This is a genomic window from Cypionkella sp. (assembly GCF_030652235.1).
GTDB lineage: Bacteria > Pseudomonadota > Alphaproteobacteria > Rhodobacterales > Rhodobacteraceae > Cypionkella.
This window is the reverse complement of record NZ_JAUSBA010000015.1, coordinates 1-55,928: the sequence shown is the minus strand read 5'-3', so window position 1 is coordinate 55,928 and position 55,928 is coordinate 1. Positions and strand designations below refer to the sequence as shown.

The window sequence follows — 55,928 nt, the reverse complement described above, 5'->3', positions numbered from 1 at the left end:
GTTGTTGGTGGACGAGGTTTATGCGGGGCTGGAATGGGACGGCCCCCGCGCGCCAGCGGTTGCAGGGCTATATGCGCGCGGCATCACCACCGGATCGGTCAGCAAGGCGCTTGGCTTGCAGGGGTTGCGCACCGGCTGGATGATTTGCCCCGATGCCGAACATATGCGGGATGCACTGATCCTGCGCGAAAACTCTAGTGAAATCATGAACATCATGGGCGAGGTGATCGCCGAGGTGGCGCTCAGGCCTGCCCGCTATGCAACAGCACTTCAGCGTGCCCGCGCAGAGGGAGCGGCCAATTTGGCGCAGATGAACGCATGGGTCACGGAACAACACCATCTGTCTTGGGTGCCGCCAAAAGCCGGTCTGATCGGGCTTGCGCGCCTGCCCGAAGGCGTTGACAGCGACGCGTTTGCGCGCTTTCTGCTTGCGCCGCCCTATCGCACCTTTCTGCTGCCCGGCAGCGCCTATGACCTGCCCAACCACATCCGGCTGGGCGTGGGTGGCGGTGCCGCCGTGCGACTTCAAGATGGGCTGGGTCGGCTGTCGCAAGCACTGCACGACTGGCAAGGTCATCGCTGTCCAACGTCCGAGTGCGCTGTCTGAACCCAAGGGAAAATTACGCTCTACGCAATCGTCATGCCGGTGGCTACGACATCCACCACAAGCAAGCGACGCCATCGTCACGCTGTCATCAAACTGTATCTGCGACTCCGCTCTCTGGCCGAATCGTGGGCTGCAACCACAGAAGGAACCCGTCCAAAACGCCTTGCGACTTAAACTGCGCGCGGGCAGACCTGCTTTGATGTCCGTAAACGTTGCAAGGGCTCAAATTGTTGCCCGCCAGTGGATTTAAGACCGACATCCAAGCCCGCGACCCAAGCCAACAAGTCTGCCCAAAGGGTATGATCCGCTTCCGGCCCCCCACCAGACTTGCAGAGATGCAGCGCAAAGGCCGCTGCGGCACCTGATCTTAAAAGTCAAAGCAGCAAGCAAAGCCAAAGATGCGCAAGACCTCGCTCCTCGGCCCTGCGGGCAAAGTGTTCGCGATCAACTGTCCACAACAAGGTTGAAACCGATGCAAATGCGCGTTGACCTCAGGTTGGCGTTGAGTCATCTTAACCTCAAATACCGGTCATTGGCCGGATGGCATTCACGCCTCGCGGTTTGAACCTTTTCGGGGGTTCGGCGCGGGGCGTTTTTATTTGGGGCTGGTCTGGTGAAACGCCGTATTGCGCTTGGTTTGCTTCATTCGGGCTCGGGCAGCTATGCGTTGTTGTCGCAGGCCAGCCTGATCGGGGCGCGGGCTGCGATTGCGGCGGTCAATGCCGATGCCGCGATGCCGGTGCATTTTACACCCGTGCAGCGCGATCCGGGCGGCAATGCCGATGCCTATGGCCCGTTGTGCGAGGAAATCCTGCGCGACAGCCCGGCGCGCCATGTGGTGGGCTGTGTCACATCGCTTAGCCGCAAAGAGGTGATCCCCAGCCTGGAAAAGCTGGGTGGAACTTTGTGGTATCCGCTGCCCTATGAGGGGTTTGAGGCATCAGATCGCGTCGTCTACACCCATGCCTGCCCCAATCAGCACCTGTTGCCGCTGCTCGATTGGGCGCTGCCTGCACATGGCCGCAGGGTCTATCTGACGGGCTCGAATTACATCTGGGGTTGGGAGATCAACCGGCTGGCCCGCATGACCATTGTGCAGGCGGGTGGCGCGGTGTTGGGCGAGCGTTATCTGCCGATCGGCGCGCAGGATGTCGAGCGGATGATTGATGAAATTCGCGCCACCTGCCCGGATTTTGTGCTGAATTCACTGGTCGGCGCGTCGTCCTATGCGTTCTTGCGCGCCTATCACGCACTTGGCTTGACCGATCCACGCTTTACACCCGAGCGTTGTCCGATGCTGTCGTGCAACCTTACGGAATGTGAATTGGCGCCTTTGGGCGAGGCTGCGGAAGGCTTGATCGCGGCGGGTCCGTATTTTCGCGGAAGTTCGGGCTGGCCGGGGGCTGCTGAATTCGGATCGTCGCATGAGGCTGCAAGCTATGCCGCCGTCACCGAATTGGCACGACTGCTGGCATATCACGGGGCTGGATCAGAAGACTGGCCATTGGCGCACCTGTTGGCGGGCGCGGGCGGCCCGATTGATCCCGGCACCCATCATACCCGCCTGCCTGTGATCATCGCACAGGTGCGCGACGGCGCGTTCAAAGTGATCCAGCATCGCGGTGACGTGCTTGGCGATCCGTTCTTGTCGCGCAACCTGACCACAGCGGCGCTGCCCTTGCGGGTGGTGTCATGAAGCGGCAAGTGCGAATTCAGCAACTGGGCGGCGCACAGGCTGTGATCTTGCACCGCCCGCATCTGAACGTGCTGGCGCTGACCCGGCAATTGCGCGCGATTGGGTTGGTGGTGGACGAGGCTTGGCCAGAACTCGGAGCCCAGGCTTTGGCCGCCGATTTCATCTTTTTTGACGCCGATATGGGCTATGATGGCCAGTTTCCTTGGCCTGCGGGCGATGCCCCTATGCCGATGATTGCAATGATCGGGTCCGAAGCTCCGGGGCGGATTGAATGGTCGTTGCAGATCGGCGCGCATGCGCAGCTTTTGAAGCCGATCACCGGCAGCGGGGTCTACTCCGCCGTGCTGATCGCGCGCGATGCGTTTGACCGTCAGCGGGCACTGGCGGCCGAAATTGCCGATCTGCGGCGCAGGCTGGACGAGCGGCAAACCGTGGTGCGCGCCGTTATGCTATTGATGCAGCGCAGCAAATCCGAGGCCGAGGCTTATGGACAACTGCGCCAAATGGCGATGGCGTGGCAGATCAGTTTTGAAGATGCGGCCCTGCGGGTGGTGGCGCGTTATGCAGCGGAGGGCGGCGATGACCAGCGCAACCGAGGTTAATTTCGCACCAAAAGGCGCGATGCGCCGGCTGATGGATCGCAAGCTTGCGGTGTTCGGCATGGTGCTGATCGCCATCGTGGTCACAGGCGCGGTGGCAGCACCCTGGATCGCCCCGTTTGCGCCCGATCAGCAGAATTTTGACGGGCTGACGATTGAAGGCGCGCCGATGGCGCCGGGTGGGGCATATATGATGGGCACCGATTTGCTGGGCCGCGATCTGTTCAGCCGTATCCTTTATGGCGCGCGCACCTCGCTGGTGATCGGCGTGGTGGCAAATGGCATGGCGCTGTTGATTGGCACTTTGGTCGGCATCACGGCGGGGTATTTTCGCGGCTGGGTGGGATCGGTTCTGATGCGGTTTACCGATCTGATGATGGCCTTCCCGGCGCTGCTGCTGGCAATTTGTCTGGCGGCGATCTTTCAGCCCTCGCTGTGGATTGTGGCGCTGGTCATCGCGCTGGTGAACTGGGTGCAGACAGCGCGGGTGATCTATACCGAGACGACCTCGCTTGCCACGCGCGACTTTATTGCGGCCGAGCGCACTTTGGGCGCGGGCACTGGGCGGATTTTGTTCAAACATATCCTGCCGCATCTGATCCCCACCATCATCGTCTGGGGCACTTTGGGGATTTCGACCACGGTGCTGCTGGAGGCGACGCTGTCGTTCCTGGGCGTGGGCGTGCAGCCGCCGACCGCGTCCTGGGGCAACATCATCTTTGAAAACCAGACCTACTTTCAATCCGCCCCTTGGCTGGTGTTCATTCCGGGGGCGGCGATCATCCTGCTGGCGCTGGCGTTCAATCTGGTCGGCGATGCGTTGCGCGATGTGCTGGACCCAACCCAAAGGGGGCGCGGCTGATGCCGACCTATATCCTGCGCCGGCTGCTGCAATCGGCCCTGATCCTGCTGGGTGTCAGCTTTATCACGTTTTTCCTGCTGTTCGTGCTGCCCGCCGATCCGGTGCGCCAGATCGCTGGGCGCTCGGCTTCTGCGGCGGTGGTGGAAAGCATCCGGCAACAACTTGGCCTTGATCAGCCGTTCTTGGTGCAGTTTGGCCGCTATCTGAGCGGCTTGGTGCAGGGCGATCTGGGCCGCAGCTATCTGCAGAAATCCGAAGTGTCCGAACTGATCGCATCGCGTCTGCCTGCGACGTTGTTGCTGATGGTTGCTGCGATTTTCTGCGAGTTGGTGATTGGGCTTGCGATGGGCATCATCGCCGCCCTGCGCCGCGACAGTTTCACCGATCAGGCGCTGATGATGACCTCGTTCGTCACCGTTTCGGCCCCGCAATTCGTGGTCAGCCTGCTGATGCTCTATGTCTTTGCGGTCAAGTTGGGATGGTTCCCGATTGGCGGCTACGGCACCTTCCGGCATCTGGTGCTGCCTGCGGTGACGTTGGGGATCTTAGGCTCGGGTTGGTATTCCCGGATGATGCGATCGTCGATGATCGACGTGATGCGCACCGATTACATCCGCACCGCGCGATCAAAGGGGCTGACCCGCGCCCGCGTCGTGCTGGGCCATGCTTTGCCGAATGCGATCCTGCCGATTATTGCGATGATCGGCATTGATATCGGCGTGTTCATGGGCGGGATCGTGGTGGTGGAATCGGTGTTTGGCTGGCCCGGTATTGGCCAGTTGGCATGGCAAGCGATCCAGCGCATCGACATTCCGATCATCATGGGTGTGACGCTGGTTTCTGCCGTGGCCATCGTTCTGGGCAACCTTCTGGCAGACCTGATTGCCCCGTTCATTGATCCCCGCATTAAACTGAAATGATTTTTCAACTTCAAACCCGCAAATACACCAACACGACCAACAGGAGAAAAAAATGAAAAAACTTCTCGCCTCCACTGCCCTGATGCTGGCCCTGTGTGGCCCGACGCTGGCGCAAGACTATGTTCCCGATCCGGCTGCTAAGCAGGGCGGCTCGATTGTGATGACCTACAAAGACGACGTGGCCACGTTGGACCCAGCGATTGGCTATGATTGGCAAAACTGGTCGATGATCCGGTCTTTGTTCGATGGGCTGATGGATTATGTCCCCGGCACCACCGATCTGCGCCCCGGACTGGCGGAAAAGTATGAGATTTCCGAAGACGGTTTGACCTACACCTTCCACCTGCGCGTCGGCGTCAAGTTCCACAATGGCCGCGAGATGACCGCCGACGATGTGAAATACTCGCTGGACCGGGTGACGTTGCCCGCGACGCAATCGCCGGGTTCGGGGTTCTTTGGCTCGATCAAGGGCTATGATGCGATGATCGGCGGCACCGCCACCAGCCTTGAGGGCGTCACCGTGGTTGATCCGCTGACGGTGAAGATCGAGCTTTCGCGCCCCGACGCCACCTTCCTGCATGTCATGGCGATCAACTTCGCCTCGGTGGTGCCGAAAGAGGCGGTCGAGGCCGCGAATGGCGACTTTGGCAAAATGCCGGTCGGCACGGGTGCGTTCAAAATGAAGGAATGGACCCTGGGCCAAAGCCTCGTGTTCGAGCGCAACACCGACTATTGGCGCGCGGGCGAGCCGTATCTGGACCAGATCACCTATGAATTCGGCCAAGAACCCATCGTGGCACTTCTGCGCTTGCAGAATGGCGAGATCGACATTCCCGGCGATGGCATTGCTCCTGCGAAATTTGCCGAAGTGATGGGCGATCCGGCGCAGAAGGCCCGCGTTGTGACGGGCGATGTGTTGCACACCGGCTATATCACGATGAACGTCACGGCAGCGCCATTTGATAAGGTCGAAGTGCGGCGTGCGGTGAACATGGCGATCAACAAGACCCGCATCGTGCAGGTGGTAAACAACCGCGCCGTGCCCGCCACGCAACCGCTGCCGCCCGCGATGCCGGGTTATACCAAGGACTATGCGGGTTATCCGTTTGACGTTGAAGGCGCGAAAAAGCTGCTGGCCGATGCAGGCTTCCCCGACGGGTTTGAGACCGACCTTTACGCGATGAACACCGATCCAAACCCGCGGATTGCGCAAGCCATCCAGCAGGATCTGGCGGCCATCGGCATCAAGGCGAACATTCAATCGCTGGCGCAGGCCAATGTGATTGAGGCGGGTGGCGCGGGCACAGCACCGATGATCTGGTCGGGCGGCATGGCGTGGGTTGCCGACTTCCCCGATCCGTCGAACTTCTACGGCCCGATCTTGGGCTGTACGGGGGCCGAGGCAGGGGGCTGGAACTGGTCGAAGTATTGCAACCCAGACCTCGACAAGGCCGCCGTTGCCGCCGACAGCATGTCAGACCCTGCCAAAACCGCAGATCGTCTGAAGGCATGGTCGGATATCTACATGAAGGTGATGGAGGATGCGCCGTGGGCTCCAGTCTATAACGACCAGCGTTTCACCATGAAATCCGATCGTATGGGCGGCGCAGACGCGCTGTTTGTTGATCCGATTGCCACCGTCAACTTCGACTATGTGTATGTGAAATAACATGTGCAAAGCCTGCAATTACACGATCCACGGTGCGCAACACCATTTCGGCTGGGACAATTCAAATCCCCCAGCCGCACGGGTGGAACCGGGCGCCACGATCTTGTTTCACTGTCAGGATTCCTCTGCGGGCCAACTTGGCCCGCAGTCGAAACTGGCGGATGTGACAGCGCTTGATTTCGGCAAGATCAACCCGGTGTCAGGCCCGATCTATGTCGAAGGGGCGATGCCCGGCGATGCGATCAAGGTGACGATCGACAGTTTTGCGCCGCGCAGCCTCGACGGGCGCGGCTTTGGCTGGACGGCGAACATCCCCGGCTTTGGGCTTTTGGCGGATCAATTTCTCGACCCCGCCCTGCATGTCTGGAGCTATGATCCAAACCAGATGGGCCCTGCCCTGTTCGGGCGCGAAGCCCGCGTGCCGCTGAAACCCTTCGCGGGCACCATCGGCAATGCTTTGGCCGCACCCGGCCTGCACTCGGTGGTCCCACCCCGCCGCGTTGGCGGCAATCTGGATATCCGCGATCTGAATGCGGGTGTTGTGCTATATCTGCCGGTTGAAGTCGCGGGTGCCTTGTTCAGCGTCGGTGACACGCACGCGGCGCAGGGTGATGGCGAAGTGTGCGGCACAGCAATTGAATCTCCGATGGATGTGGTGCTGACGCTGGATTTGGTCAAAGGCGCCAACCTGAAAAACCCGCGCTTCACCACCCCCGGCCCGGTGACGCGCCACCTTGACGCCAAGGGCTATGAAGTCACCACAGGCATCGGCCCCGATCTGATGGCCGCCTCGCGCGATGCGGTGGCGGGCATGATCGACCTGCTGTGCGCGCAGCGCGGCATGGCGGCGGTGGATGCCTATATGCTGGTATCGACCTGCGGCGATCTGCGGATTTCCGAGATTGTCGATATGCCGAACTGGGTGGTCAGCTTTTACTTCCCGCGCTGTGTGTTTGAATGAGCGCAGCGCAAACTGACACCGGGGCCACGCTGGCCCCGGAAGTGCTTTCCGTTCAAGATCTTACGGTATCTGTTCGCACCCCAGCCGGCGACCGCCCGCTGGTGGAAAACCTGTCGTTCACCTTGCGCCGGGGTGAAACCTTGGCGATTGCAGGCGAAAGTGGATCGGGCAAGTCGATCACCTCGCTGGCGATTATGGGCCTGCTGCCACCGCCCGCGGTGCGCATCACGGCGGGCAGCGTCCGCTTGGGCGATACCGATCTGACCAAGCTGCCCGAAGCGCAGATGCGATCCCTGCGCGGTGCCCGGATTGCGATGATTTTCCAAGAACCGATGACCTCGCTGAACCCAGTGCTGACGGTCGGCGCGCAACTGACCGAGGCGATCCGCGCCCATACCGATGCCTCCCGTGCCGAGGCCCGCAAGCAAGCACTTGCAGCCCTACATGCGGTGCGTCTGTCGCAACCCGAACAGCGTCTTAAGCAATATCCACATGAATTATCCGGCGGCATGCGCCAGCGCGTGATGATCGCGATGGCCCTCGCCCTGCGCCCCGAAGTGCTGATCGCGGACGAGCCGACCACAGCACTGGATGTCACCGTGCAAAGTGAGGTTTTGGACCTTTTGCGCGATCTGCAACGCGAATTTGGCACCGCGATCATCCTGATCACCCATGATATGGGCGTGGTCGCCGAAATGGCTGACCGGGTGATCGTTATGAAAGCGGGAAAAGCGGTGGAGGAAGCCAGCACCCGGCAAATCTTCGCAAGCCCGCAGATGCCCTACACGCAAGACCTGCTCGCCGCCGTGCCGCGGATGGGCAAGGGAAAACCGCGCCCTGAAACTCCGACAGAGACCGTCGCGCGCCTCAGCGATGTCGTGGTGCGCTTTCCACTGAAGGGCGGTATTTTGGGCCGCACCATCGCCCAGGTTCATGCGGTGGAGCATGTCAGCTTTGACATCCGACGCGGGGAAACCTTTGCCCTTGTCGGCGAATCCGGTTGCGGAAAATCGACGATTGCCAAGGCGATTGTCGGCATAGCCCCGCACCAAGGCCGCATCGAAATCGCAGGCCAAAGTTTTGCTGACCTGGATGCCGCGGGCCAAAAAGCCCTGCGTCGCCGGGTGCAGATCGTGTTCCAAGACCCGATGGCAGCGCTTGATCCACGGATGACCGTCGGCACACTGATCGCCGAACCGTTGTTGATCCACGGCATTGGCAGCCTGGCCGAACAACGCGCCCGCGCGTCTGAACTGATGCAGCGGGTGGGTCTGACGACAGATCAACTCGACCGTTACCCGCACGAATTCTCCGGTGGCCAGCGTCAGCGCATCTGCATCGCCCGCGCCTTGGCCTTGCAACCCGATCTGATCATCGCCGACGAATCCGTCTCGGCCTTGGATGTGTCGGTGCAGGCCCGGGTGCTGGATCTGCTGCAAGCCCTGCAACGCGAATTTGGCATCGCGTTCCTGTTCATCAGCCATGACATGGCGGTGGTCGAGAATATCTCAGACCGCGTGGCTGTGATGTATCTGGGTCAAATCGTGGAAACCGGCACCCGTGCGCAGGTGTTTGGCAACCCGCAGCACCCCTACACCCGCCGCCTGATCGACGCCGTGCCCGTGCCCGACCCCAGCCACATCCGCACCGCTCTGCCACGTTTGGCGGGTGAGGTGCCCAGTCCCGTGCACGTCTTGGGGCAAGGCCCGGCGCGCTTGGTCATGCGCGACATCGGCGACGGCCATCTCGTTGCGCAACAGGCATGACACTTGGGCGAACCGATGCGCTACGGCGGCATGATGCGCCCACGGGGTAGCTAATGCCTGACACGCTCCCCTCGATTGCACCCGACACCAAGTCAAAGCGTCAGCGCAGCGCGCGCGTCCTCGTTGCGACTGCAATCAAATTCGGTTACGCAGTGTGTACAAATAGGGATAACTGAATTGAGCGAAAGTTTGAGAATTTTCCTCTTTGTCGTGGCTGTTCAACTTACCTGTTTATACGTTGATCTTTTTGACGCTTTGCCGCACCTAGATGCGGGTAAGAGGTATGTATTTCATTTTCTATCTTTATACCTAACACCAATTGCATATGCAGTTGGGTCAGTTTTGTATATGGTTGAACTTATCAAAGGTAGAAAATGACCGCAGAGTAGCGTTTCCGGGGCCTCTGACGCGGTCCTTATCGGTCAAGATCAAGCGAGTCTATTGGATGTGATGTGTAGCGCCCTGCCCCGCTAGACATACCCCCAAACCGCTAGACAAATAAGGCCCACCCGCTAGACATTGGGGTGGGCCTTATTCATGTAAGTGCTTGATTTTGCACGATAAGTGTAATGGTGGGAGATAAGGGATTTGAACCCCTGACATCGTCGATGTGAACGACGCGCTCTACCACTGAGCTAATCTCCCGTAGATTGGGTATCTAGCTGGCTTCGTTGGCCTCTGCAAGGGCCTCTCCGGCATTTTTACCGGGCTTCTTTTCGCCACCGCGCCGCAGTTTCAGCGTCATGATCTGGCCAGTGGCATCCGACTTCTGGTTGGCAATCCGCACCCGACCCAAGGGCGGCAGGATCAGGGTTTCGCCCGCTTCCAAAGCTTTGCCAAGTTCAGCCAGTGTCGCCTCGACAACGGCGCGCACGTCTTTCTTGTTCTGATCCGAGGCCGTAGCCACCCGGTCAATCAGGTCTTTCAGTTTCATCAACGCCACAACTTTTGCGCCGGATTCGTTGATTTCGCTAACCTCGTTCATGCTTTCCTCTTTAATTTGGGGCTTGGCCGCAGCTGCGGCGATCTTTGGTTTTGCGGCGGATATTTTGGCGGCCGCAGGCTTTACAACTGCCGCTTTGGCGGTGGTTTTTGGCGCAGCTTTGCTGGTTTTTGCAGCTGCGGGTTTCGTCGGCATCTATGCTCTCCCACTGGTTCTTATTTAGAAACGATCATAGAAGATAATTTCTTAACGCAAAACAAATACCTGCCAGATCTTCGCAAAACCAAGGCCTGCGGGGCAAAAATGCACAAAGGCGCAGGGATTGCCTCGCGCCTTTGCTTTCAAACTTGATGGGGCGCAGGGTTTGCCCCGCGCCTTTTCTTTCAAACTTGATGGGGGCGCAGGATTTGCCCCGCGCCTCTGCCTTTGGTCTTGATTGGCGGCGCAGGGTTTGCCCCCGCGCCTTTGCTTACCTTTTCAAGCCGTCTAGTGGGCCAAAGACGCCGGAGCATTGCCCGCCGACAAAGCCCGCGCAGCAGCTGCGGCTTCTTCGGCGGCTTCGTCCCATTCCACTGGTTCTGGTTGCCGCACCAAAGCCTGTTTCAGCACTTCGCGCACATTGCTGACCGGGATGATCTGCAAGCCTTGCTTCACGTTATCCGGAATCTCGATCAGGTCTTTTTCATTCTCAGCCGGAATGAACACCGTCTTGATCCCGCCGCGCAACGCCGCCAGCAGTTTTTCCTTCAAGCCACCAATCGGCAAAGCATTGCCGCGCAAAGTCACCTCTCCGGTCATCGCAATATCCTTGCGCACCGGGATGCCAGTGATCACCGAGACGATCGAGGTAACCATCGCCAGACCGGCCGACGGCCCGTCTTTCGGCGTAGCCCCCTCTGGCACGTGGACGTGAATGTCCATCGTCTCAAACTTCGGCGGCTTCACCCCCAGTTCAGGGCTGATCGAGCGTACAAAGCTGGCTGCTGCTTCGATGGATTCCTTCATCACATCGCCCAGCTTGCCCGTGGTCTTCATCCGGCCCTTACCCGGCAGCCGCAACGCTTCGATCTGCAACAGATCGCCGCCCACAGATGTCCAGGCCAGACCCGTCACCACGCCAACCTGATCGGTTTGCTCGGCCAGACCATAGTGGTAGCGCTTCACGCCAAGGTAGCCTTCCAGCTTATCCTCGGTCACTTCCACCACTTTCGCGGTTTTCTTGACAATCTCAGTCACGGCTTTGCGCGCCAGCTTGGCGATTTCGCGCTCCAGATTCCGCACACCGGCCTCGCGGGTGTAAGTGCGGATGATCTCGGTCAAAGCGCCATCGCTGATGCTGAACTCGCCCTTCTTCAAGGCGTGCCCAGCGATCTGCTTGGCGACCAAATGGCCCTTGGCGATCTCGCGCTTTTCGTCCTCGGTATAACCCGACAGCGGAATGATCTCCATCCGGTCCAGCAGCGGCCCCGGCATGTTGTAGCTGTTCGCCGTGGTGATGAACATCACATTGGAAAGGTCGTATTCGACCTCCATATAATGATCGACGAAGGTCGAGTTTTGTTCTGGATCGAGAACCTCCAACATCGCAGACGCCGGATCTCCACGGAAATCCTGCCCCATCTTGTCGATCTCATCCAAGAGAATCAATGGGTTGGTGGTTTTCGCCTTCTTCAGCGCCTGAATGATCTTACCGGGCATCGAGCCGATATAGGTCCGACGGTGACCGCGGATCTCAGACTCGTCACGCACGCCGCCCAGAGAAATCCGAATGAACTCACGCCCCGTCGCCTTCGCCACCGACCGCCCCAGCGAGGTTTTCCCCACACCCGGAGGGCCAACAAGGCACAGGATCGGGCCCTTCAGCTTGGTCGAGCGCGCCTGCACCGCCAGGTATTCAACGATGCGTTCCTTGACCTTCTCAAGGCCATAGTGATCAGCGTCCAGCACCTTCTGCGCCGCCGCCAAATCTTTCTTCACGCGGGAAGACACTCCCCACGGCACAGCCAGCAACCAATCAAGATAGTTGCGCACAACGGTCGCTTCCGCAGACATCGGCGACATATTTTTCAGCTTTTTAAGCTCGGCCTCGGCTTTGTCCCGCGCCTCTTTCGAGAATTTGGTGGCCTTGATCCGCGCCTCAAGTTCAGCCATTTCATTCTGGCCGTCCTCACCATCGCCGAGTTCCTTCTGAATGGCCTTCATCTGCTCATTCAAATAATACTCGCGCTGCGTGCGCTCCATCTGAGACTTCACCCGGGTCTTGATCTTCTTCTCAACCTGCAAGACCGACATTTCGCCCTGCATCTGGCCGTAGACCTTCTCCAGCCGCTCGGCCACGTCCAGCGTCTCCAGCAGATCCTGCTTCAGACCGACATCAACGCCCAAGTGTCCGGCCACCAAATCCGCCAACCGTGCAGGTTCGCGGGTTTCCGATACGGCCGACAAAGCCTCTTCGGGGATGTTTTTCTTGATCTTGGCGTAACGCTCGAATTCTTCTGCAACCATGCGCACCATCGCTTCGGCGGCTTCCTTATCGCCGGGAAGTTCAGACAAGCGTTCGGCGCGGGCTTCAAAGAAGCTGGCATTTTCCACAAATTCGGTGATCTTGACCCGCGCCTTACCCTCAACCAGCACCTTCACGGTGCCATCGGGCAGCTTGAGCAGTTGCAGCACATTGGCGAGCACGCCAATCTGATAAATTCCATCGGTCGCAGGATCATCGACAGAAGGGTCGATCTGAGAAGACAGCAGGATCTGCTTGTCATCTGCCATCACCTCTTCCAGTGCGCGCACCGATTTTTCGCGCCCGACAAACAGCGGCACGATCATGTGGGGGAAGACCACGATGTCACGCAGCGGCAGAACCGGGTAGCTCGTGGCGAGAGTATCAGTCATATCGCGTTCCTTATCTAGCAGGAAAGCCATGGCCCCGGTGATCGGCAGCGCGGAGACTTCCCCCTTCGGACTATGTATTTGGTGGTGACCAAGTCTGCTGTCAACCACCGCATCTGGTGTAATCATGCGCCCGTGATCTGGTGGGGGCAAGGGCAGATTGTTTTACATTTGCTCCGCCGCGTTAACCCGGGCTAACGGCATTTAGCTTCAGATCGGCTCAATGTCACCCTGCGCCCGCTGGGCATGAAACTCGGCAACGAAGGCCGACAGCCTTTGCCCGGCAATCGCATCGCGCAAGCCCTGCATCAGCACCTGATAATAATGCAGATTGTGCCAGGTCAGCAGCATCGAGGCGATGATCTCACCCGATTTGAACACATGATGTAGATAAGCGCGGGAGTAATTCGCGCAGCACGGGCAGCCGCAGCCCTCATCCAACGGCCTCGGATCATCCATATGCCGCGCGTTCTTGATATTGACCTGTCCGCGAGGCGTCCACGCCTGCCCAGTCCGCCCGGACCGCGATGGCAACACGCAATCCATCATATCAATGCCGCGCTCGACCGCGCCCACAATATCATCGGGCTTGCCCACCCCCATCAGATAGCGCGGCTTATCCGCAGGCAGCATCCCCGGCGCGTAATCCAACACGCCAAACATCGCCTCCTGCCCCTCGCCCACCGCCAAACCGCCCACCGCATAGCCATCAAAGCCAATCGCCGTCAGCGCGCGGGCCGATTCCTCGCGCAAATCCTGCGTCACCCCGCCCTGCATGATGCCAAACAACGCATGTCCAGGCCGGTCGCCAAACGCATCGCGGCTGCGCTGCGCCCACCGCATTGACAGCGCCATCGATTTTGCCACCTCGGCATCCGTCGCAGGCAGCGCCGGACATTCATCGAAACACATCACTATGTCAGAGCCCAAAAGCTTTTGAATCTCCATGCTGCGCTCAGGGCTCAGCATGTGCTTTGATCCATCAATATGGCTTGAAAACCGCACGCCTTCTTCCGTCAGCTTGCGCAGGGCGGCCAGAGACATCACCTGAAAGCCGCCCGAATCCGTCAGAATGGGCCGCTCCCAGTTCATAAATTTATGCAGCCCGCCCAAATGCGCGATCCGCTCCGCCGTGGGCCGCAGCATCAGATGATAGGTGTTGCCCAGCAGAATATCGGCCCCGGTGGCGCGCACCGAGTCCGGCAGCATCGCCTTCACCGTCGCCGCCGTCCCCACTGGCATGAAGGCGGGCGTGCGAATGTCCCCGCGCGGGGTGCGGATCACGCCGGTGCGCGCCGCGCCATCGGTCGCCTGTAAATCAAAGCCGAATTTTGTCATGCTGGACCCCTGTAAGCGTTGCCCTTCTGCGGGAATACGGGCAGAAAGTGAAGGGGGATGCGCGCCCAAGTCGAAGCCTGCCCGTGGAAAGTACATATGTCCGACACGCCCCCCCGCCCGTCTCAAACGCGCCTCACCGCCGAAACCCGCCGCAAGCACATCGCGGAAGCCGCCCTCCGCGCCTTGCAAACCCACGGCCACGCGGGGTTAACCGCCCGCAAGGTCGCAGCCGAGGCCGGCCTGTCACTCGGCCATCTGACCTATCACTACAAAGACATGGCTGCGGTGATCTGCGCCGCTTTCCGCCTCGCCGCCGATCAGGTGCAAGAGGCGGGCCGCCGCGCGCTGATCCAACCGGGCGGCACCCCGTCCGAACGCCTTGACCGCTTTTTGCGCGCAGGCTTCACCACCGATCTGATGACCCCCGCCCACCTGCGCCTGAAGATCGACCTGTGGTCCGCCGCCCTGACACAGCCGGAAATCGCCTCGATCGAGCGCGCCCTCTACGACAGCCACCGCGATGCGCTGGAACGCCTGCTCGACCGCATGGCTGCAGGCTACGCCTTTGAGCGTATCCCCGCCGTCGCCGATCTGATCATGGCAACGCTCGACGGCCTCTGGCTCGATTGGCTGCGCCGGGGCGATGAATTGGCGGTGAAAAACGGGTTAGACGGCTGCGTGCTGTTCGCGCGGCTAAGGCTTGGCGGCAACTGACCGCCGCCAAACCCAATTTCAAAGAAAGCCGAAATTCGGGCGCGCGCCACATAAAACTCGCTAAAAATTACCTAAAATTTGCTTTCATCTTGGCCTAAATACTCCCGCCGGAGGCATCCAACAGCCCCGCCAAAAATCCCGTCTCAAAGCCAAACCGTTAAAAATCCCTTAACATGACCATGTCAACCTATTGATATAAAGTGATAAAAAAAGGTCTCGAGTTGGGACCTCACGCCACCTTGCTCGGAAACCGGCTTTCAAACCACTTGAACAGCAAAACAATCAACGCCGTGATCGCCATATAAGTCACCGCCAGCAACAACAGCGGCTCATAAACCACCAAAGTATCGCGCCGCACCCGTCCCGCCACATCATAAATATCCATGATGGTGATGGTCGAAATCAACGGAGTCGCCTTCAACTGCAACACAGTCTCGCCACCAATCGTCGGCAACACCCGCTGGATCGCCTGCGGCAACCAGATCCGCCGAAAGATCGTAAACCGCGGCATCCCCATCGCCCGCGCCGCCTCTAACTGACCATGCGGCACCGATTTGAACGCACCGCGCAACACCTCGCCCTCATACCCCGCCACCGACAGCGACAGTGCCAGCACCGCATAGGGCCAAGCCTGCCGCAGAATCGGCCAGAACGCAGAGTCCCGGATCCACGGAATCGACGGAAACAACGACCCGATCCCGTAATACAGCAGCCAGATTTGCATCAGCAGCGGCGTGCCCCGGATCACCGAGCAGAACACCCGCGCAGGCCAAGCCAGATAACGCGGCCCCGCCGCCTGCACAAAGCCAATCGGGATCGCCAACGCAAAGCCGATCACCATCGTCACCACCAGCATCCAGATCGTCTGCCACAACCCGCGCACGATCATCGACTGATATTTCGGGTTCGCCAGCCAGTCCCAACGCAAAGAATACACGCACCATGTGACCAGTGCCGCAGCAACCCCAATCATAATCACCCGGCGCAGGTTGAGAAAATCGCGCATCAGCCCCTCGCGTCGCGTTGGCCACGGCGCGCGATTTTCTCAAGCCGTCCAAACAGCAGGATTGAGACCAGCGAGATCGCCATGTAAAGCGCCATTGCCGCGCCATAAAACGTGAAAAACGCCTTGGTGGTGGCCGAGGCTTGAAACGTCGCCTTGGTCAGTTCGGTAAAGCCGATCACCGCCAGCAAAGCGGTGTCCTTGGTCGCGTTCAACCACAAGTTCCCCAAACCCGGTATCGCGTTTGAGGTCATCAGTGGCAAGGTAATCCGCCGCGCCAGCATCACCGGCGACATCCCCATCGCGCGGGCAGCCTCAATCTGCCCCTGTGGCACCGCAAGGATCGAGCCGCGCAAAACCTCAATCTGATAGGCCCCCTGCACCACCGCCAGCACCACAACGCCGGTGATGAATTGCGGCAGATTGATCCGCTCATAGCCCAGACCCAGCATCACCTCGTTCAAAAGCGCGGGCACAGCGTAATACAGGATTAAAATCAGCACCAATTCGGGCACCGCGCGCACAATGGTGGTGTAGACGGCCAGCAGATCCTTAGCGACCGGACCGCCGTAAAGTTTGCCAAACGCGCCCGAGACGCCAATACAAAACCCAATCGCATAAGCGCCAAGCGCGATCATCAGGGAATTGCCAAAACCCCAAAGCAGGGTTGCCCCCCAGCCGCAATCGCCAAAGCCAAGCAGAGTCAGGCTGGAAAGCTGTGCGGGCGGGGGGCAGACCATCAGTTTGCAGGACCGTAGATGTCGATGCTGAAGTATTTTTTGGTGATGGCATCATATTCGCCATCCGCGCGCACATCCGCAATCGCCTTGTTCAACGTCTCTTTCAGCGGATCGCCCTTGCGCAAGCCAAAGCCGACGCCACGCCCAAGAATGACCGGATCATCGGCGACATTGCCGACGTTTTCACAGCAAGCACCCGGTTCGGTTTTCAGGAAATCGGCGACCACGATCGAATCGGCGACAACCGCATCAATCCGGCCAGCCGCCAAATCCTGATAGGATTCGTCCGAAGTTTGATAGCTTTTCAACTCGGCATCCGGGAAGTGCGCCTGAACGTATGCTTCTTGGATGGTCGAGACCTGCACGCCGATGATTTTGCCGTTCAGCCCCTCAGCCGTTGGCAGGACGCCCGAGCCTTTGGCCGCCATCACAGCCGTCGGGGTGTTGTAATATTTGTCGGTGAAATCAATGCTCTTTTCGCGTTCTTCATTGATCGACATCGACGACATGATCACATCGATCTGCCCTGCGGTCAGCGCGGGGATGATGCCGTCCCAAGCGGTGGGCGTGATCACGCAATCAAGCGCTGCTTTTTTGCAAACGGCCCCCAGAAATTCGATCTCCCAACCGACCCAGTTGCCGCTGGCATCGGGCGAGGTGAACGGCGGGTAGGGCTCGGCTGCGACGCCGATTTTCAACGGTGCGGCAAGCGCAGTGGTGCCAAACAGCAATGATGCTGCGACCGCGATGGCTATTTTCTTCATAGTTAATCCTCACAAGTTGGTTTAAGTATCCGGGTTAACCCACGGTTTTTAGGAACTGTTTTAGTCTTTCCGATTTCGGCGCACCAAACACTTCGGCGGGTGGGCCTTGCTCTTCGATCACCCCATTGTGCAGATAGATCACATGGCTTGCGACCTCGCGGGCGAATTTCATCTCATGCGTGACAAGCACCATGGTGCGGCCCTCGTTGGCCAAACCTCGGATCACTTGCAGCACCTCGCCGACCAGTTCGGGGTCAAGCGCAGAGGTTGGCTCGTCAAACAGCATCGCGCGCGGTTCCATACACAAAGCCCGCGCGATCGCGGCGCGTTGTTGCTGACCGCCCGACAAATAGGCCGGATAGGCCCCCTCTTTTTCCGCCAAGCCGACCCGTGCCAGCAGCTTGCGCGCCCGCGCCTCGGCCTCGGCGCGCGGCAATTTCAGCACATGCACCGGCACTTCGATCAGGTTTTCCAGCACGGTTTTATGGGTCCAAAGGTTGAAATTCTGAAACACCATGCCAAGGCTTTGCCGCAACCGCTCTAACTGGCGTCGATCCGAAGGCGTGCCATCGCCATGCATTGCAACGGCTTCGCCGCCGATCTCGATACTGCCGCCAGACGGAGTTTCCAGAAAGTTGATACAGCGCAGCATCGTTGATTTGCCCGAACCCGAGCCACCAATAATCGCCACCACGTCACCTTCGCAGGCTGTCAGCGATACGCCTTTCAACACCTCATGGGTGCCAAATGATTTGTGCAGACCAGCCACACGAATTGCGATGGGCTTTTCAGCCGTCGTTCCCTGAATCGGCATGTGTTTCCTGCCGTTATGATTTGAGCTATCAAATGCGCCGCCCCGGAATTGTGCAAGCGAATAATTTAGCGGCTACTTGTGGGCATCGCTGAAATTCATTCCATCGCGCGGAAAAACCGGGCGAACGCGCATTTATTCAGCGTCGCCTGCCTCTAGCGCCGCGCTGCGAGGGCATCGGCCAGCAGTCCGCGCACCAGATCAGGCGGCACATCTTCGGCCACAAACGCCGCGCCGATACCGCGCGCCAAGATAAACCGCAGCTTGCCGTCGATCACCTTTTTGTCCTGCCCCATCAGCGCCAGCAGCGCCTCGGGCCCCGGCAGATCGCCCTGGATGTCGGCAAGATCGGTCTTCATCCCCATCGCTTTCAGATGCGCGCGCACCCGACTGGGGGCTTCCTGCGCACAAAGCCCAAGCCTTTGGCTCAGCTCAAACGCCAGCGCACAGCCGATAGCGACACCCTCGCCATGCAACAGCCGATCTGAAAATCCGGTCGCCTTTTCAAGCGCATGGCAAAAAGTGTGCCCCAGGTTCAACAGCGCTCGCTCGCCTTCTTCCATCTCATCGCGGCTGACGATGCCCGCCTTCATCTCAACCGAGCGTGTCACCGCATATTGCCGCAAACCGACATCGCCCTGCGCCATCGCCGGAGCGTTGGTTTCCAGCCAATCATAGAACCGCACATCGCCGAGCAGGCCGTATTTCACCACTTCGCCATAGCCCGCCAGAAAATCACGCGGGGCTAAAGTGCCCAGCACATCAATATCTGCCAGCACCAAACTCGGCTGATGAAACGCGCCGACAAGGTTCTTGCCCTGTGGCGTGTTGATCCCGGTTTTACCGCCGACAGAACTGTCCACCTGCGCCAGAAGCGTGGTTGGAATCTGCACAAACCGCACCCCCCGCCGCAGCACGGCCGCAGCAAATCCAACCAGGTCACCCACCACGCCGCCGCCAAACGCCACCACCACATCACGGCGCTCAATCTTCTGCTCCAGCAGCCATTCCACAACACGCGCGAATTGCTCCCAGCCCTTAGAGCCCTCGCCCGGTGGGATGGTCAGCGCGGTCATGGTGATGCCTTCGGTCTCAAACGCCTTCGCCAGATCCATCAGATGGCAGGCCGCAACGGTGTCATCGGTGATCACGGCGACTTTTCGGCGATGCAGCAAAGGCGCGATCTGGCGGCCCGCCTGTGCGATCAGGCCTTGGCCGATACGCACATCGTAACTGCGCGATCCAAGATCGACATTGACCACATTCAGGCTCATCCTAGATCCTTTCCAGCACGTCCGCGCGGGTGCTCAACGCTTCGACCACCCGCTGCGCCATATCCTCAACCGACAACTCCGCAGAGGAATCGACCACCAGATCGGCCATCTGGTAGAAGGGAAGCCGGGCGTCGTAAAGCCCGCGCAAAGTTTCGCGCGGATTTGAGGTGCGCAGCAAGGGCCGCGTCGTTTTGTGGCGCACACGCTGCCAGAGCAGCTCCAGATCGGCGCGCAACCAGACCGAAACGCCCGCCTCAAGGATCAGCGCGCGGTTGTCTTGCGACAGATACGCCCCGCCGCCGGTCGACAGGATGCAGGGCGCGCCGCGCAGAAGGCGGGCGATCACTTCAGTTTCGCGCGCACGGAAAAACGCCTCGCCGTCACGCGCAAAAATTTCAGCGATAGAGCGATCTGCCGCGCGCACAATCTCTTCGTCCGAATCAACGAAGGGCACGCCCAGCAGACGCGCCAATGCGGTGCCGACAGCAGTTTTGCCTGCCCCCATCATCCCGACCATCACCACGGTTTTTTTCAGCGGCACTGTTTTATCCCTGTCTGGCTTGATTTACAGCGCGCAAATGGCGCATCGCCGCCCAAGTCAAATCTTTGTTCCCTAAATGGCGTGAACTCGGCGCAGATGCCATATATAATATGCACTGTGCTGCGATGCAGCGTAGAACAACAACAATCGCGCGGGGTAAACCTGCGGCAGCAGTAAAGGCAAAGCGGGCATGGGGCGTCTGATCAAGGTTTTGGTGTTTTTGGCGGTGCTTGGCTTCATTGGGCTTACGGGTTACGCTTATCTCGCGGATCTTTCTCCGACCGCATCCGAGGTAAAGCTGCCGGTGACCCTGAATGTCGATTAACCACCTCGGCCTCTGCGTGGCTTTGGCACTTGCGCTGCCAACAGCCGCTGGTGCCGAGAAAAAGCCGTTGTCCGCCATCGACTGGCTGTCGCAATCGGTCAAAACGCCAATGCCGAAAGGCAGCGTCGCCCCCCGCACCCCGACACAGTCGGTCAGTGCCGCGGTGAAAAATGGCACGCAGGCCAATCTGCCCCCGGTGGCGAATGAGCCGAAAGTCACCACCGATGCGTTGCCCGACCAAGTGGCGACCACCGTGCTGGGCGGCACCTCGCTGGATGCAGTCGGACTGTTGCCGCCGCGGGTGACTGGATTTCCACATGATCTGTGGGGCATCGGTCACAGTGCCGAGATTGCCACCGATATCGCCGAGGCAGGCCAAGGTGATGTGCCCGCGCTGCAATCCTTGTTGATGACGCTGCTGCTGGCTGAGGCGGACGCGCCCGCAGATTCGTCAGGTTCGGGTGATTTGCTGATCGCACGGATCGACAAGCTGTTGACGATGGGAGCTTTGGATCAGGCGCAGGCGCTGATTGCGGCTGCGGGGGCAACCAGTTCGCCCGAATTGTTCCGCCGCAGTTTTGACGTGGCCTTGCTGACCGGTGAAGAAGACAAAGCCTGCGAGGTGTTGAAATCCGCCCCCGGACTTGCGCCGACCCTGACCACCCGGGTGTTCTGTCTCGCGCGCGCGGGCGACTGGAACGCGGCGGCCCTAACCCTGCGCACCGCACAGGCTTTGGGCAATATCAGCACCGCGGATGATGCCCTGCTGTCGCGCTTTCTCGACCCTGATCAGTTTGATGGCGAGCCGATGCCGCCCGCGCCAAAGCCGATCACCCCCCTCGTCTGGCGCATCTATGACGCGTTGGGTGAACCCTTGCCCACCGCCACCCTGCCCCCGGCCTTTGCCCATGCAGATCTGTCTGACCATGCCGGATGGAAATCTCAGATCGAGGCTGCCGAGCGGCTGTCGCGTGCGGGGGCTATCACGCCGAACGTCCTGCTCGGTCTCTATACCGACCGCGCGCCTGCGGCCTCGGGCGGGGTTTGGGACCGCGCCGATGCGTTTCAGCGCTTTGATGCCGCGCTGACCAAGCGCGATGCGGCAGCAGTCGAGCAACGCCTGCCGCTGGCCTATGCCCGGATGCGCGATGTCGAGGTGGAAGTGCCATTCGCCACCCTGTTCGCGGGGCCGCTTGCGACCCTGCATTTGACAGGCGATGCGGCGCGGATCAGCTATGAGTTGGGTCTGCTTTCGCCGGAATATGAGCGCCTTGCCAAATCCCCCAATAGGGCAACCGACGCGCGCAGTGTGTTTATGGCGGGCCTGGCTGCCGGATCTGTCAAGGGCCTGATCGCCCCTGACAGCATGGCCCTCGCGATTGCCCCCGCCTTCACCGATCCGCAACTGCCCGCAGATATTGCAGAGTTGATCGCGCAAAAGCGGGTGGGAGAGGCGATGTTGCAAGCGATGATCCGCATCGAATCCGGTCTGCGTGGCGAATTGGTGAAGGTCACCGAGGGCCTATCGGTGCTGCGCAAACTTGGGCTTGAAGTCATCGCCCGACGCACAGCCTTGCAGTTGATGCTTTTGGAACGGCGCGGATAAATGCCTTCTCCTGCCAGCATTGCCCCCACCCATCCCGACAGTTGGATTTCCAGCTTTCTCGCCGCACAGGCCGCCGATCTTGGGGCTGCAAAAAACACCCAACTGGCCTATGGCCGCGACTTGAAGGATTTCGCCGATTGGCTGTCGCGCCATGCCAGCAGCTTTGCCGCGGCAGGCCGCGATCAGGTCGAGGCTTATCTGGTATTTTGTGATGCTCAGGGTCTGTCGAAAGCCACCCGCGCGCGCAGGCTGTCGGCGATCCGCCAGCTTTACCGCTTTGCACACGAGGAAGGTTGGCGCGACGACAACCCCGCCCTGCGCATCAAAGGCCCCGGGGCCAGCCAGCGCTTGCCCGGCACGCTGTCGTTGCCCGAGGTGGAGCGTCTGCTGGATGCCGCCCGCCGCAAGGGCCGATCCGTGCCCGAACGCTTGCGCAACTGTGCTTTGGTCGAACTGCTTTATGCAACGGGCATGCGGGTGTCCGAACTTGTCGGCCTGCCGGTGGCCGCCGTGCGCGGCAATCCGAAGATGATCCTGGTCAAAGGCAAGGGCGACAAAGAACGCATGGTGCCGCTGTCGCCCCCCGCCCGCGCGGCGGTGCAGGAATGGCTCGCCGAACGCGATGCGCAGGAAGATGCTGGGCGTAAGCTGGGCAAGCCTGCCTCAAAGCAGCTGTTTCCCGGCCCCGGCGTCGATGGCCATCTGACCCGCCAGCATTTCTATTTGCTGATCAAGGACATCGCGGTGCAGGGTGGCGTTGATCCCAGCACAGTCACCCCCCACACCCTGCGCCATGCCTTTGCAACGCATCTTCTGGCGGGCGGTGCCGATCTGATGGTGATCCAAGCCCTGCTGGGGCACGCCGATGTCGCCACCACCGAGATTTACACCCATGTTCTGGATGAGGACCTGCGCCGTCTGGTGCTGACGCATCACCCCCTCGCCACAGGCAAACCGGGCACATGATGCACAACCTTTGGATTTACGCGCTGATCCTTGCCACGCTTGCCGCAGCAGCCCTTCTGGCCGCCGTGATTGCCGCCGTGCAAAACCTGCCACATGGCCGCGCCGCGGTGCATTCCGCAGCCGCAGCCAAGCTGATCGCGCGCGGTAAGATGGGGCTGATGACGCTGCGGCTTGCCCATAGCCTGACCGCGCTTGCCGCACTTTCCGGCCTGCTGTGGCAAGCCCGCGACTGGACAGGCTTCGATTTCGCGTGGCTGACCTTTGCTGCAGGGATCGCGCTGTCATTGTTGGGCCGCATCATCCCCTCGGCCCTCGGCACCGCTACGCCTGAATTCACCCTTGCCCGTCTCAGCCGGTTCGGCCTGATCGCCGCATGGATATTCGCGCCCCTCGCGGCCCTGATGCAGATCCTGAAGCAAGCCGCCCTGCGCGGCTTTGGCCTGACCTTCGATCTGGCCGAGCAGCATGATGCCCTGCGCGACGACATCGCGGGTGCCATTGCTTTGGGTCATTCTGGCGGGGCTATGCAAAAGGAAGACCGCGACCGTCTGCTGGGGGCGTTGGATCTTTCCGACCGCACGGTCGAAGAAATCATGCGCCATCGCCGCCAGATCGAGATGATCAACGCCGATGATCCGCCCGGCGATATCATCAGCCAAATGCTCGCCTCGCCACATTCGCGTCTGCCGGTCTACCGCGATGAGACCGAGAACATCCTTGGCCTCGTCCACACCAAGGATCTGTTGCGCGAACTCGACCGCCTGCTGCGCGGCGATGCCCCCGAAGGGCTGGAAAGCCTTGATATTCTGAAGGTCGCCAAGAAGCCCTATTTCATCCCCAACACCACCAACTTAGACGAACAAATGCGCGAGTTCCTGAAACGGCGCACGCATTTCGCTTTGGTGGTTGACGAATACGGCGGGTTGCAGGGCTTGATTACGTTGGAAGATATCCTGGAAGAAATCGTCGGCGATATCACCGATGAATTTGATGTTGTCGCGCGCGACGCGGGGCTTAAGCGCGATGCCAATGGTGATTATCTGATCGACGGGGCGATGACGATCCGCGATCTGAACCGCGCCACGGATTGGCAACTGCCCGATGCCGAGGCCAATACCCTCGCAGGTCTGGTGATCCACGAGGCCCAGATGATCCCGTCTGAGGGTCAGGTTTTCCACTTCCACGGTTTCCGCATCGAAGTGGCGCAACGTCGAGAAAACCGCATCACCAAGCTCAAACTGCGGCCGATGACAAAGCTGACATGAAGCGATTTTTGCGTGTCAGGTTTCACTGCGCGCGCCAAAGGGTTCGCGCAGCGCGATCCGCTTGCTCAGAAACCGCGTTAGACGATCATCAGCGCATCAGCCAGGCCAACCGTCGACGTGACCCCCGTAAGCGTGATGACTTCATTCGCGCTGAACTCAAACACCACCGTACCCGCCACCACATGCGCAAACTGCGAAACAACTTGCTGCGTGCTTAATGCAGCGCTGCCCCAGATCAGATCATCGAACTGCAGGCGATCCCCCGCTGATTTCGCAAAATCTGTCAAAGTATCGCGGCCGAAATTATTGCCAAAAATGAACGTGTCCCCTCCCGCATTGCCGGACAACATGTCATTTTCAGCCCCGCCCTCGATCCGATCAGCGCCGTTTCCGCCCAGAAGTGTATCGTTGCCTAGGCCACCAATCAGATAATCATTGCCGTTCATCCCCCTGAGCACATCTCTTCCCGCCACACCATCCATGCGATTGGCACCTGCGTTTCCGGTCATCACGTTGTCATTGGCGTTGCCGCCAGCCGTAAGACCGGCGTTGCCAAGCAGGCTTACGTGGTTCAGGCCAAGTTTAAGCGTGATGGCGCCAGACGAAAGCAAGGTGTTCTGATTGACAATATCGACCTTCACATTTCCACTCCCCATCCCGATGGTGAATGAATAGCTGAGTGCCCCAAGCTGGCCGGTCACAGCCACCGCCGAAGCTGCCGTCAGTGCAAGCGCATAACCGCCCGCCACGGCACTGGCTACCGACTTTCCTTGGGCCGCAATAGTGGCGCTCCCAACGCCTTCCCCGATCGAATAGAAACTATTTCGGTCAGTGTCACTGTAAATGACTCCCGTCAGGAAAGCAGTGGTTGCCGCGGGCCTGCCAAATAATTCGGTCAACATCGAAGAGTTGTAGCTCCCCCCGCTTTGGGTGAAACTGCCGTACTCTTGCGCGATGCCAATCTCTTGGTAGCTGCCATTCAGCATATTCTGGCGGTGGCCCGTCGTGCTGAGAAACAGGCTCTGATGGTGCGCTGCGATTGCGGCGTTCAGATCCAGCGTTCCGGTTGAACCGCGCCACGAGATGTTCTCGCCGACACCCGACCAGCCATAGCCCGCCTGCGCCGCGCGATCCCAAGGTTGCGAGCCGCCTCTGCCGGTATGCGAAAACACATCCGCCGCCAGCATCCATTGCGAATGGCCAATCGCCGCGTTTTCCAACAGGGCGTTGGGGGCAAGCACCTGCTTAGAGGCGGTCGAGATCGTGCCCGCTGCAAGCCCCGCGTTCAGATCAATGCCATAGCGCGCAGCCTCGCCCGCCGGGTCAAGTCGCGCCCGGTTGATCAGTTCCAGCAAATATTGCTCTGCAGCCGTTAAAGCCATTGCGGCCTCCCTATTTCAAAGCAGACCCATAGAACCTGCCGGACGAATAAGGCGAAGCCGCGACGAGAATGTGTCAGCGGCTGCGGAACAGCGACCCTAGCACACCACGGATCACCGCTTGCCCAGTTTTAGAGCCCAGACTTCTAGCAAAGCTTTTCGCAAAAGTCTCGCCGATCGAATCGGATCGGCTGGAGTTTGCCTTCTTGGGGGTGGCAGAGGTGGTCCGCCCGGCACTTCCGCCATCATAACGGCGGGCGTTGCGGAACTCGGACTCGGCTTGATCTGCCTGCTGCTGGCTTTGCGTCTCGGCGGCGTTGGCCTCTTGTGCGGCGTGTTCAGCGCGGATGCGCAGGCGTTCATAGGCGCTGTCACGGTCAACCACTGTGTTGTATTTCGCCCCCATCGGCGAAGCCGCGATCAACTGCGCACGCAAGGCCGGATCAATCGGCCCAAGTTGCGACGACGGCGGGCGCACCAATGTGCGTTCGGCCACACCCGGAATACCCTTGGCCTCCAGAAACGAGGTCACGGCCTCGCCCGTGCCGACATCGCGGATCGCATCTTCGATGGCGAAACGCGGATTGGGGCGATAGGTTTCAGACGCCAGTTTCAGGTCTTTCTGATCCTTGGCGGTGAATGCGCGCAACGCATGCTGCACACGGTTGCCCAACTGTCCCAGAATCATCTCGGGCACGTCGGCGGGGTTCTGGGTGATGAAATACACGCCCACGCCTTTCGAGCGGATCAGCCGCGCCACCTGCTCGACCTTGGCCACCAAAGCTTTCGGCGCGTCGGCGAACAACAGATGCGCCTCGTCGAAGAAAAACACCAGTTTTGGCTTATCCGGGTCGCCAACTTCGGGAAGGTTTTCGAACAATTCCGACAACAGCCACAGCAGGAAGGTCGCGTACAGCCGGGGCGAATTCATCAGCTTTTCCGCCGCCAGAATGTTGATCATCCCCGCGCCATTGCCATCGCAACGCATCAGGTCGGCCAGATCCAGCGCAGGTTCGCCAAACATCTCGGCGGCACCTTGATTCTCCAGCACCAACAAACGCCGCTGGATCGCCCCGACGGAAGTAGGCGAGACCAGACCGAAGCGGCCCGAAATCTCGGTCGCATGTTCGGCGACAAACGCCAGCAAAGCTTGCAGGTCTTTCAGATCGAGCAGCGGCAGTTTTTCCTCATCCGCCAACCGGAACGCCACGTTCAGCACGCCCTCTTGCGGTTCGGACAATTCAAGCAGGCGCGACAGCAGCAGCGGCCCCATCTCGGCCACAGTGGCACGGATCGGATGGCCTTTTTCGCCGAACATATCCCAGAATGTCACCGGAAAGCTGCGGTATTGCAGATCAAGCCCGATGGTGGCGGCGCGCTTCATAAAGCTGTCATGCAGTTTTTGGCTGGTGGAGCCTGCGGCACCGAGGCCCGAAAGATCGCCCTTCACGTCGGCCATGAACACCGGGACACCTTCTGCCGAAAACCCCTCGGCCAGCACTTGCAAGGTGACGGTTTTACCCGTGCCGGTGGCGCCTGCGATCAACCCATGGCGGTTGCCGTATTTCAGCAGCAGGCTCTGGCCCACACCATAAGCTTCGCCGCCGCCGCCCACAAAAATCGTCTCGCCCATGCTGCCACCTTTTGCATGATCCAAAGTTGCTTGACGGCAACCGTTCTTGGCCAAAATACATTGTTAACCTAACTCTGCCAGTCTCGATCTTACCGCAAACATGCTTCGGTGTTTGTTGTGGTGACGTCCTCCCTGTCAGACTGCCGCGCTGATCAAACAGCGCGGCTTTTTTCCATCGCAAGACTGTCACAATCGGTTACAATTCCAGTTGACGCGGATTTGAAAGCGCCGTAGCGTTTGCGTCATAAGTCGGCCAGTCCGGCAGGGAGAATAAAAAACTGGAAAAGGGGTCGGGTATCCGGCCCTTTTTTTATTTTAGAACAACTGGTTAGCAGGATCGCTTCAGGGATGATCGCGGCAGCCTTTTTTCGCCCATGCGCGCGAAGACGTGAAGTTTTTTCCCGCTGACTTCCTGGCTTTGCCATGCTATTGCCCAGCCAAACAATCATGAAAGAGACAGTGATGTCGATGACCACTCTGCACCGTTCCCTCGCGTTTTCGCTCGGTCTGGCCTTTGCTGCCGCGACATTCCCGGCCCTCGCGCAAGAGGCAGCACCGGCTGATCCTGCCCCGGCTGCAACGGTGGACACCACCGCTCCGGCGGCCGAAGATCTGAACATGGGCATCGACCCCAACACGCCGCCCGCGCCGCTGACGCAGGAAGCTGCCGCAGAGGGTCAGATTTACCAACTCGCCAGTTTCGATGCATGGGCGCAGCGCTGCACCAAGATGAAAGACGGCTCGGACCCTTGCGAGTTGTATCAGCTGCTGAAAGACAAAGACGGCACCAACGTGGCTGAAATCAGCATGTTCGCGCTGCCCGCTGGTGGCAAAGCCGCTGCCGGTGCCACGATCATCGCGCCGCTGGAAACCCTGCTGACCGCCAATCTGGCGGTGTCGGTGGATGGCAGCAAAGCCAAAATCTACCCGTTCACCTTCTGCGCCCAACTGGGCTGCGTCGCACGCATCGGCTTCACGGCGGATGAAGTGGCACAGTTCAAAAAGGGCACCAAGGCCACGATCACCATCGTGCCTGCTGCGGCACCGGATCAAAAGGTTGAACTGGCTGTCGAGTTGAAGGGTTTCACCGCGGGCTACGAGGCCGTCGCCGCAACGATGCCAAAGCAGTAAGATCAAGGCCAGATCGCAAAAAGCCCGCCCCAGTTTGGGCGGGCTTTTTCATGCCATAGAGCCGCTTAAGCCTTTCAAGCGGAGTGTCTGACCACAACATCTTGTGCAAAAGCCAGCAATAATTCACAAATCACACAAGTCAGTCCCAGCTGGGAAAAACTTTCAGTCTACGCCATCTCTGCAAAAAGCCCGCCGTTACGCCGCTTTGCGCAACACCAGCACCGCATTCAGCCCGCCGAAGGCAAATGCATTCGACATCACCACATCGACGGGCACCTCGCGCGCCTGATTGGGCACCACGTCCAATGCACACTCAGGGTCCGCCACCTCGTAGCCAATCGTCGGCGCGATCACACCCTGCTGCAAGGCCATCAGGCAGGCGAGCAGCTCCACAGCCCCGGTGCCGCCGATCAGATGACCGTGCATGGATTTGGTCGAAGACAGCATCACGCTGTCCGCCGCAGGCCCGAACACCTGCGCAATCGCCGCACATTCGGTCTTGTCATTCGCCGCCGTGCCGGTGCCATGCGCGTTGATATAGCCCACGGCATCCGGGGCCACCTTGGCGTCGCGCAGCGCCAGCCGGATCGCCCGTGCAGCACCTTCTTGCGACGGCATCACGATGTCAGACGCATCCGAGGTCATCGCAAAGCCGATCACTTCGGCCAAAATCACCGCCCCGCGCGCGCGGGCATGGTCGTAATCTTCAAACACAAAGATCGCCGCGCCCTCGCCCTGCACCATGCCGCTGCGGTTCAGGCTGAACGGACGGCAGGCGGTTTGCGACATCACCCGTAACCCCTCCCACGCCTTGATGCCGCCAAAGCACAGCATCGATTCCGACCCGCCCGTGACCATCACCTGGGCCCCGCCACCCCGGATCGCCTGAAACGCCAGTCCCATCGCGTGATTGGAACTCGCACAGGCGGTTGAGACGGAAAAACTCGGGCCGCGCAGCCCAAACTGCATCGCCACATGGCTGGCCCCGGCACTGTTCATCAGTTTTGGCACCACGAAGGGATGCACCCGGTTTTTATCCTCGGCATAGACAGCACGGTAACTCTCGTCCCAAGTGTTGACGCCACCCGCCGCCGTGCCCAGCACGACGCCAGAGCAGTCACCAAGATCACCGTCAAAAACCAGCCCCGACTGCGCAATCGCCTGCTCTGCCGCCGTCAGCGTAAACTGGGTAAACCGGTCATACAGCGTGATCTGCTGGCGGCTGAACAAAGCCTCGGCATCCCAACCCTTCACCTGCCCGCCGATCTGGATGCTCAGCCGGTCCTTGTCGCGAATATCCAGCGCGCCAATGCCACAACGGCCTTCGGCAAAGGCTGCGTAGGTGCCCGCCACATCGCGCGCCAAGGCGTTGACCGTGCCTGCTCCGGTGATGACAACCCGCCTCATGCGGCTTTCTGAGTGATCAGGCCTTCGACCGCCGCCACAATCGAGGCCACCGAGGTCAGATCAAAGCCGCTTTTCGACGGCTCATTGGCGTTGAACGGCACGGAAATGTCGAAGGCTTCCTCAATTGCAAAGATCGTCTCCACCAGCCCCAGACTGTCGATGCCAAGGCTTTCAAGCGATTGCGCAGGGTCGATATCGGCCACATCCAACACCGCCTGCTCGGCAATAATCGCGATCACTTGATCTTGCACGCTGATCACTTGGCTTTGCATGTTCATCGGGTTTCCTTCCGTCACAGTTTACCTCGTTTAATCAACATCAGGTAACAGGGATATGGCTTTCTCCAATTCCGCCACGCGGGACGCCAGCCGAGGCAAGCGGCGCAGCGCCTTTTGTATCTCGACATGGGTTTCCATCTTGACCGCAGGATAGCCCAAAAGCACCCGGCCTGCAGGCGCATTGGTCAAAATTTTCGTGGCCCCGCCCGCAATCACATCATCGCCAACGAAGATATTGTCGCTGACCCCGACTTGTCCGCCAAGCACCACCCGGTCGCCGATCCGCGCCGAGCCCGCAATCCCCACCTGCCCGCACAGCAAACAATCGCGGCCCACTTGAACATTGTGCCCAATATGCACGAGATTATCGAGCTTGGTGCCCGAGCCGATGGTGGTATCGCGAATGGTACCACGATCAATCGCGACATTTGCACCAAGTTCCACATCATCGCCCAAGGCCACAGCGCCCAGAGAATGAATCCGCAGCCAACTTTGCGCCCGAATTTCGTCACGTTTGCCCAAACTGGCACGAATTTCTTCAACTCCGGATTTCTCGGGTGTCACGAAGGAAAAGCCATCCGCCCCCACCACCGCCCCCGGCTGGCAGATAAACCGATGCCCGATTGTCACCCGCGCGCCGATCCGTGCGCCCTGTAGGATCAGCGCGTCGTCACCAATCACAGCCCCTTCCGCAATCGAGACATGGCTGGCGATCCGCGCGCGCGCGCCAATCCGAACATCCGCCCCAATCACCACAAACGGGCCAATCGCAGCACCCACGCCAATAACGGCCGAAGCGTCCACCAACGCCATCGGATGCACCCCGGCCGCAATCACAGGCCCCGGATCCAGCATCACCGACAGCCCCGCCATCGCCAGCCGTCCGCGTGGCGCGAAAATCGCCGCTTTCAGCCCCAAACCCCGCCAATCCGCCCCCGGCCATAGCATCGCCGCCTGCGCCCGACCCTTTGCCAAACCGTCGCCATAGCGTGGGTCCATCGCCAAAGCCAAATCCTGCGGACCCGCACTTGCAGGTTCCGAGGCGCGCAAAACCATCAGGTCAAGATCGCCCTCTGCTTCAGCCCCTAAAGCCTGCGCAATGTCGCGGATCGTATGGGCCATGGTATCCTCCGGCGGTTTGCGGAAGGTTTAGCGCAGATAACCGGCAGCTTGAACCACAATTCTCATACCAGCCAAACGGATTCCCCGCAGGGAAATCACCTTGTTTCAATCGGCTATCCCAACGGGAAATCAGCCCTGCACCTCTGGCAAGGCCACCCCCGCCTCGGTCAGCGCTTCAAACAGCTTGGCATCGCGACCGTAGACATCGCGGCGATAAGCCATCCCGGTCTTGGTTGGCCAAGCGGTGTAGTAGACCAAATGCACTGGCACCGGCACTTCCAGCGAGACCGAGCTTTCGTTCTTGGCATCGAGGTGCTCTTGGAACAGGCCTTTCGGATCGCTGGTCTGCTTGGCAAGCAGGGTATAGGCGAAATCAAACGGGTCGCCCAAACGGATGCAGCCATGGCTGAAAGCCCGCACCTCATTGGCAAACAACGCTTTGGCGGGCGTGTCGTGCAGATAGATGTTGTAGGTGTTGGGGAACATGAACTTCACCTTGCCCAAGGCGTTGCCGTCCGAAGGCGGCTGGCGCAGGCCAAACGGGAAGCTTGATGCCGAATAAGCCGCGAAATTCACCGCCCCGCGCGGCACCACACGACCTCTGCCATCAATCACCTGCAAATGCCCGACCGCATTCGGGTTGCGCTGCAACATCGGCAGGTATTCTTTTACGATGATCGAGCGCGGCACACCCCAGCTGGGGTTTATCACCAGATATTCCATCTGATCGGAAAATTCCGGGCTGCGCATCTCGGGCGAGGCCTTGCCAACCACCACCCGCGTCTGAAACGAGACCCGGCCGTCATCGACGATTTCCGCCGTGAAATCTGCCTGATTGACCCAGATATGCCGCGCGCCAAGATCGGTATGCCCCATCCAACGCATCCGCTCCAGTGCCACGCTCACCGATTGCAAGCGCTCGGCTGGCGTTGTGTTCAGCGCTTCAATGGTGGACTCCCCCGCCACACCATCAGCGGCCAAGCCCTGATCCAACTGATAGCGTTGCACCGCGCGCTGCATCTGTCCGTCATAAATCGCGGTGGCCGAGCGGCCCATATAGCCAAGCTCGATCAACCGATCCCGCAGCGCCACCACCGCATCACTACTGTCGCCCGGCGAAAGTTTTGTCGCCGAAATTCCGATCAACGACGGCGCTTGCCGTTCCAGTCGCAACTTTTCCTTCACCAACCGGGCATATTCCGGGGCGTTTGGCAGCAGAGCACTCAGGTAAGCGTCGGGCGCAGGCGTGGCCGCGATTCCCGCCAGCAAGACAGCCGGATCAGGCCGAATGATCTCGCGCACAATCGTCGGATCAATCTTTTTCGGCGTCAAAGCGCCAGAACTTACATCGCGCGCATAAGACAGATAGGCGGTGGTCATCGCCACTTCCAAACGGCCCCGGTCGCCTTCCGTCACCGCCGCTTTCGCCAGCGCGATCAGAGCAGCCGGATCGTAGCGCTTTACCGGCAGGCCCTGCTCGTCAGCAGTCGCAAGCGCCATGATCAGCGCATGCCGCCGCGCCTGATCATTCGGGCCGGTCCACAGCGGTTGATAGCCATGGCCGCGATAAAACCCGGCGACCGCCTCATCTGCGGCCGAGGCTTCGGCCAAAGACCGTGTGAACGCATCGCTTTGCGCCAGAACCGGCGAGGTCCAAGCCAAGGCCACAGTCAAAGCGGTGGTGGCGGTCAGGCGGCGGATAACTCCGCAGGCGCGCGCGGAAAAGCTGATGTGCACGATGATTCCCATTGGTCGGGCCAAGCCCTGTCGCATCTGATAGTGATTTACTTTGAAAAGTTTGGGTGAAATCCCTGAAACTGTAAACTCGTGTTCGTGCATCTGGTCACGCAAGGGTCGCTACAACCGCCGTGATTGTCGCATATTCGCCACGAATAGCGCAGATACGGAAATCCCCACTTGGTTCCCTCATTTTCAGCAATTTTTTGCCTATTGCGGTCAGACTGGGATTCGGCGGCCAATCTGCTCTTTGGCTTCAACGCAAGCTGTGCCATAAGGTGCCCAGCACTTGGGGATGAAGTGACGAACAGAACCGCAACTTCAGGCGGTCAAAGACCAGCGACGGGACAGGCGCAAAGAATGGCGAATATGACTTCGAACGGGATCACGCGGCGTGGGCTGCTGGGCGTTTTTGCGGCAACTGCCGTGATCGCAGCACCGACATACTCCAATGCTTTCGGCCTTCTCAAGGGCGCGGGCGATATTCGACGGATCCGAATGTATTCGGGTCGCACCGGGGAAAGTATCGACACGATCTATTGGGTCGAAGGCGAATACATCCCGGAGGTTACAAAAGAAATCAATCACTTCATGCGCGATTGGCGTTCCGACGAAGTGGTTGGGATGGACCCGCGCAATTATGACATCATCGCAGCCGCACACCGCCTGCTCGATGTCCGCGAACCTTACATGTTGCTGTCGGGCTATCGCAGTCCTGCCACCAACGCCATGTTGAGCTCAAAGTCGCGCGGGGTCGCCAAGCACTCTTTGCACATGAAGGGTATGGCGGCTGATCTGCGGTTGAAATCGCGTTCCGTCAGCCAAATGGCCAAGGCGGCAGAGGCCTGTTCGGCGGGTGGTGTCGGGCATTATTACGGCTCTAACTTTGTGCATATGGATTGCGGTCCGGTTCGCACTTGGGGCGGCTAAGGCTGTTTTCCGCGCAAGGTCGATCAACGTTTAAGCAAAAAGGCGCCTATCGAGGCGCCTTTTGTTTTTGGCGGGGTTCGGGATTGTTGCTGTAAACCGAGCAATCAGCCGCGATTAATTTCCGTCGTCAGACCGCGGCGCGAAAGATCCGGTCAGCGTCGCCTTACCCCGGAAACCCTGTGCCACGACAAATTTCTCTGAACTATCCGCCCTGCTCGCTGGCGGCTTTACATTCGCCACCTTGTTGAACGACTTTTTCAACTGCACCTGCATCTCATTTTCCGCGCCGCCCGCCAGAACCTTGGCGATAAAGGTGCCGCCTTCTTCCAGCACGTCAAAGGCAAAGGCCAAAGCCGCCTCAATCAGCGCGATGATCCGCAAGTGGTCGGTGCCCTTATGCCCCGACGCCGAGGCCGCCATATCCGACATCACCACATCGGCCTTGCCGCCCAGCCAGCCCTTGACCAGCGCATCGGCCTCCTCAGACAAGAAATCCAGCTGGTGGATTTGCGCGCCAGCAATGCTTTCGATCTCTTGCAAATCAATCCCCAGCACGGTGCCAATCGGCTTTTTCGGATTGTCGCCCAAAGCATTCACCCGCTTCACCGCAATCTGACACCAGCCCCCCGGCGCACAGCCAAGGTCCACCACCCGGGCGCCCGGCACAAGGAAGCCGTATTTCTCATCCAGCTCGGCAATCTTATAGGCTGCCCGGCCCCGGAACCCTTCCTTCTTGGCACGGATGACGTAAGGATCGTTCAACTGCCGCTCTAGCCACAACGTAGATGACAGCTTGCGGCCCTTGGCGGTTTTGACCCGCACGCGCAGCTCGCGCTGACCCCGGCCTGATGTGCTTTTTTCAGTCATTCAAACGGCCCGTCCTCTAAAACGCCATCGGCGCTCATCTGTGCATATAAGAGCCCCTCGCGCAGGCCACGGTCGGCCACCGAAAGGCGATCGGTTGGCCATATCCGCATCAGCGCCTGAAGGATAGCCGCGCCGGACATGATCAGCGTATGTCGGTCACGGCCAATCCGCGGATCATTGCGCCGCCCTTCCGGCCCAAGCGTCAGATATTCGCGGATCACCAGATCGATCTGATCAGAAGTCATCTGCAAACCATCGACCTTGGTGCGGTCATAGCGCCGCAGGCCAAGATAGCTGGCCGCTACCGTCGTCACCGTTCCAGAGGTGCCAATGATCTGAAACCCCTCACGCTTTTGCGCCGAAGCATAGGGGCTGAACGAGGCGAGGTTTTCTTCAAAAAACCAACTCATCAGTGCAAAGCGCGCCGCATCATCTTCGACATCCTGAAACTGGTCTTTCAGCGTCGCAACCCCCAGCGGCACCGAAATCCAATCCACCACCCGCGCGCCCGCAGGTTCCACCTGAAACCCGCGATGCAGCCGCATGATCGATTTTGGTCGATCCTCTGGCGCTACCGCCGACAGATCAATCCACACCAGTTCGGTCGATCCGCCGCCAATATCGACCACCAAAAGCTGTTCGGTGGACCGGTTGACCAGTGGCGCACAAGAAATCACTGCCAAACGCGCTTCTTCTTCGGCCGGAATGATCTCGACAATCAGCCCGGTTTCACGCTTGACCTGCCGCATGAATTCTTTGGAATTGCGCGCACGCCTACAGGCTTCCGTCGCCACGAACCGCATCCGCGTCACGCCATGCTGTTCGATCTTCTTCTGGCAAATCCGCAACGCCTGCATCGTCCGCCCCATCGAGGCACGACCAAGCCTGCCCGAGGCTTCCAGCCCCGCGCCCAGCTGGACAGTTTTTGAGAAACTGTCCAAAACCACAAACTGACTGCCCTTTGGCTGGGCAATCAACATGCGGCACGCATTTGTGCCTAAGTCCACGGCAGCATAAAGCCCCTTGGACCACAGGCCGGGGGGGGCCGACGGGTCAGTTTCGCGGAAAGCATCCTGTGCCTCAACCGCTGTTTGCATCGCGTCCGCCCCCTGGGGACGCTCGGGCGCCATAATCGCCCTCCATTGGTGGTTGCGACAAAGGTAGTCCCGTTCCCGGGTAGTGGCAAGCACCCTCCCCCATGCCTGAGCAAACGCGAGTTGTGCGTTCATACAGATGATGAAAATTTCTCCAATCTCAACCACTGGCCGCACGCGCAGTTTGCCGATAGCAACAAACGTGGTCGCTACAAGCATGTTCTATGTCGAAAACCGACCCTATTTGTCGCGTATCGGCGCATAGAACAGGTATCAAACTAGGGTGAGGGAATCAGCTATGCCGGATGTAACAGTGGTGTTTTGGCGCGATATTCCGGCGCAGGTGATTGTCGGCAAGGGGCGCTCTGCCTCAAAGGTGCAACTGCCCGAGCGGTTTGAGCAAGCGATTGACCGCTGTGCCATGAAGATCGGCGCTAAAGGTGCCGACGCTTACTTGGCCGAATGGCGCAAAGCTGATCCCTATCCGGTGGAAGGCGAGGCCGCCGAGATTGCCGCCGCTGAGGCGGCGCGTCTGGTCGCTGAATATGACACCGAGCGTCTCAAAACGCTGATCAACGCCGAGGGCTGGGCGCAAGCCTGACCATATCTAACGGGAGGCCCACATGGCACTTAGCTTTTTTCGCAAAGACACCAAACCAGCAGCAAATACCGATGCGAATGAGGCCTTTTTGAAAGGCTATTCGATCGAGGTGATGCCGCGCACCGCCGAAAAGGTGGAAGATTTCCGTGCTTTGCTGCCCAAAGGCACGCGGGTTTATATCGCCCATATCGAAGGCACTCCGATTGAGGAAATGGTCGCCACCGCAAGGCGTATCGCCGGCGAAGGCTTTGACGTGATGCCGCATTTCCCGGCGCGGATCATCCATGACAAGGCCACCTTGGCTGACTGGATCAAGCGCTATCAGACCGAGGCTGGTGTGAAGCAAGCACTTTTGCTGGGCGGCGGTGTGAGCACCCCTGCTGGTGATTTTGAAAGCTCGATGCAGTTGATGGAAACCGGGCTGTTCGATGGTTTTGAGCGTCTGCATGTTGCGGGCCACCCCGAGGGCAACAAGGACATCGACAAAGATGGCGGCGATGCCATCGTGCTGGCTGCGCTGAAGTGGAAACAGGCGTTTTCGGAACGCTCTGATGCGAAAATGGCGATTGCAACGCAGTTCTGCTTTGAGGCGGGTCCGGTGATCGCTTGGGCCAACCGCTTGGCCGAGGCGGGCGTGCATCTGCCGATCCATATCGGCGTAGCTGGCCCCGCCAAGCTGCAAACCCTGATCAAATTCGCAATTTCCTGCGGGGTCGGCGCTTCACTGCGCGTGCTGCAAAAACGTGCTATGGACGTGACGAAACTGCTTTTGCCCTACGAGCCGACCGAGTTTATCTCGGGCCTTGCCGCGCACAAAGCGGCTAACCCGGCTTTTGGCATTGAGCAGGTTCACTTCTTCCCGCTGGGCGGCATTAAGACCAATGCGGCTTGGGTTACTGAAAATGGCGGCGACGCTGGTGTGCCCGCAAACGCTTAAAGAGAAGGTTTAAGAATGACCCGTACCGTTATTGAATCCAAAACGAAAACCGTGATCATCGGTTTCGACGAGCCATTCTGCGTCATTGGCGAGCGCATCAACCCGACCGGCCGCAAAAAACTGGCTGCTGAAATGGAAGCCGGCAATTTTGAAACCGTTCTGCGCGATGCGCTAGAGCAGGTCGCCTGTGGTGCCAACATTCTGGACGTAAACTCGGGGGCGGTGTTTACCAACAAAATGGCCGAAGATCCGCGCTATGCCGACAACAACTTTGTCGAGCCGCCGTTGATGCGCGAATTGATCCTGCGAATCCAGGCCGTGGTCGATGTGCCGTTGTGCATCGACAGCTCGGTTCCCGGCGCACTTGAGGCGGGATTGATGGCTTGCGAGGGTCGTCCGCTGCTGAACTCGGTGACGGGCGAAGAAGACCGCATGGAATTGGTTTTGCCACTGGTGAAGAAATACAACGTGCCGGTGGTGGCAATTTCCAACGACGACACCGGGATTTCGCAAGACCCGGACGTGCGATTTGCGGTGGCGAAAAAGATCGTCGAACGCGCGGCAGATTTTGGCATTCCGGCGCATGACATCGTGGTTGATCCGCTGGTGATGCCGGTCGGCGCGATGGGCTCGGCTGGGCAGCAAGTGTTCGCCTTGGTGCGGCGTCTGCGCGAGGAGTTGGGCGTCAACACCACTTGTGGGGCGTCGAACATCTCGTTCGGCCTGCCGCACCGTCACGGCATCAACGCGGCTTTTCTGCCGATGGCGATTGGCGCAGGCATGACTTCTGCGATTATGAACCCGGTGCGTCTGCCAGAGATGGAGGCCATCCGTGCCGCCAACTTCCTGATGAACCATGACGCCAACGGCGGTGAGTGGATCCGCTTTGCAAAAGTGCTGGAGGCTGTTGAGGCGGGCGCAACCTTCGCCGAGGCTTCGGCTGCGGCGACAGCGGCCACATCCGGACGTCGCGGCGGACGCCGCGCGCGCTAAGCTATCAATATTACGACAAAAGGCCCGCCACTGGCGGGCCTTTTGCTTTAGCGGATGCGGCGGGTCAGCTTAGCCGCTTGCCGTGCCCGTTTGGCCACTTCCTTGCCTGCGCGGGCCTGTGCGTGATCTTCTGGCGTCATATCATCGGGGGACTTCCCCCTTCGAGCCGCATAATCAACACCCTTATTGACGGCGGTGTTGACCAGCCGCCCCAAAAGTTTGTTCAGGATCATCTGAATGATACGGTCCATGGCTTAGTCCTCAAACAATTCGCTTTGCCCAGTGCTGGGCTGTTCTTCGTCTTCAGATGGGGTGGTCAGCCCACCCGGCAAGGGGCGACTGTCCAACAACCCAGCCGCGCGCAATTCTTTCAACCCCGGCAGATCGCGCGCAGATTCAAGGCCGAAGTGGTCAAGGAAGTGATCCGTTACCACGAAGGTCACTGGGCGGCCCGGAGTCATCCGCCGACGCCCCAGCCTGATCCAATCCAGTTCCAACAACTGATCCACCGTGCCCCGACTGACCGCCACACCGCGGATTTCCTCAATCTCGGTCCGCGTCACCGGCTGGTGATAGGCGACAATCGCCAGCGTCTCAATTGCCGCGCGCGACAGTTTGCGCTGCTCGGCGCTTTCCTTTTGCATCAAATGCCCAAGGTCGGCGGCGGTGCGGAAAGCATAGGCATCGCCAACCTTGACCATATTCACCCCCCGCCCGTCATAGCGACGGCGCAGGGTCAGCAAAGCCTCGGCGGGATCGCAACCATGCGGCATCCGCTTGACCAGTTCGGCCAGGGTCACAGGCTCGGCCGAGGCGAAGAGGATGGCTTCCACCATGCGCTCTTGCTCGCCCATCGGCGGCGCTTCAAACAGGCTTTTTTCAATCGGATCTATCATGGTGCAGTCCTGCGGATCATCAGGGGGGCAAACATCTCACCCTGTTTGATCTGCACTTGACCGCGCTTGGCCATTTCCAAAATTGCGGCGAAATGCGCGGCGGTGGCCGATCTGCGGCGCGCGGGGGAAACCTCCCAGCCCTCGGGCATGAAGCTGGTCAAATCCGACCATTCGCCAGCGTAACCCAGCAAGCCGCGCATCCGTTCCAGCGCGTCTTCCATCGTGTAGACGTCTTTGCGATCAAAGGCATAGGGGCGGAATTCATCGCGGGTGCGGGTGCGGGCATAGGCGCGCATAAGGTCCAAGAGCGTCGCGGTATAGCTGACCGTGACCTTGCGGGTGACATCCTCGGGCACACCGCGCGCGAAAAAATCGCGACCAAGTTGGTCACGCCCCATCAGACGGGCAGCGGCCTCGCGCATGGCCGACAGTCGCTCCAACTGAAACGCCAGATGGGCTGCCAAATCCTCGGCCGAAGGTCCAGCTTCGCCGGGTTCGGGTGGCAGCAAAAGACGGGATTTCAGGAAGGCAAGCCAAGCCGCCATCACCAGATAATCGGCGGCAAGTTCAATCCGCAACGCCTGCGCGCGCGACACGAAGACCAGATATTGCTCGGCCAGTTGCAGCACAGAAATCTTGCGCAAATCGACTTTTTGCGTGCGTGACAGCATCAACAAAAGGTCGAGCGGCCCCTCGAAACCATCAACATCGATGATCAGCGCTTCCGAGGCCAGCCTCTCAGCAGCCGGAATACGCGCGGCGGCGCCCCAATCGTCGGTATCCGTGTCACCCATGCGCACCTTCGCCCAGCAGAGCCGAAAACTCAGCCTCCAGCGCGGCGATGTCAACGGATTTCGCTGGGCGGCGTTGTGCAAGCGCTGCCGTCGCACGCGCGCGAGCCGCCTCGGTCATCGCCCCTGCGGCACCGGCAACTTGCAGCATTTCAGCCATATCACCCTTGCAATGCAGCGCAATATCGCAGCCCGAAGCGATGGAATGCGCCGCCCGCTGCCCCAAACTGCCTGCCAAGGCCTGCATGTTCAGATCATCGGTGATCAGCAGGCCCGCAAAGCCGATCTCATCGCGGATCGCCCTGATCATCGCAGGGGACTGCGTGGCGGGCAGGTCATCATAGGCAGAAAAAATGATATGCGCCGTCATCGCCATCGGCAGATCGGCCAGCGCGCGGAACGGGGCGAAGTCGGTCGCGTTCAGGGTGGCGCGATCCGTGGTGACGGTAGGCAGATCGTGGTGGGTGTCGTTGATGGATCGGCCATGGCCGGGCATGTGTTTGACCACCGGCAGCACGCCCATCTTCAGATGCGCATCGGCGACAGCGCGGGCGATGTGGCTGACGGTTTCAACGTCTTGACCGTAGCAGCGATTGCGCAGGAACGAGTGGGTATTGGGGCCCGCAATGTCTGCAACAGGGGCGCAGTTGGCGTCGATGCCAACGGCGCTGAGTTCAGCGGCAATCACCAGCGAACGCAACGCCATCGCGCGGGCAGCGTTTACTCCGGCCTTCTCGACGGTGTCAAGCGGCGCGGCCCATTCGCGCCAATACGGCGCGCGCAGGCGCTGGACGCGGCCACCCTCTTGATCAACAAGGATGGGGGCATCCCGGCCGACCGAGTCGCGCAAATCGGCAGTCAGACGGGTAAGCTGTTCTGGGGTTTCAACATTCCGAGCAAACACGATGAAACCCAAAGGGTCATAATCGCGGAAGAAATCCCGCTCGGCTGCGGTCAGGGTCAACCCTGCACATCCAAAGATCGCGGCACCAGAGCCGATCATTTTTGCGCAACCGGGATGCAAGAGGCATTTTGGGCCAGCATCGCGGCGCAGAATTGCCGCGCAACATCTTCGTCAGCGAAGCCATGCGCGCGCAGGCGGTAGAAAGTGCGCCCGCCACTTTGCGCCGATTGCACCACCATGGCTTTGCCCAGCAACAGATCGGGGAAGTCGGTTTGCAGTTTGGCCCATTCGCCGCGCGCGCTTGCCTCGTCATCGAAGGCCCCGAGCTGCACAAGCCGGGTGCCTGCGGGAATGGTGCTGGGGTCGATTTCGGCAACGGCGGCAGTACTTGCGACAGGAGCATCGACTGCCGTCTCTGGTGCAGCCTCGGCGGTAGCGGCAACGGGCTCAACGGCGGCGATCGCAGCGGCACTGCGCGTGGTTGGACGCAGTTTCGGGCGCAGCGATTTCACCGGATCAGCGGCAGCAACTTCGACCACACTCAGCCCGCCCTCGGCGGTCTCACCATCCGCCAAAGCGGCGGCGAGGGCGGCGGCGACGGCATCTTCCTGCGTCTCAGGCAAAGGCGCTGTGACCGCAAGACTGTTTGCGTCCAGCGCATCAGCACTGGCGGAAGCCTCTGGCATGACGACCGGCGCAATCTCAATCGGCGCAAGGCTTGCCGGGGCCTGCGGTGCAACCTCGACCACTTCGGCACCACTTGCCAAAGGATCGGCGGTGGGCAGTTGCGCCAGTTCAGCGGTTCCAGCCTGATCTTCTGGCGTCAAGGCCACCTCTTTCGGTGCAAGGGTCAGCTTTTCGGGCAGTGGCAAGGCGGTTCCGGCAGCAGCGACGGCATTAACAGACAGGCCCTGATGCATCGCCACATCGCCACCGGGATTGTCGGGCGCGATCCGCAGCGGGCCTTCCAGCGCGCGCACCACGGGGATGCCGGACACATCGCGCACCGCAAGCTTATAGCCCCAAATGCCCAGACCAATCACCAAGGCAATCGAGCAAGCGGCTCCGGCCAGGTTGATCAGCGCACGGGCGCGCCCCATCGCATCGCCAGAGTCTATTTCATGCTCGGCATAACCGCCGTCGAACTCATCGAAATCCACGTCCGCCATGTCTTGCCTCGCGTGCAAGGGCGATACATGCCACCCCTGCTTGTTATTTTGCGCTCTCCGATCGGGCTGGTCAGACCTTGGCACTTACCGCATCTCCTCAACCGGAGTGACACCAAGGATACCAAGGCCGGCCGAAATCACAACGCCCGTGGCGCGCGCAAGCGCGATTTTCGCCGAAGATGTTGCCGCATTGCCCTCTTGGATGAAGCGCAGGCTGTGATCATCGTTGCCTTTGTTCCAAAGCGAATGGAATTCCGAGGCCAGTTCATAGAGGTAAAACGCAATCCGATGCGGCTCGTTGCCCTTAGCGGCGATCTCGATCAAGCGCGGCCACTCGGCAAGCTTCTGCGCCATGGCGATCTCGGCAGGGTGGCCAAGGATCGCCAGATCGGCGTTTGCAAGGGCTGCATCGCTGCAATCAATCCCGGCTTCGCGCGATTTGCGCAGCACCGAATTGATCCGGGCATTGGCATATTGCACATAGAACACCGGGTTATCTTTTGACTGCTCAAGCACCTTGGCAAAGTCAAAATCCAAGGTCACATCGTTCTTACGCGTCAGCATCATGAAACGGGTCACATCCGCGCCCGCTTGTTCCACGACATCGCGCAGGGTCACGAAGGTGCCTGCGCGCTTTGACATCTTGAACGGCTCGCCATTCTTATACAGCTTCACCAGCTGCACCAACTTGATATCCAATGGAACTTTGCCGTTCGACAAGGCGGAGACTGCCGCCTTCATCCGTTTGACATAGCCACCGTGATCGGCGCCGAAAATGTCGATCAACTCGTCAAAGCCGCGCTGCACTTTGTTGTAGTGATAGGCGATATCGGGGGCAAAATAGGTCCACGAGCCATCAGATTTCATCACCGGGCGATCAACATCATCGCCATGCGCGGTCGAGCGGAACAGCGTCTGCACACGCGGTTCCCAATCCTCAAGGGTCTTGCCCTTTGGCGGCTCCAACGTGCCCTCATAAATCAGCCCCATATCGCGCAGGGCTTTAATCGCGGCCTCAATCTGGCCAGTGCCATAAAGCGCCTTTTCCGACGAATACACGTCCATCTTGACGCCCAAGGCCGCCAGATCGCCGCGAATTTCTTCCATCATCATATCGGAGGCGATCTCGCGGATGTCGGCAAGCCAGATTTCCTCGCCCTTATCCAACAGAGACGTGCCAAATTTCGCCTTCAACGCCTCGCCCACCGGGATCAGATAATCGCCCGGATAGAGACCCTCGCGGATTTCCGGCTCCAGCCCATTGGCCTCGCGATAGCGCTCATAGGCCGAGCGCGCCAACACATCGACCTGCGCGCCGCCGTCGTTGATGTAGTATTCCCGCGTCACATCCCAGCCCGAGAACGCCAACAACCGCGCCAGCGCATCGCCGACCACAGCACCACGCACATGCCCTACATGCATCGGCCCAGTCGGGTTAGCCGAGACGAACTCGACGTTCACGCGGCGCCCTGCCCCGGCGCTTGACTTGCCAAACGCCAAGCCTTCGGTCAGCGCCGCTTTCACCACGCCTTGCCAGACATTCGCCGCCAGCCGCAGGTTCAAAAACCCTGGCCCCGCCACTTCGGCCCCGGTCACGCGCGGGTCCAGCATCAGCTTGGCAGCCAAAGCCTCGGCAATCGCACGCGGCTGTAGCGCTGCGGGCTTGGCCAGCACCATCGCCGCATTGGTCGCCATATCGCCATGCGCCGGATCGCGGGGCGGCTCGACCGCCACCTGTGCAAAGTCCAGACCAGTGGGCAAAACGCCCTCAGCGGCCAAAGCCGTCAGGCTGTCGGTCACCAAGCTGCGGATTTCGGCAAAGAGGTTCATTTGATCAATTCCTGTCTCGTTGATTTGGCAATGCCAGAGCCAGCAAGACAGGTCAAGGACAGCCCCGGTTTTGGGGTCGTTTAGGCGGCTAGTTTTGCTCGGAACGCCAATCATCCAAGGCGGGATTGGTGTCAGATGCGGCTGTGGTTGGGTTCAGCCTCGCCGGCACGCTGACCGGGCGATTGCGAAAGTAATGGGTCTCACGCGCGCCAAAGTAAAACGCCACGACGGCACCGAGCAGCCACCAAAGCGGTTCCGGCACGGCGTTCAGACCGACCATGCGCAAGGCAAAATCCGGCGGGTCGATCATCGCATAAACGAACAGACCGATGGTGCCAAACGCCAAAAGCGGGCGCGGCAAGCGGTTTAACCCGTTGACCAAGCGATCAAACCCGCTGGTCGAGGCATTGCTAAATTCATCGCCAAATTGCTCTAGCGCCGCGGCTTGCGCCTGTGCCGACAATTCCATCCGTTTGGTCGCCGAAGGCACCAACACCTCGGCCACGCCCTTGGCGGCATCGCCCAAAGCCGCCACCGCCCCCGGCGCGTTCAAAACTGTGCCAATCAACCCCATGCTGCCACCCGTGCCTGATGTTGCGCCTCTGTCAGCCGATATTTCGGCGCGATAAATTCTTCCGCCCGCGTGATCCAGCCACCTTTGCCACCGTCACGCCTGCGCGCATATTTACGTCTGGCCGGGCGGGCATCGGCGAGGCTGTAGTAGTAATTGCGCCGCGAAATCCCATAAGCGTCGCCGAGATAGCTTGGTGCTGCCTCGGCCGCCATTTGCGCCGCACGAATGGTCTGCGGGCCAATCTGACCATCCGCGTCGCAGGGAAATCCCATGCTGGTCAGCAGGCGTTGCAGCACCGTCACCGCATTGGCCCCGGCGTTGACATACATATCGAAAACCGATGCTTGCAAGGCCTCGGGCAGCGCGCCAATGCCAGTGCGGCGGTGGTAATGTTCGACATAAATATCAACGGCTTGGGCGGGGGTCAGCGCCCTCACATCGGTCACGTCGATCCTTGTGTCACGGGTAATATCGATCCCCAATCGCCGCAGCGTATTCAGAGTAACTCCGTGGTTGGTGGCGCCGCCCGGATCATCGGGATCGTTCACAAAACCGCCCTCGCGCGCGACAATCTCAGCCGCCAAATCCTGTACAGATTTCATCGCATCTCCCCTTGAATTGCCGGGGACTATGCTGGTGCTAAACGGTTAATCTGGTGAGACTTGCCCGCGCGCTGGTGCTGCAGGACTACTTCTGCGGCTCGACGTAAACGCCCTGCGCTTTCAAAGCGTCAACCACCTCTTTTGGCATGTAATTTTCATCATGCTTGGCAAGAATTTCGCTGGCGACAAAGGTATCGCCCTCCATCTCTCCCGTGCCAACCATGCCAGCGCCCTCGGCGAACAGATCGGGCAACACGCCGGTAAACTTCACCGGCACGGTCTTGTTTGTGTCGGTCACGCTGAAGCTGATCGTCTCGCCTTGCCCGCGCACCAGCGTGCCTTTTTCGACGAGTCCGCCGATGCGAAACACTTCGCCGACGCGGGGCGGATCGGTCAAAACTTGGCTGGGTGAACGAAAAAAGTTGATCCCATCACGCATCGCATAGCCAATCAGTGCTGTTGAAGCCACTACCAGCATAAAAGCAAACAAAATCAACTGCACGCGGCGGCGTTTCTTTAAGCCTTTTAACCCAGCCATATCAGCTCCTTATGGGAACATCGGCGCCAACATCAGCCCCGACGTTTCCTCAATTCCCAGCATCAGGTTGGCGTTCTGGATCGCTTGGCCCGACGAGCCTTTCGTCAGGTTGTCCAACACCGCCACCACCACAGCGCGCCCCGGAACCCGATCTCCGGTCACGCCGATGTGGCAAAAGTTAGACCCTGCGATGTCGCGCGTCGAGGGGAGTGCGCCAAAGGGTAGCACCTGCAAGAACGGCTCGGCGACGTAGGCGTCGCTCAAGACCTGGTGAATGGCTTTCGCGTCACCCTGCACATAGGTCGTCGCCAGAATTCCACGATTCATCGGCAGCAGATGCGGCGAAAACTGAATGTGAACAGGCCTACCGGCGAGTTTAGAAAACTCCTGATCAAACTCTCCCAAGTGCCGATGCTTGCCGCCCATCGAATAAGTATGGGTGCCGCCGGAAAGCTCGGCATGCAACAGGTTTTCTTTGAGGCTACGCCCTGCCCCAGACACCCCTGCTTTCAAGTCAATCAGGATATGGTCAAGGTTAATCACACCCGCTGAAATCAACGGCCGAAGCGCATATTGCCCGGTGGCCGCGTTGCAGCCTGTGCCCGCCACAAGACGGCCGTTGCGGATGTCATCGCGGTAGAATTCGGTCAAACCGTAAACGGCTTCTTTCTGCAATTCGGTGGCAGTGTGGGCTTGACCGTACCATTTCTCATATTCCGCCGGGTCGCGCAGCCGGAAATCAGCAGAAAGATCGACGATTTTCAAATCGCGCGGCAGGGCCGAGACGACAACCTGCGTGGTGGCATGGGGCAAGGCACAAAAGCACAGATCGACGCCAGAAAAGTCAATCTCCTCAATTTTTTGCAGGCGCGGCAGATCAAGGTGGCGCAGAAAGGGGAACACCTCGGCCATCGCCATCCCCGCTTTGCGATCAGCGGAGAGCGCGACGATTTTCATCGTCGGATGCGTGGCAATCAGGCGAACCAGTTCCGCGCCTGTGTAGCCCGAGGCGCCTAAAATAGCGATGCGATGTGTCATGCGACCCTCCGTCAGTTGGCGCAGATGTGGCGTCTGGGGGGACTGGATGCAAGTGAAATTATGGTGTCAGGCGCTCGCCTGCCTGCACCCGAAACGGCAGGATGTTTTCGCGCGGCGGCAGTGGGCAGATCGCGAAATCGGTGAAGCCGCAGGGGGGCGTGAAGGCACGGTTGAAATCGAGGGTGATTTCGGTGTCGGTGGCATCTTCTCCGATCAGGAAGCGCGAGGCGGGGTAGGTCTCGATGCCGCTGGTTTGGTCGCGGAGCACGAACATCGGTTTGCCGTCTTTCCAGTGGGTGGCAAGCAGGGTGATGGCGTGGCTTTGGTAGGTGAAATGCGCGGTGTGGGTCAGTTGAACGGTGGTGGGGGCGCCGCCTTTTTGGTCGATGGTTTGGGTCACCGCGGTGGGCAGGGCTTGCCAGCGGGCGCGCAGGATCAGGGCGTCGTTGGTGGGGAAGTAGTGGAGGTTTGCTTGGCGCGGCAGGGTGAGGTCGCGGACGCGGAGGGCGGGGGTGCTGTCGACGGTGTGGAGTTCAAGCAGGAGGGTCTGGTGGCGGAGTTGGGGGAAGCCGGAAGGGGTCGGCAGAAAGGGGATCGGGGCGGCATTGGGGGGTGTCAGGGTTTCGGCGGTGGGGTCGATTGCGCCCAGATGGGCGGGGCCGGTGGAGAGGTGGACTTGGTTGTCGGGGGCGGTGCCTGCGGATTGTGGACCGGGATTCAGATCAACCCGGTCGGTGAGGTTGAGCCAGCCGTCCTCGGCTTGCAGGGCTTCCAGACGGGCGGCGCGGTGTTGGTTTAGCGGGAGCATTTTTAGGGCCTTTTCGGGGTGGTCCCAACTCGGGACCTTTTTTTGTTGTTTAGATTCAAGTGGGTAGGGTAGTGAGTTTAAAGATTTGTTAAGGTTTGGCTGCGTGAGTGATGGACAAAACAAGTGGTGCGCTGAAGCACACCCTACTGTTTTTCAAATTGGGGTCCAGTGACCTGACCCAGAGCCGTCAACTTAGCCCATACCCGTCAACCTAGCCCAGACCAAAGGGGGGCTTTGACCACCCGTGCGCGGCCCAGCCAAAGCGTGGCCACGACCAGACCCAAGTCCTTGAATGAAAAATCTATCGGCGTGCGATCAGCCCAAAAGATACCTAAAAATATCAGACGGACTTCTTGCCTGCCATATTATCTAGAATCTAAATATCACCTGAGAGATAGAGCTTGCAGCGGAGATGACGACGATGTGCGCAGAGAACACGCAAAATGACACGGGTGGCTTTACCAAAAGAATGAAAGCACTTGCCCTAAAAGTGCGGTCCAATCTGAAAGCCTTTGTGCTGCCGTTCGCCCAACCCAGAGCAGGCAATTCACGTCCAGTTTCAGGACATTACTCAGTTCCGTTGCGTGAACCGTTCATGCATTCACTGGATTGTGATCCGCTGCGGTCGGTTCTGCTGGTGGGGACGCGGCTGGAAGACATGGCCAAGCCCGCCGACTGGCTTGCGGCACAGTCTTTACAGATAACTTGGGCATCACGCGCTGACTGGGTCAAGCTGGTGCTTGAGCGGCGACATGCCTATTCATATGTGATGCTAGACATTGACTATCTGGGCGGGATTAAAACAATTTACGACGCGCTGGCGCATCTGCGCATCGAAGTTCCTGACTTGCCGATCATTCTGCTGTCTTCGTCGTTTGCACGGAACAATTTCAATTTGGACCGCATTTGGCTGTGCGACGTGTCGCTGCGGGCACCAGTTACGTTTGCCGCGCTGGAATTGGCGATGACGACAAGCGAATTGAACAATGCGGTGTGGCAAACCCGCTGCAGCGAAGAGAAAATTGGCGTGCCGCACCTTCGGCTTGTTGCGAGTCGCGACTAGGCCGCCTGAAACACGATCTGTCGGCGTAGGAATTGCGTGGCTTTGCTAGACACGTTCGTTGGGTCACCTGTGGTCAGGAATTTGGCCACGGTGCCCGCGCCCAACATTTCCGGGCGCCGTTGCAAGTAGTCGGTCAGGCTTTCTGCCACGAGGTTGGCTTGGGAATAGACTTTGACATCTGGGCCCAAGGCTTCGGCGAAGGTTTTTTCCATCAGCGGGTAGTGGGTGCAGCCCAAGACGGCGGCTTGCGGGTGGGGCATGCGGCGCTTGAGGGCCTCAACATGGCTGCGCACCAAGGCTTCGGCAAGGATTTCGTCGCCTTGCTCGATGGCATCAACGACGCCGCCGCAGGGTTGGGCTTCGACATCGACGCCGATGGCGCGGAAGGCGAGTTCGCGTTGGAAGGCGCGGGAGGCGACGGTGGCGGGGGTGGCGAACAAAGCCACATGCTTGACGCTGACTTCGCGCGGCGGCGAGTTGTCGCCCCATTGGCGTTCGGTCAGCGCCTCAATCAGCGGCACGAACACGCCGAGCACGCGTTTGTCAGCGGGCAGCCAAGTTTCCTGCATGCGCTTCAGAGCGGCTGCCGAAGCAGTGTTGCAGGCGAGGATCACCAGATCGCAGCCTTCGGCCCAAAGGCGTTCGGTGGCGGCACAGGTCAGGTTGAAAATGTCGTCATGGGAACGTACGCCGTAGGGCGCGTGGGCGTTGTCGCCGAAATAGACGAAAGGTGTGTCGGGGAGACGCTTGGTTAGTGCGTCCAGCACTGTCAGCCCGCCAATGCCGCTGTCGAATACGCCTACTGCCATCTTTGCCCCCTGCCCGCTTTCGCAGCTCTTTCACAGACTTTGGGGGCTGCGGTTTAGCGGGATTTGTATTTCGCCTCGAATTCGTAGCCGTGAGCATAAGAGGGAAGTGGCGCGGGTGAAAGGGCGTAGGTGGCTTGGCGCAGGGTTTCCATCATCGCGGTGGGGTCGGATTTCAAGGATTGCAGGATATCGGAGGGGATCGGTTGGCCGATCACAAGGCGGACGGGGGTGTCGGTGCGGGATTTGAACTCTTTGAGCAGCATGGCGACGCGCAGATTGGCGTGGACGCGCGAGGCGAGTTGAAACAGGCGGGAGTTGTGGCCCTCAAAGTATATAGGGACGACGGTGGCGCCTGATTTTGCGATCATCTTGGCGGTGAAGTTGCGCCAAGACGGGTCCATCGGGCGGGAGAACGGTTTGAGCGAGGTGGAGACGGTGCCGCCGGGGAAGATGCCGATGGCGCCGCCTTCGCTGAGATAGCTGAGGGCGGTGGCGCGGGTCTCTAGGTTAAGTTTTACGGCGGCTTTGGTGTCGTCGAAGGATATCGGGAGCAGAACTTTGTTCAGGGCCTCGGCGCGGCGGAACACGGCATTGGAGAGGATGCGGAAATCACCGCGGATGGCGTCGAGCAGGTGGCCCATCATCAAGCCGTCAAGGATGCCATAGGGGTGGTTGGCAATCAGCACTAGGGGGCCTTGGCGGGGGATATTGTTGAGGCTGCCTGCGATGAGGTCAAGACTGAGTCCGTAGCGTTCGGGGATGACTTGCCAAAACGAGCGGCCTTGGGCGATGTCGACCTCGTAGCCATCGGCGCGGGCGATCAGGTGGCGGCGGCCAGAGACATTTTCCAGCACGCGGATCAGGGCGCGTCCCGGCTTGGTGCGGGCAGAGGCAGCGTAGGAAATGTCGCGGCTGATGTTGGTTTGCAGCATTTGGGCCTCGGGGGTTTGCACGGGCGGCATAGCCGGTTTGTGACACTGTAATGGCTGAGCGTGACGCTGAAATGACAGCCTCCGGGGGATAAGCCTGACAAATAGGGGGAATAATTCTGGATTTACCCGGTTTACAGGGCGGAATTTGTGCATAGATAAGCAGGCTCATGGTATCATCCGTGACATAATTTTGAGGGACCGATGGACTGGGACAAGCTGCGCATTTTTCATGCGGTTGCCGAAAAGGGCAGCCTTACTCATGCGGGCGAAGTGCTGCATCTGTCGCAATCCGCCGTAAGCCGCCAAATTCGCGCGCTGGAGGAGAGCCTTTCGGTGACGTTGTTCCACCGCCATGCCCGCGGGCTGATGCTGACCGAACAGGGTGAGCTGCTGTATGATGCGACGCAGGCGATGGTCAAACGGCTGGATGCGACGGCGGCGCGGATCCGGGATTCTGAGGATGAGGTGTTTGGCGAGTTGCGGGTGACGACGACGACGGGGTTTGGCACATTGTGGTTGGCGCCGCGTTTGCCGGCACTTTACAAAAAATACCCCAGCCTGAAGATTGATTTGATGCTGGAAGAACGCGTGCTTGATCTGCCGATGCGGGAGGCAGATGTGGCCATTCGGATGAAAGAGCCGTCACAGGCCGATCTGATCCGCAAACGGTTGATGAACATTCGGATGCGGCTTTATGCGACGCCAGAGTATCTGGAGGAACATGGCACGCCCTTGACGATGGATGATTTCACCCAGCATCGCTTGATCTGTCAGCATGCCGGGACGGCGCAGGTGGCTGCGGGGGCGAATTTGGTGGCTGATCTGATGAGCCATGATATCCCGTCGACCTTGACGGTGAATAACTATTTCGGAGTGTTGCAGGGGGTTTTGAACCATCTTGGCATCGGCGTTTTACCGGATTATCTGACTGAAGATTTCCCGCATCTGGTGCGGGTGCTGCCGGAGACGGAATCGACAGAAGTGCCAGTGTTTCTGGCCTATCCGGAGGAATTGCGACATTCCAAGCGGGTGTCGGCGTTTCGGGATTTCGTGACCGAGGAGATTTTCGCGTTCCGCAAGCGGCAGCAGTTGTAGCGCAAGGGCAAAGGCTATGTTCTGGAAGAAGCCCAGCCAATTTGGGCGGGGTTTGTTGTGCGGGGGTGCTTTGCCCTGTGGCCAAAAAATTGACCGCCCGGTCAAAGCTATGCACACAGCGCATGACGGCATTGCTGCGTTTGCAGTCTGTTCTTTATTGAGGCAATTCAGCCATACGTATAAGAACCGCGGTGAGGCAGCAGTTGAGTTCGCTCTTGTTGCTTCATACCTCCCTGTTGGACTCGGCCGAGCGAAAGCTCGGCCTTTTTTTTGTTTTAGGGGGTAGTTTTGTTTACTGCCTGCCTATCAAGCAGATTTTTGCTGTGTTCGGCAAAAAATGCTGCGTCTGCGAGATTATCTGCAAGTGCGATGACGCTTGTATAGGCGACATAGGTCGCAGCGATGATTCGCTGGCAGCGCCAACACCTACGCAAGAGCAGCAGGTGAAGATCAGCCTGAGGCGTTCATCGGGGATGCTGGTAGCCTCGTCGTGGGCAAGCTGGGTCAGGGCTGCGGCGTGGCGGCTGTCGCGCGCCACCCGACGCAAACGATCAATGGCTTTGCGGAAAGCGGCACGGATCAACCAAGCCTCGGGCCAATGCGGTGGCCTTGGCCTGCCCCAATGGATGAGGGCGAGATGCAGGCGTATGCAGCGCGTTGGAAATCTTGTGCGCGCGCGACAAGGCGCGACAAGGGCTGCCAGGATGCCGCCGCAGTCACTATAAAGGCGGGGGCGGCGAAATAAGTGTGGGGCGTCCGTGAAATAATCGCGGGAAATTTGCCCCGGGCCTTTCCCTGTTGGCTTGCTTGGCCTATGACGCCCGCAACTTCCATATTTCCGGGGAATGCCATGACCGAGCCTGCCATCACGCCTGATCTGATCGCAAAGCATGGCATGAAGCCGGATGAATATCAGCGGCTGCTGGAGATCATTGGGCGCGAGCCTTCGTTCACCGAGCTGGGGATTTTCTCGGCGATGTGGAATGAGCATTGCAGCTATAAGTCGTCAAAGCGCTGGCTGCGGACCTTGCCGACCACTGGGCCGCAAGTGATTTGCGGGCCGGGCGAGAACGCAGGCGTCGTTGATATTGGCGACGGGCAGGCGGTGATCTTCAAGATGGAGTCGCATAACCACCCCAGCTATATCGAGCCGCATCAGGGCGCTGCCACGGGCGTTGGCGGGATTTTGCGCGATGTGTTCACCATGGGGGCGCGGCCGATTGCGGCAATGAACTCGTTGTCCTTCGGGGTGCCGTCGCATCCGAAAACCGCCTATCTGGTGAAGGGCGTGGTTGAGGGCGTGGGATCTTATGGCAATGCGTTTGGCGTGCCGACGGTTGCGGGCGAGGTGCGGTTTCACAAATCCTATAACGGCAACTGTCTGGTGAACGCTTTTGCCGCCGGGTTGGCCGATGCGGATAAGATTTTCTACTCGGTGGCCTCGGGTGTGGGGATGCCAGTTGTCTATCTGGGGGCGAAGACGGGCCGCGATGGAGTTGGCGGGGCGACGATGGCCTCGGCTGAATTTGACGATACGATTGAGGATAAGCGCCCCACCGTGCAGGTTGGTGACCCCTTTACCGAAAAGCGGCTGCTGGAGGCTTGTCTGGAGTTGATGGCTTCGGGGGCGGTGATCTCGATTCAGGATATGGGGGCGGCAGGGCTGACCTGTTCGGCGGTCGAGATGGGCGACAAGGGCGGTTTGGGCATCAAGTTGCAACTGGATGCGGTGCCGCAGCGCGAGACCCATATGACGGCGTATGAGATGATGCTGTCGGAAAGCCAAGAGCGGATGCTGATGGTTCTGAAGCCGGAACTGGAAGACGTGGCGCGGGCGATTTTCGTGAAATGGGATCTGGATTTCGCGATTGTCGGCGAGACGATTCCTGAGGATCGCTTCCTGATCCTGCATGGCAATGAAGTGAAGGCGGATTTGCCTTTGTCGAAACTGTCGTCCTCTGCGCCGGAATATGACCGCCCTTGGGTGGAAACCCCGGCGGCTGCGCCCTTGGGCGAAGTGCCTGCGATTGGCGCGATTGCGGGGCTGCGGGCTTTGATCGGCAGCCCGAATTACGCGCAGAAGGCTTGGGTTTACGAGCAGTATGACAGCTTGGTTGGCGCGGATACGGTGGTTGCTCCGGGCGCGGGCGCGGGTGTGGTGCGGGTGCATGGCACGGGCAAGGCGCTGGCGTTTACCTCGGATGTGACGCCGCGTTATGTCAAGGCCAACCCGTTTGAGGGTGGCAAGCAGGCGGTGGCGGAAGCCTATCGGAACCTGATCGCGGTGGGGGCTAAGCCCCTGGCTACGACAGATAATCTGAACTTCGGTAATCCTGAGAAGCCCGAGATCATGGGGCAGTTGGTGGGGGCGATCAAGGGCATAGGTGCGGCTGTGGCGGCGCTGGATATGCCGATCGTGTCGGGCAACGTGTCATTGTACAATGAGACGGATGGCTCGGGGATCTTGCCGACGCCGACGATTGGCGCAGTGGGGATTTTGGCCTCTTTGGATGATCTGATTGCGGGGCGGCCGCACGCAGGCGACGTGGCGCTGGTTGTGGGCGAGACGTTTGGGCATCTGGGTCAGTCGGCTTTGTTGGCGGAAGCGTTTGGGATCGAGGCGGGGGATGCTCCGTCAGTTGATCTGGAGGCCGAGAAGGCGAGTGGCGATTTCATTCTGGCGCACCGCAAGGCCATTCGGGCTTGCACGGATTTGGCAGATGGCGGGCTGGCATTGGCGGCGTTTGAGATGGCCGAGGCTGCGGGCTTGGGTGTGACGCTGATCGCGGGCGATATTGCGACGCTGTTTGGCGAGGATCAGGCGCGGTATTTGGTGGCCGTAGACGAGGCCGGGGCGTCAAAGCTGGAGGCTGCGGCATTGCTCGGCGGCGTCGAGGTGATCCGGGTGGGGTCGTTTGGCGGCGATGTGGTGGATTTTGGCGGCGACAAAGCCTCGCTGGCTGAATTGTCGAACCTCTATCGCAACGCGTTTGAGAAGGCGGTGGGGTGAGGCTGCGCCCTGCCCTAGCGGCCGATTTCGGCTTTATACGTTCTGTTGCGGGCCGCGCGGAGTATGCGCCTTTCATCACCGATGAGGATGAGGCGGCGCTTTCTGCGTATCTGACCAACCCCGCGGCGCGATTGCTGATCTGGGATGACGATCACGGACCGCGCGGCTTTGCGCTGTATGCGGTGCCACAGGATGGTGCGGGGGTGGTGGAATTGCGGCGGCTGGCGTTGGATCAGGCCGGACTTGGCGAGGGCGCTGGGTTTTTGCGCGCGATGATTGGTTATGCATTTCAGGATTTGGCGGCGCAAAGGCTGTGGCTGGATGCCTCGGGTGAAAATGCGCGGGCGCAGGCGGCTTATCTGCGGGCGGGGTTCGTGCTGGAGGGGCGGCTGCGGCAGCATTGGTATCGGCCTGCCTTGGGGCGCGTTGTGGACTTGATGATCTATGGCATGATGCGCAATGAGTGGCAGGCGCGGGGCGGATTGGCCTCTTGCAGCCCCCCGCCCCCAAGCTTACATTTACTATGAATTGTTTAGGAGTGCGCAATGGCGATTGAAGCCCATGAAATTGAAGGCCTGATCCGCGCGGCGTTTCCCGATGCCCGCATCACCGTGCAGGGCGACGATGGCGCGCATTTCTCGGCCGAGGTGATCGATGCCAGCTTCAAGGGTATGAACCGGGTGCAACAACAGCGCGCGGTTTACGCCAGTTTGAAGGGCAAGATGGACGGGCCAAGCGGCGCGCTGCACGCGTTGGCGCTGACGACGAAAGCGCCGGAGTGAGATGGACCAGCCGCTGACATGGCTCCAGACATTCTACGTCGTTGTCGGATCGGTGTTAGCGTTCGTGGGCTTGATTATTTGGTTGTGGATATATGCTGGTTGCCCTTGGCCGATTAGATTAAAATCCGAACCCCGTCGAAGAGATTGGGAGCCTGCTTTGGAGCCAACGTCCGACGTTCATGTCTTGGGCAATGACTATCCTCAGAAAAACGGCGAGTTTTTGCAGCATCTGGTGAAAAGAACTTACACCGTGCCAAAAGACCCCGAAGAATACGCAAAGATTTTCGTTCCGACGAAAGACAGAAAAGGAAGCTCAGAATGACCGCTCTTGAGATGATCAAAGACACCGTGACGAAAAACGATGTGGTGTTGTTTATGAAGGGCAACAAGTTGATGCCGCAATGTGGGTTCTCGTCGAAAGTGGCGGGGATTTTGAATTATCTCGGCGTTGACTACGCCGATGTGAACGTGCTGGCGGATGCGGAAATCCGGCAGGGCATCAAGGAATTCTCAGATTGGCCAACGATTCCGCAGCTTTACGTCAAGGGCGAGTTTGTCGGTGGCTGCGATATCGCCATCGAGATGATGCTTTCGGGTGAGTTAGATGCGTTGTTGGAGACCAATGGCGTGGCTTTTGACAAAGCAGCGGCGGAGAAGATCCGGGAAGCCAACGTGGGCTGATGTGTTGGTGGGGGGGGCCGCCCCCCCCCCCCCCC

At 59.6% G+C, this 55,928-nt stretch carries 56 protein-coding genes and 1 tRNA gene (1 of these 57 running past the window's edge); 25 read left to right on the top strand and 32 right to left on the bottom strand.

The window, feature by feature from the left end; genetic code table 11:
- The 8 genes from Q7V03_RS03740 to Q7V03_RS03705 all read left to right on the top strand — a co-directional run.
- On the top strand, positions 1 to 607 hold the 3' portion of the coding sequence (locus Q7V03_RS03740) for an aminotransferase class I/II-fold pyridoxal phosphate-dependent enzyme (RefSeq protein ID WP_304924264.1). It extends 551 nt beyond the left edge of the window; the window shows 607 of its 1,158 coding nt (coding positions 552-1,158); the start codon falls outside the window, past its left edge; the stop codon is at positions 605 to 607.
- Between the two features lie 613 nt (positions 608 to 1,220).
- Positions 1,221 to 2,303: a transporter substrate-binding protein gene (locus tag Q7V03_RS03735; RefSeq protein WP_304924263.1), complete on the top strand. Its 1,083-nt coding sequence runs from the start codon at positions 1,221 to 1,223 to the stop codon at positions 2,301 to 2,303.
- Complete coding sequence (locus tag Q7V03_RS03730) at positions 2,300 to 2,905, top strand: ANTAR domain-containing response regulator (RefSeq protein WP_304924262.1); 606 nt, start codon at positions 2,300 to 2,302, stop codon at positions 2,903 to 2,905. The genes Q7V03_RS03735 and Q7V03_RS03730 overlap by 4 nt, the downstream gene beginning before the upstream one ends.
- Positions 2,883 to 3,764, top strand: a complete 882-nt coding sequence (locus Q7V03_RS03725) for an ABC transporter permease (protein WP_370651071.1) — start codon at positions 2,883 to 2,885, stop codon at positions 3,762 to 3,764. Before Q7V03_RS03730 ends, Q7V03_RS03725 begins: the two co-directional genes overlap by 23 nt.
- Positions 3,764 to 4,684 carry an ABC transporter permease gene (locus Q7V03_RS03720; RefSeq protein ID WP_304924261.1) on the top strand — a complete coding sequence of 307 codons (921 nt, stop codon included), beginning with the start codon at positions 3,764 to 3,766 and terminating at the stop codon, positions 4,682 to 4,684. The genes Q7V03_RS03725 and Q7V03_RS03720 overlap by 1 nt, the downstream gene beginning before the upstream one ends.
- A gap of 52 nt (positions 4,685 to 4,736) precedes the next feature.
- Positions 4,737 to 6,353: an ABC transporter substrate-binding protein gene (locus Q7V03_RS03715; protein WP_304924260.1), complete on the top strand. Its 1,617-nt coding sequence runs from the start codon at positions 4,737 to 4,739 to the stop codon at positions 6,351 to 6,353.
- Position 6,354: 1 nt separating this feature from the next.
- Positions 6,355 to 7,314 (top strand): acetamidase/formamidase family protein, encoded by a 960-nt coding sequence (locus Q7V03_RS03710; RefSeq protein ID WP_304924259.1) that lies wholly within the window; start codon positions 6,355 to 6,357, stop codon positions 7,312 to 7,314.
- Positions 7,311 to 9,080 carry an ABC transporter ATP-binding protein gene (locus Q7V03_RS03705; protein WP_304924258.1) on the top strand — a complete coding sequence of 590 codons (1,770 nt, stop codon included), beginning with the start codon at positions 7,311 to 7,313 and terminating at the stop codon, positions 9,078 to 9,080. The genes Q7V03_RS03710 and Q7V03_RS03705 overlap by 4 nt, the downstream gene beginning before the upstream one ends.
- A gap of 570 nt (positions 9,081 to 9,650) precedes the next feature.
- Here Q7V03_RS03705 and Q7V03_RS03700 read toward each other — a convergent pair.
- Together Q7V03_RS03700 and Q7V03_RS03695 are read right to left on the bottom strand one after the other, a co-directional pair.
- Positions 9,651 to 9,725, bottom strand: a tRNA-Val gene (locus tag Q7V03_RS03700).
- Between the two features lie 13 nt (positions 9,726 to 9,738).
- A complete protein-coding gene (locus Q7V03_RS03695; protein ID WP_304924257.1) occupies positions 9,739 to 10,065 on the bottom strand; it encodes an HU family DNA-binding protein in 327 nt (108 codons plus the stop codon).
- Here Q7V03_RS03695 and Q7V03_RS03690 point away from each other — a divergent pair.
- Positions 10,064 to 10,246, top strand: a complete 183-nt coding sequence (locus tag Q7V03_RS03690) for a hypothetical protein (RefSeq protein ID WP_304924256.1) — start codon at positions 10,064 to 10,066, stop codon at positions 10,244 to 10,246. The genes Q7V03_RS03695 and Q7V03_RS03690 overlap by 2 nt on opposite strands.
- Before the next feature lie 263 nt (positions 10,247 to 10,509).
- On the opposite strand, the gene lon is transcribed toward Q7V03_RS03690, so the two are convergent.
- Positions 10,510 to 12,918 (bottom strand): endopeptidase La, encoded by a 2,409-nt coding sequence (gene lon / locus Q7V03_RS03685; RefSeq protein ID WP_304924255.1) that lies wholly within the window; start codon positions 12,916 to 12,918, stop codon positions 10,510 to 10,512.
- A gap of 207 nt (positions 12,919 to 13,125) precedes the next feature.
- Entirely contained in the window at positions 13,126 to 14,253 is a 1,128-nt protein-coding gene (gene tgt, locus Q7V03_RS03680) for a tRNA guanosine(34) transglycosylase Tgt (RefSeq protein ID WP_304924254.1), read from the bottom strand.
- Positions 14,254 to 14,349: 96 nt separating this feature from the next.
- Here tgt and Q7V03_RS03675 point away from each other — a divergent pair, with 96 nt between their 5' ends.
- Complete coding sequence (locus tag Q7V03_RS03675) at positions 14,350 to 14,967, top strand: TetR/AcrR family transcriptional regulator (RefSeq protein ID WP_304924253.1); 618 nt, start codon at positions 14,350 to 14,352, stop codon at positions 14,965 to 14,967.
- 229 nt (positions 14,968 to 15,196) lie between these two features.
- On the opposite strand, the gene Q7V03_RS03670 is transcribed toward Q7V03_RS03675, so the two are convergent.
- The 6 genes from Q7V03_RS03670 to Q7V03_RS03645 form a co-directional block, all read right to left on the bottom strand.
- Positions 15,197 to 15,973 (bottom strand): ABC transporter permease, encoded by a 777-nt coding sequence (locus Q7V03_RS03670; protein ID WP_304924252.1) that lies wholly within the window; start codon positions 15,971 to 15,973, stop codon positions 15,197 to 15,199.
- Positions 15,973 to 16,710, bottom strand: coding sequence for an ABC transporter permease (locus Q7V03_RS03665; RefSeq protein WP_304924251.1), 738 nt, complete (start codon positions 16,708 to 16,710; stop codon positions 15,973 to 15,975). The genes Q7V03_RS03670 and Q7V03_RS03665 overlap by 1 nt, the downstream gene beginning before the upstream one ends.
- A complete protein-coding gene (locus Q7V03_RS03660; protein WP_304924250.1) occupies positions 16,710 to 17,474 on the bottom strand; it encodes a transporter substrate-binding domain-containing protein in 765 nt (254 codons plus the stop codon). Before Q7V03_RS03660 ends, Q7V03_RS03665 begins: the two co-directional genes overlap by 1 nt.
- Positions 17,475 to 17,508: 34 nt before the next feature.
- Positions 17,509 to 18,288 (bottom strand): ABC transporter ATP-binding protein, encoded by a 780-nt coding sequence (locus tag Q7V03_RS03655; protein WP_304924249.1) that lies wholly within the window; start codon positions 18,286 to 18,288, stop codon positions 17,509 to 17,511.
- Positions 18,289 to 18,440: 152 nt separating this feature from the next.
- Positions 18,441 to 19,559 carry a 3-dehydroquinate synthase gene (gene aroB, locus Q7V03_RS03650; RefSeq protein WP_304924248.1) on the bottom strand — a complete coding sequence of 373 codons (1,119 nt, stop codon included), beginning with the start codon at positions 19,557 to 19,559 and terminating at the stop codon, positions 18,441 to 18,443.
- Position 19,560: 1 nt separating this feature from the next.
- A complete protein-coding gene (locus Q7V03_RS03645) occupies positions 19,561 to 20,100 on the bottom strand; it encodes a shikimate kinase (RefSeq protein ID WP_304924247.1) in 540 nt (179 codons plus the stop codon).
- A 190-nt stretch (positions 20,101 to 20,290) separates the two neighbouring features.
- Between Q7V03_RS03645 and Q7V03_RS03640 the strand changes: the two genes are divergently transcribed.
- The 4 genes from Q7V03_RS03640 to Q7V03_RS03625 are packed head-to-tail and all read left to right on the top strand — an operon-like array spanning position 20,291 to position 24,262.
- Positions 20,291 to 20,425, top strand: a complete 135-nt coding sequence (locus Q7V03_RS03640; RefSeq protein WP_304924246.1) for a hypothetical protein — start codon at positions 20,291 to 20,293, stop codon at positions 20,423 to 20,425.
- A complete protein-coding gene (locus Q7V03_RS03635; RefSeq protein ID WP_304924245.1) occupies positions 20,415 to 22,031 on the top strand; it encodes a hypothetical protein in 1,617 nt (538 codons plus the stop codon). The genes Q7V03_RS03640 and Q7V03_RS03635 overlap by 11 nt, the downstream gene beginning before the upstream one ends.
- Positions 22,032 to 22,997 (top strand): site-specific tyrosine recombinase XerD, encoded by a 966-nt coding sequence (locus tag Q7V03_RS03630; protein ID WP_304924244.1) that lies wholly within the window; start codon positions 22,032 to 22,034, stop codon positions 22,995 to 22,997.
- Positions 22,994 to 24,262 carry an HlyC/CorC family transporter gene (locus tag Q7V03_RS03625; protein ID WP_304924243.1) on the top strand — a complete coding sequence of 423 codons (1,269 nt, stop codon included), beginning with the start codon at positions 22,994 to 22,996 and terminating at the stop codon, positions 24,260 to 24,262. The genes Q7V03_RS03630 and Q7V03_RS03625 overlap by 4 nt, the downstream gene beginning before the upstream one ends.
- A gap of 77 nt (positions 24,263 to 24,339) precedes the next feature.
- Here Q7V03_RS03625 and Q7V03_RS03620 read toward each other — a convergent pair whose 3' ends face one another.
- From Q7V03_RS03620 to Q7V03_RS03610, 3 genes are all read right to left on the bottom strand, one after another.
- The gene (locus tag Q7V03_RS03620) at positions 24,340 to 25,644 is read right to left on the bottom strand and encodes a CAP domain-containing protein (protein WP_304924242.1); all 1,305 of its coding nucleotides are present in this window, start codon (positions 25,642 to 25,644) and stop codon (positions 24,340 to 24,342) included.
- A gap of 73 nt (positions 25,645 to 25,717) precedes the next feature.
- On the bottom strand, positions 25,718 to 27,274 hold the full coding sequence (locus Q7V03_RS03615; protein ID WP_304924241.1) for a helicase HerA-like domain-containing protein: 1,557 nt from the start codon (positions 27,272 to 27,274) through the stop codon (positions 25,718 to 25,720).
- 242 nt (positions 27,275 to 27,516) lie between these two features.
- On the bottom strand, positions 27,517 to 27,750 hold the full coding sequence (locus Q7V03_RS03610; protein WP_304924240.1) for a hypothetical protein: 234 nt from the start codon (positions 27,748 to 27,750) through the stop codon (positions 27,517 to 27,519).
- Here Q7V03_RS03610 and Q7V03_RS03605 point away from each other — a divergent pair.
- A complete protein-coding gene (locus Q7V03_RS03605; protein ID WP_304924239.1) occupies positions 27,737 to 28,405 on the top strand; it encodes an invasion associated locus B family protein in 669 nt (222 codons plus the stop codon). The genes Q7V03_RS03610 and Q7V03_RS03605 overlap by 14 nt on opposite strands.
- A 195-nt stretch (positions 28,406 to 28,600) precedes the next feature.
- Here the strand turns inward: Q7V03_RS03605 and Q7V03_RS03600 are convergent, their stop codons facing one another.
- The 4 genes from Q7V03_RS03600 to Q7V03_RS03585 all read right to left on the bottom strand — a co-directional run bounded on the left by Q7V03_RS03600 (position 28,601) and on the right by Q7V03_RS03585 (position 32,961).
- On the bottom strand, positions 28,601 to 29,812 hold the full coding sequence (locus Q7V03_RS03600; protein WP_304924238.1) for a beta-ketoacyl synthase: 1,212 nt from the start codon (positions 29,810 to 29,812) through the stop codon (positions 28,601 to 28,603).
- Entirely contained in the window at positions 29,809 to 30,090 is a 282-nt protein-coding gene (locus Q7V03_RS03595) for an acyl carrier protein (RefSeq protein WP_370651070.1), read from the bottom strand. Before Q7V03_RS03595 ends, Q7V03_RS03600 begins: the two co-directional genes overlap by 4 nt.
- Positions 30,091 to 30,120: 30 nt before the next feature.
- Positions 30,121 to 31,212 carry a UDP-3-O-(3-hydroxymyristoyl)glucosamine N-acyltransferase gene (locus tag Q7V03_RS03590; RefSeq protein ID WP_304924237.1) on the bottom strand — a complete coding sequence of 364 codons (1,092 nt, stop codon included), beginning with the start codon at positions 31,210 to 31,212 and terminating at the stop codon, positions 30,121 to 30,123.
- 129 nt (positions 31,213 to 31,341) lie between these two features.
- Positions 31,342 to 32,961 carry a murein L,D-transpeptidase gene (locus tag Q7V03_RS03585; RefSeq protein ID WP_304924236.1) on the bottom strand — a complete coding sequence of 540 codons (1,620 nt, stop codon included), beginning with the start codon at positions 32,959 to 32,961 and terminating at the stop codon, positions 31,342 to 31,344.
- Positions 32,962 to 33,318: 357 nt separating this feature from the next.
- On the opposite strand from Q7V03_RS03585, the gene Q7V03_RS03580 reads away from it, so the two are divergent.
- A complete protein-coding gene (locus Q7V03_RS03580) occupies positions 33,319 to 33,879 on the top strand; it encodes a YcbK family protein (RefSeq protein WP_370651072.1) in 561 nt (186 codons plus the stop codon).
- A gap of 114 nt (positions 33,880 to 33,993) precedes the next feature.
- Here the strand turns inward: Q7V03_RS03580 and Q7V03_RS03575 are convergent, their stop codons facing one another.
- Complete coding sequence (locus tag Q7V03_RS03575; protein ID WP_304924234.1) at positions 33,994 to 34,746, bottom strand: RlmE family RNA methyltransferase; 753 nt, start codon at positions 34,744 to 34,746, stop codon at positions 33,994 to 33,996.
- Entirely contained in the window at positions 34,743 to 35,876 is a 1,134-nt protein-coding gene (locus Q7V03_RS03570) for a Ppx/GppA phosphatase family protein (protein WP_304924233.1), read from the bottom strand. Before Q7V03_RS03570 ends, Q7V03_RS03575 begins: the two co-directional genes overlap by 4 nt.
- 262 nt (positions 35,877 to 36,138) lie before the next feature.
- Between Q7V03_RS03570 and Q7V03_RS03565 the strand changes: the two genes are divergently transcribed.
- From Q7V03_RS03565 to Q7V03_RS03555, 3 genes are read left to right on the top strand one after another with little or no spacing between them, the layout of a single operon-like run.
- Entirely contained in the window at positions 36,139 to 36,441 is a 303-nt protein-coding gene (locus Q7V03_RS03565) for a virulence factor (protein ID WP_304924232.1), read from the top strand.
- Between the two features lie 22 nt (positions 36,442 to 36,463).
- Positions 36,464 to 37,378, top strand: a complete 915-nt coding sequence (locus tag Q7V03_RS03560; protein ID WP_304924231.1) for a methylenetetrahydrofolate reductase — start codon at positions 36,464 to 36,466, stop codon at positions 37,376 to 37,378.
- Positions 37,379 to 37,393: 15 nt separating this feature from the next.
- On the top strand, positions 37,394 to 38,371 hold the full coding sequence (locus Q7V03_RS03555; RefSeq protein ID WP_304924230.1) for a methyltetrahydrofolate cobalamin methyltransferase: 978 nt from the start codon (positions 37,394 to 37,396) through the stop codon (positions 38,369 to 38,371).
- A 47-nt stretch (positions 38,372 to 38,418) separates the two neighbouring features.
- Here the strand turns inward: Q7V03_RS03555 and Q7V03_RS03550 are convergent, their stop codons facing one another.
- The 11 genes from Q7V03_RS03550 to Q7V03_RS03500 form a co-directional block, all read right to left on the bottom strand.
- Complete coding sequence (locus tag Q7V03_RS03550) at positions 38,419 to 38,622, bottom strand: hypothetical protein (RefSeq protein WP_304924229.1); 204 nt, start codon at positions 38,620 to 38,622, stop codon at positions 38,419 to 38,421.
- 3 nt (positions 38,623 to 38,625) lie between these two features.
- Positions 38,626 to 39,267 carry an SMC-Scp complex subunit ScpB gene (gene scpB, locus Q7V03_RS03545; RefSeq protein WP_304924228.1) on the bottom strand — a complete coding sequence of 214 codons (642 nt, stop codon included), beginning with the start codon at positions 39,265 to 39,267 and terminating at the stop codon, positions 38,626 to 38,628.
- Positions 39,264 to 40,061: a ScpA family protein gene (locus Q7V03_RS03540; protein WP_304924227.1), complete on the bottom strand. Its 798-nt coding sequence runs from the start codon at positions 40,059 to 40,061 to the stop codon at positions 39,264 to 39,266. Before Q7V03_RS03540 ends, scpB begins: the two co-directional genes overlap by 4 nt.
- Positions 40,054 to 41,061, bottom strand: coding sequence for a glycoside hydrolase family 3 N-terminal domain-containing protein (locus Q7V03_RS03535; RefSeq protein WP_304924226.1), 1,008 nt, complete (start codon positions 41,059 to 41,061; stop codon positions 40,054 to 40,056). Before Q7V03_RS03535 ends, Q7V03_RS03540 begins: the two co-directional genes overlap by 8 nt.
- Entirely contained in the window at positions 41,058 to 42,131 is a 1,074-nt protein-coding gene (locus tag Q7V03_RS03530; protein ID WP_304924225.1) for an SPOR domain-containing protein, read from the bottom strand. The genes Q7V03_RS03535 and Q7V03_RS03530 overlap by 4 nt, the downstream gene beginning before the upstream one ends.
- 84 nt (positions 42,132 to 42,215) lie before the next feature.
- Complete coding sequence (argS, locus tag Q7V03_RS03525) at positions 42,216 to 43,961, bottom strand: arginine--tRNA ligase (protein WP_304924224.1); 1,746 nt, start codon at positions 43,959 to 43,961, stop codon at positions 42,216 to 42,218.
- An 88-nt stretch (positions 43,962 to 44,049) separates the two neighbouring features.
- Positions 44,050 to 44,535: a holin family protein gene (locus tag Q7V03_RS03520; protein ID WP_304924223.1), complete on the bottom strand. Its 486-nt coding sequence runs from the start codon at positions 44,533 to 44,535 to the stop codon at positions 44,050 to 44,052.
- On the bottom strand, positions 44,526 to 45,137 hold the full coding sequence (locus Q7V03_RS03515; RefSeq protein ID WP_304924222.1) for a holin-associated N-acetylmuramidase: 612 nt from the start codon (positions 45,135 to 45,137) through the stop codon (positions 44,526 to 44,528). Before Q7V03_RS03515 ends, Q7V03_RS03520 begins: the two co-directional genes overlap by 10 nt.
- A gap of 85 nt (positions 45,138 to 45,222) precedes the next feature.
- On the bottom strand, positions 45,223 to 45,675 hold the full coding sequence (gene ccmE, locus Q7V03_RS03510; protein ID WP_304924221.1) for a cytochrome c maturation protein CcmE: 453 nt from the start codon (positions 45,673 to 45,675) through the stop codon (positions 45,223 to 45,225).
- A 9-nt stretch (positions 45,676 to 45,684) separates the two neighbouring features.
- Positions 45,685 to 46,713 carry an N-acetyl-gamma-glutamyl-phosphate reductase gene (gene argC, locus Q7V03_RS03505; protein WP_304924220.1) on the bottom strand — a complete coding sequence of 343 codons (1,029 nt, stop codon included), beginning with the start codon at positions 46,711 to 46,713 and terminating at the stop codon, positions 45,685 to 45,687.
- A 58-nt stretch (positions 46,714 to 46,771) separates the two neighbouring features.
- Complete coding sequence (locus Q7V03_RS03500) at positions 46,772 to 47,521, bottom strand: DUF1684 domain-containing protein (RefSeq protein WP_304924219.1); 750 nt, start codon at positions 47,519 to 47,521, stop codon at positions 46,772 to 46,774.
- 421 nt (positions 47,522 to 47,942) lie between these two features.
- Here Q7V03_RS03500 and Q7V03_RS03495 point away from each other — a divergent pair, with 421 nt between their 5' ends.
- Complete coding sequence (locus Q7V03_RS03495) at positions 47,943 to 48,584, top strand: hypothetical protein (RefSeq protein ID WP_304924218.1); 642 nt, start codon at positions 47,943 to 47,945, stop codon at positions 48,582 to 48,584.
- On the opposite strand, the gene murI is transcribed toward Q7V03_RS03495, so the two are convergent.
- Positions 48,581 to 49,393, bottom strand: a complete 813-nt coding sequence (gene murI / locus Q7V03_RS03490) for a glutamate racemase (protein WP_304924217.1) — start codon at positions 49,391 to 49,393, stop codon at positions 48,581 to 48,583. The genes Q7V03_RS03495 and murI overlap by 4 nt on opposite strands.
- Before the next feature lie 53 nt (positions 49,394 to 49,446).
- The gene (locus Q7V03_RS03485) at positions 49,447 to 50,325 is read right to left on the bottom strand and encodes a lysophospholipid acyltransferase family protein (protein WP_304924216.1); all 879 of its coding nucleotides are present in this window, start codon (positions 50,323 to 50,325) and stop codon (positions 49,447 to 49,449) included.
- Positions 50,326 to 50,526: 201 nt separating this feature from the next.
- Between Q7V03_RS03485 and Q7V03_RS03480 the strand changes: the two genes are divergently transcribed.
- From Q7V03_RS03480 to grxD, 5 genes are all read left to right on the top strand, one after another.
- On the top strand, positions 50,527 to 51,420 hold the full coding sequence (locus Q7V03_RS03480; protein WP_304924215.1) for a LysR family transcriptional regulator: 894 nt from the start codon (positions 50,527 to 50,529) through the stop codon (positions 51,418 to 51,420).
- A gap of 850 nt (positions 51,421 to 52,270) precedes the next feature.
- Complete coding sequence (purL, locus tag Q7V03_RS03475; protein WP_304924214.1) at positions 52,271 to 54,430, top strand: phosphoribosylformylglycinamidine synthase subunit PurL; 2,160 nt, start codon at positions 52,271 to 52,273, stop codon at positions 54,428 to 54,430.
- Positions 54,427 to 54,957 carry a GNAT family N-acetyltransferase gene (locus Q7V03_RS03470; RefSeq protein WP_304924213.1) on the top strand — a complete coding sequence of 177 codons (531 nt, stop codon included), beginning with the start codon at positions 54,427 to 54,429 and terminating at the stop codon, positions 54,955 to 54,957. The genes purL and Q7V03_RS03470 overlap by 4 nt, the downstream gene beginning before the upstream one ends.
- Before the next feature lie 18 nt (positions 54,958 to 54,975).
- Positions 54,976 to 55,212: a BolA/IbaG family iron-sulfur metabolism protein gene (locus tag Q7V03_RS03465; protein WP_304924212.1), complete on the top strand. Its 237-nt coding sequence runs from the start codon at positions 54,976 to 54,978 to the stop codon at positions 55,210 to 55,212.
- Positions 55,213 to 55,530: 318 nt separating this feature from the next.
- Complete coding sequence (gene grxD, locus Q7V03_RS03460; RefSeq protein WP_304924211.1) at positions 55,531 to 55,893, top strand: Grx4 family monothiol glutaredoxin; 363 nt, start codon at positions 55,531 to 55,533, stop codon at positions 55,891 to 55,893.
- Positions 55,894 to 55,928 lie beyond the last annotated feature (35 nt).

Coding starts and splice junctions, on each gene's coding strand:
- Q7V03_RS03730 (WP_304924262.1), top strand. CDS start 2,300: ATGAAGCGGCAAGTGCGAATTCAGCAACTGGGCGGCGCACAGGCTGTG.
- Q7V03_RS03725 (WP_370651071.1), top strand. CDS start 2,883: ATGACCAGCGCAACCGAGGTTAATTTCGCACCAAAAGGCGCGATGCGC.
- Q7V03_RS03720 (WP_304924261.1), top strand. CDS start 3,764: ATGCCGACCTATATCCTGCGCCGGCTGCTGCAATCGGCCCTGATCCTG.
- Q7V03_RS03715 (WP_304924260.1), top strand. CDS start 4,737: ATGAAAAAACTTCTCGCCTCCACTGCCCTGATGCTGGCCCTGTGTGGC.
- Q7V03_RS03710 (WP_304924259.1), top strand. CDS start 6,355: ATGTGCAAAGCCTGCAATTACACGATCCACGGTGCGCAACACCATTTC.
- Q7V03_RS03705 (WP_304924258.1), top strand. CDS start 7,311: ATGAGCGCAGCGCAAACTGACACCGGGGCCACGCTGGCCCCGGAAGTG.
- Q7V03_RS03690 (WP_304924256.1), top strand. CDS start 10,064: ATGCTTTCCTCTTTAATTTGGGGCTTGGCCGCAGCTGCGGCGATCTTT.
- Q7V03_RS03695 (WP_304924257.1), bottom strand. CDS start 10,065: ATGAACGAGGTTAGCGAAATCAACGAATCCGGCGCAAAAGTTGTGGCG.
- lon (WP_304924255.1), bottom strand. CDS start 12,918: ATGACTGATACTCTCGCCACGAGCTACCCGGTTCTGCCGCTGCGTGAC.
- tgt (WP_304924254.1), bottom strand. CDS start 14,253: ATGACAAAATTCGGCTTTGATTTACAGGCGACCGATGGCGCGGCGCGC.
- Q7V03_RS03675 (WP_304924253.1), top strand. CDS start 14,350: ATGTCCGACACGCCCCCCCGCCCGTCTCAAACGCGCCTCACCGCCGAA.
- Q7V03_RS03670 (WP_304924252.1), bottom strand. CDS start 15,973: ATGCGCGATTTTCTCAACCTGCGCCGGGTGATTATGATTGGGGTTGCT.
- Q7V03_RS03665 (WP_304924251.1), bottom strand. CDS start 16,710: ATGGTCTGCCCCCCGCCCGCACAGCTTTCCAGCCTGACTCTGCTTGGC.
- Q7V03_RS03660 (WP_304924250.1), bottom strand. CDS start 17,474: ATGAAGAAAATAGCCATCGCGGTCGCAGCATCATTGCTGTTTGGCACC.
- Q7V03_RS03655 (WP_304924249.1), bottom strand. CDS start 18,288: ATGCCGATTCAGGGAACGACGGCTGAAAAGCCCATCGCAATTCGTGTG.
- aroB (WP_304924248.1), bottom strand. CDS start 19,559: ATGAGCCTGAATGTGGTCAATGTCGATCTTGGATCGCGCAGTTACGAT.
- Q7V03_RS03640 (WP_304924246.1), top strand. CDS start 20,291: ATGGGGCGTCTGATCAAGGTTTTGGTGTTTTTGGCGGTGCTTGGCTTC.
- Q7V03_RS03635 (WP_304924245.1), top strand. CDS start 20,415: ATGTCGATTAACCACCTCGGCCTCTGCGTGGCTTTGGCACTTGCGCTG.
- Q7V03_RS03630 (WP_304924244.1), top strand. CDS start 22,032: ATGCCTTCTCCTGCCAGCATTGCCCCCACCCATCCCGACAGTTGGATT.
- Q7V03_RS03625 (WP_304924243.1), top strand. CDS start 22,994: ATGATGCACAACCTTTGGATTTACGCGCTGATCCTTGCCACGCTTGCC.
- Q7V03_RS03620 (WP_304924242.1), bottom strand. CDS start 25,644: ATGGCTTTAACGGCTGCAGAGCAATATTTGCTGGAACTGATCAACCGG.
- Q7V03_RS03615 (WP_304924241.1), bottom strand. CDS start 27,274: ATGGGCGAGACGATTTTTGTGGGCGGCGGCGGCGAAGCTTATGGTGTG.
- Q7V03_RS03605 (WP_304924239.1), top strand. CDS start 27,737: ATGTCGATGACCACTCTGCACCGTTCCCTCGCGTTTTCGCTCGGTCTG.
- Q7V03_RS03600 (WP_304924238.1), bottom strand. CDS start 29,812: ATGAGGCGGGTTGTCATCACCGGAGCAGGCACGGTCAACGCCTTGGCG.
- Q7V03_RS03595 (WP_370651070.1), bottom strand. CDS start 30,090: ATGAACATGCAAAGCCAAGTGATCAGCGTGCAAGATCAAGTGATCGCG.
- Q7V03_RS03590 (WP_304924237.1), bottom strand. CDS start 31,212: ATGGCCCATACGATCCGCGACATTGCGCAGGCTTTAGGGGCTGAAGCA.
- Q7V03_RS03585 (WP_304924236.1), bottom strand. CDS start 32,961: ATGGGAATCATCGTGCACATCAGCTTTTCCGCGCGCGCCTGCGGAGTT.
- Q7V03_RS03580 (WP_370651072.1), top strand. CDS start 33,319: ATGACTTCGAACGGGATCACGCGGCGTGGGCTGCTGGGCGTTTTTGCG.
- Q7V03_RS03575 (WP_304924234.1), bottom strand. CDS start 34,746: ATGACTGAAAAAAGCACATCAGGCCGGGGTCAGCGCGAGCTGCGCGTG.
- Q7V03_RS03570 (WP_304924233.1), bottom strand. CDS start 35,876: ATGGCGCCCGAGCGTCCCCAGGGGGCGGACGCGATGCAAACAGCGGTT.
- Q7V03_RS03565 (WP_304924232.1), top strand. CDS start 36,139: ATGCCGGATGTAACAGTGGTGTTTTGGCGCGATATTCCGGCGCAGGTG.
- Q7V03_RS03560 (WP_304924231.1), top strand. CDS start 36,464: ATGGCACTTAGCTTTTTTCGCAAAGACACCAAACCAGCAGCAAATACC.
- Q7V03_RS03555 (WP_304924230.1), top strand. CDS start 37,394: ATGACCCGTACCGTTATTGAATCCAAAACGAAAACCGTGATCATCGGT.
- Q7V03_RS03550 (WP_304924229.1), bottom strand. CDS start 38,622: ATGGACCGTATCATTCAGATGATCCTGAACAAACTTTTGGGGCGGCTG.
- scpB (WP_304924228.1), bottom strand. CDS start 39,267: ATGATAGATCCGATTGAAAAAAGCCTGTTTGAAGCGCCGCCGATGGGC.
- Q7V03_RS03540 (WP_304924227.1), bottom strand. CDS start 40,061: ATGGGTGACACGGATACCGACGATTGGGGCGCCGCCGCGCGTATTCCG.
- Q7V03_RS03535 (WP_304924226.1), bottom strand. CDS start 41,061: ATGATCGGCTCTGGTGCCGCGATCTTTGGATGTGCAGGGTTGACCCTG.
- Q7V03_RS03530 (WP_304924225.1), bottom strand. CDS start 42,131: ATGGCGGACGTGGATTTCGATGAGTTCGACGGCGGTTATGCCGAGCAT.
- argS (WP_304924224.1), bottom strand. CDS start 43,961: ATGAACCTCTTTGCCGAAATCCGCAGCTTGGTGACCGACAGCCTGACG.
- Q7V03_RS03520 (WP_304924223.1), bottom strand. CDS start 44,535: ATGGGGTTGATTGGCACAGTTTTGAACGCGCCGGGGGCGGTGGCGGCT.
- Q7V03_RS03515 (WP_304924222.1), bottom strand. CDS start 45,137: ATGAAATCTGTACAGGATTTGGCGGCTGAGATTGTCGCGCGCGAGGGC.
- ccmE (WP_304924221.1), bottom strand. CDS start 45,675: ATGGCTGGGTTAAAAGGCTTAAAGAAACGCCGCCGCGTGCAGTTGATT.
- argC (WP_304924220.1), bottom strand. CDS start 46,713: ATGACACATCGCATCGCTATTTTAGGCGCCTCGGGCTACACAGGCGCG.
- Q7V03_RS03500 (WP_304924219.1), bottom strand. CDS start 47,521: ATGCTCCCGCTAAACCAACACCGCGCCGCCCGTCTGGAAGCCCTGCAA.
- Q7V03_RS03495 (WP_304924218.1), top strand. CDS start 47,943: ATGTGCGCAGAGAACACGCAAAATGACACGGGTGGCTTTACCAAAAGA.
- murI (WP_304924217.1), bottom strand. CDS start 49,393: ATGGCAGTAGGCGTATTCGACAGCGGCATTGGCGGGCTGACAGTGCTG.
- Q7V03_RS03485 (WP_304924216.1), bottom strand. CDS start 50,325: ATGCTGCAAACCAACATCAGCCGCGACATTTCCTACGCTGCCTCTGCC.
- Q7V03_RS03480 (WP_304924215.1), top strand. CDS start 50,527: ATGGACTGGGACAAGCTGCGCATTTTTCATGCGGTTGCCGAAAAGGGC.
- purL (WP_304924214.1), top strand. CDS start 52,271: ATGACCGAGCCTGCCATCACGCCTGATCTGATCGCAAAGCATGGCATG.
- Q7V03_RS03465 (WP_304924212.1), top strand. CDS start 54,976: ATGGCGATTGAAGCCCATGAAATTGAAGGCCTGATCCGCGCGGCGTTT.
- grxD (WP_304924211.1), top strand. CDS start 55,531: ATGACCGCTCTTGAGATGATCAAAGACACCGTGACGAAAAACGATGTG.